The organism is Streptomyces sp. NPDC037401, assembly GCF_055602345.1.
On record NZ_JBVJWO010000003.1, the window covers coordinates 1 to 57671 of the forward strand.

The following is a 57671-nucleotide window of genomic DNA, read 5'->3' on the forward strand; positions in this document are numbered from 1 at the left end:
TGGCCACCGACGTGCACGGTGCCGGCATCGGCGCCGATGAGGGTGGAGAGGATCTTGACGGCGGTGGTCTTGCCGGCGCCGTTCGGACCGAGGAGCGCGAACACCGACCCTGCCGGAATGTGCAGATCGATGCCGTCGAGGACGGCCTTGTCCCCGTAGGACTTGCGCAGCCCGACGGCGGAGACGGCAGCGACGGCCGGAGGAGTGACACCCCGATTGGATGTGGGCATGACAGGTGAAGGCATGGTCTCTCCTTCGAGAGGCTGAAGTGACGGGAAGTGGGCGCGGCTTGGCGGGTGAGGTTCAGGTCCGGGCGCGGCGCACGTCGATGTTGCCGTAGCGGGTCCGGGCGCGGACCCGGACGGTCTCCTCGGTCTTGTCCGGGGCGTCGGAGGCGGCGAGCGTGTTGCGCGCCTGGCCGTGGACGGAGCTGACGTCGAGCCAGGCGGCGGTGCCTTCGCGGATGCCGACTTCGATGGAGCCGTAGGAGGTTTCCAGCTGGATGGTGCCGCGGGCGACTTCGGCCACGCGCAGGGCGCCGTGGGCGGTGGTGGCGATGACCGACGCCTCGGCGCGGGCGATGTCGATGTCGCCGTTGGCACCGCTGACCCGCAGGTCTCCGGTCGCGGCGCCGACGGTTGTGGTGCCGTGCGAGTTCTTCAGGACGGCCGGGCCGGAGACGGTACCGACGCGCATGCTGCCGGAGCTGCTGGTGATCTCGGCCAGGCCCTCGACGTGGTCCACGGTGATCGCGCCGTGGGAGGCGGTGAGGTGCAGCGGGCCGGTCGACTCGAGGCGGACGTCACCGGATGAGGTCTTCACCCGGACCTCACCGAGCCGTCCTTCGCCGACCACCTGGGCCCAGGCGCCGGTTACCTCGACGCGCGAGCCGGCGGGCAGTTCGACCGTGACATCGACGGTGCCGGTACGCCCGACGAGATAGCGCTGCTTGGGCGTCCTGACGGTCAGGGTGCCACTCGCGTACGCGACCTCGGTCTGCTCGGCGGTCCGTACGTCCTGGTCCCGCTTCGGGTCACGCGGCCGCACCTCGACGACGGTCTCGGGTCGGTCGCCCGCCGTGAACAGGATGGAACCGGCCTCCACGTGCGCCGTGGCCGAGATCGGTTCGGGAGTGTCGAAAGAAGGCATGGTTGTCCCGTCCTCTTGGGTCTTCGGGGCGTCCCCGCTGGTGGGACGTGGTGTGGGGTGAAGTGGGTTGAGGTGGGGCGGCGTTGGCGCGGCTAGCGCACCCAGCCCGTAACGCTCTGCCCGATGGTGCGGGTCCTCTCCGTCGTACGCGGCGGGCCGCCGCCGTCGACCGCGCCCGACACCGCCCGGACCAGCCACGCGTTGACCGACAGGCCCTCGCGGCTCGCGGCCTCCTCGGCGCGCGCCTTGAGGTGGGCCGGCAGGCGCAGGTTGACGCGGGCGGTACCCCCCTCGTCGCCGTCGGCCGCACCCGAGGTCTGGATCGGTTCGAAGGGCGCGGCCGGCTCCGCCGGGGCACCGCCGTCGGCGAGCGGCAGCGTCACCACGAAGTCGGGGTCGAGCCCGCGCAGCCGCACGTCGACCGACCCGGGAGCGAGCTCCCGGGTGACCTCGTCCATCGCGGCGGAGAGCACGTTGAGCATCGTCAGGCGGGCCGCCGACTCCAGCGGAGCCGTAAGCCTCTCAGCCAGCTCCCGGGCGTCCTGCCCCCCGGCTTCAGCAGCCACCGCCAGCTCACGGCGCAGCGTGTCGACATACGGAGTCAAATCCATGGCGCCATGATGGCACCATCATGGCGCCACTTGCAAGCGCGGCGGCGCCGCGGATTGACACTGTCGGGCAACCACGCGTCTGACCTGGGGAAACAGGAAGGGGGCCGGCCGATTTGTCACGGCGACATGCGGGACCATGCACCCTCCGGAAGCCTACGTGGCACCTCCTGGCTCCGAATGACACCACTTGACGCCACGTGGCACCAAGGGGCACCAAGGGGCACCAAGGGGCACCAAGGGGCACCAAGGGGCACCAAGGGGCACCAAGGGATAGCACACAGGTGGTACGCCACGCCCGGAAGGGGGTCCCGCACCACGCCGTCACCCTGCGGCCTGCTGGGCCTCGCGACCGATGCCCCGGGCGCGGACGCGCCCTCCTGCTCCGTGGCCCGGGAATGCGGCGCGTGCACCGGGCGGGTGTTCCGTGGCGCGGCTCCGACGGGCGACGCCTCCTGCTCCCTGCCGTTGCGGCGGCCGGACGTGGCGGAGGGCACCGGCGTTTGCCCGGTGGCCGGGTCAGGGGCGGGAGTAGCTGCCGAGGCCGACGAGGCAGTAGACGTACTCCTCGATGGGGACGCCCGCGAGGGTGCGGCTGCTCGAGAAGGCGTACTGGCTCTTGGGGTTGTCATCGCAGAGGTCCAGGTCGGTGGTGTCCGAGAAGCGCTGGATGACGCGGTAGTGGGCGTCTGCTGCGGAGCAGGGGACTTCCTCGTTGTAGACGGTGGTCGGGGCGGTGGCGTCGGGAAGGGTGCCGTTGAGGCAGGTGCCCTCTTCGTAGGGGCTCGGCTCGGAAGGCGTGGGGGTGGGGTCGACCACAGCCAGGAGGTTCGGGGCGGCGAGCGGGGCGGGTGTCCAGGGGCGGGCCACGGAGGCGGGGCGACTGGAGGCGGTGCTCGCGACGGCGGTGCCGCTGCTGCCGATGATGCTGCCCACGGCGCCGCAGGCGACGAGGACGGCGACCAGGCGGCTGACGGAGTTGGTTTCCTGCAAGGTAGTCACCGGATCCTCCAAGAGAGCGGTGGTGCCGGGCACTGAGCGGCCCTCTCCCGAGGTCGCGCTGTGCGCGAGGAGCGACGCGGTTGCCGGTGATGTGCGGGTGCGCCGTGCGCCACGCGTGTACGCCCCCACCGAGGGATGGCTTGGCTCCTGGCGCTCGTCACGAAGCCCCACGCTCCGGGGCGCGATGGCGATCGAGTGCCGTGAGCTCCGGATACCGCAGGGAGGCTTTGACGTCGGCCCGTAAGGCGGGGGAAGTGCGTCCGTTCTTACGTTGCAGAGGCCGGTTGCGCGGAAGCGTGCCGGATCGCACGGAGCAACCGACGCACCGGCACGCGGTCGCACATCAGTACCAAACCAACATAGAACAGGCCCGGACTGCCCGCACACCGAGACGCCAACGCCGCTGGCGGGGAGGTCGGTTGTGTGCCGGAATTGCGGGCCCCGGGCGGGCGCCCAGGGCCCGCACCCCCGGTCACGGCGGTGTTGATCAGGTCACCCAGGTCCGATCAGGGCAGGCCCGATCAGGACAGGTCGGGGCCGGGCGGGGCGGGGCCGGGCCGTCAGTCGTCTTCGCCGTAGATGCCGTCGTCCAGCAGGATCGTGCGGGGGCGGCCCTTGTCGTTGGAGGACTTGGGCTGGGTCTTGACCGACATGCTCGTGGAGTCGGAGCAGTGGTCCTTGCCTCCCTTGTCCGGGTTGGCCGTACGGGCCGTACGCGGGAGGCAGTTGCTGTGGGGCGCGGTGACGGTGACCCTGTTCTCGAGCTTGTGGGCGCCGTCCCTGCCGGACCGCCTGTTGACGGTGACCGAGTAGGTGACGGTGGCGTTCTGGCCGGGGTCGAGGTCGCCGCTCCAGGTCAGGTTGGGCCTGTCGTAGTCGACGCTGCCGCTGGTGGCGTAGGCGTCGTCGTTGTACGTGGCGTCGTCCAGGAGGCCGGAGAGGTTGTCGACCGCGTGGACCATGCGGGCGGGGAAGTCACCGGTGTTGGTGACCGTGAACGAGTAGGTGACGTCCTGGCCGGCCTTGGCGCCCTTGGTGTCGACGTACTTCTTCACCTTGATCTCGGCCTCGGCCGGCGTGTTGGTGAAGGTGCACAGAACCGCGACTCCGTTGGCGTCCGGGGACGGGGGCAGTGTGTACAGGAAGTCCGTACCGGTGCCCGAGGTCAGGGCGGCGTTCCCGTGCGCGGTGTCCACGCACCGGTAGGTGGTCGTGTAGTTCGACAGGTCCCCGCCCGCCGCGGCGGTCTCGGAGAAGCGGTAGGTCTGCCCCACGACGCCCGGGATGGGGCCGGCCGTCTCGCCCGGGGTGTTCTGGTACCCGGAGTCGGTGCCGGTGCTCGTCCCGGTGTTGCCGGACGTGACGCCGTTGCCGGTGATCGTGACGGTGAACTGGTCCCTGGGGTCGTACCGGTCGACGATCTTCTTCTGGGCGGACAGCGAAGGACCGAACGAGCAGTTCCCCGCGTCGGCGGGCCTCGGATCGCGTGAGCCCGGGTCCGGTGAGACCGGGGCCGTCATGCTGAGAACGGAGATCAGGGCGCCGGTGTTCGGATCGATCTTGAGCAGGTCCCCGGCGGGCGTCTGGCCGAGCCGGACGGTGTAGAGGAAGCCGTCCGCGCCGAAGGTGACGCCGGCGTGCCGGCCGTCGGGCAGGTCCACGACCAGGTCGGCGGTGAGCGGGATGTTCGCGGGGGTCGTCGGCAGGGTCTCGTTGATCCTCACCAGGACCGCGTCGAGGGTGCCGGGGGCGGGGTTGGCGGGGTTGGAGATGACCATGTACAGGTTGCCGGCGGAGTCGAAGACCATGTCCCCGGAGCCGCCGTTGAAGCGGGCGTCGGTCAGGGTGCCGACCGCGCCGATGTTCACGTTGTTCACGGTGTCGAACGCGTAGACCACCTGGCTGATCGGCTGCCCGGCGGAGTTCTCCACGGCATGGGAGTAGTAGAACCAGCCGTTGACCGGGTTGATCGCACCACGGACGGTGTCCCGGGTGTCGCCGCCGACCTTCGGGGATCCGGCGAAGGCGGTGGTGATGTTGCTGTTGAGGTCCAGGCGGTAGACGTTCTGCGTGCCGTTGACCTCGTCCTCGGAGACCGCCCACGCCGTCTGGCCGCCCGGGGAGATGTCGAGGCCGTTGACGTCGATGCCCGCGGGCACGGTGAAGTTGCCGATCTGACTGCGCACGCCGGTGGCGAGTACGACCTGCTGGACCGACCTTCCGCCCGTTCCGCCCGCGGGTCCGGCCAGGACGTACGCGTAGGGCGCTGCGCACACGGCCGGCACCTTCGCCGCGCGCGGCGTGGCGCCGCCCGGGCCGGAGGCCGCCAACACCGCCCCGGTGGTGCCCAGCTGGACCAGGACGGCGAGCGCAGCGGCCGCGGCCAGACGGGACGTCCGACGGCTGCGGCGAGGGGCGCCGAGCGGTTGCGTCTTCAACCTGGTGCTCCATTTCGTGGCGGAGGCCGGCGTATGACCGCCACCCACACGCACGGGCACAGCCTCGCCGACCGGGACCGACCATGACCACGCCAGGCGGAGTGCGGCGCGCAGGACACGACCGCCCGTCAACGGCCGCTGCGCCGACCGGCCCACGGGTACGTGCGATCGCCGCAGGTCACACGGAGGGCTTGACCCGGAAAGCCGGTAACCCGGCCGGACGCGGCCGCACGTGGGCGGCGCCGCGACCGAACGAGCGTCCGCGGGGCCTCGGGCCGCGCGGCGGAGCGGGCAGCACAAACGGGCCCCCTCCGGCGCCGACGCCGGAAGGGGCCCGCGGGTTCTTCACCGGGTTCGCGGTTGGCCCTTGCCCATGTCAATGCGGCGTGTGACCACCCTTGTGTCCGGGGTCGAGTCGGTATTCGGGACAGCGGGCGTTCTGGCAGGGACCCGCGGCCCACAGGGGGACGAAAACACCGAAGGCTTTCGTGCGATGGACCGTGGCGGCGACTGGCTCTTTGCAGGTCGGACACGTGTAGGCGTCGACCTCACGCTTGGTTTTGACCATATTTTTACGATATGACGTTTTTCCCGAATCGGGAAGTGCGGCCGCCGGGTCCGGCCTCCTGAGGCTGAGCACCACAGAACCCGCCAGGACGGCGACGATGACGCCCAGGCTGACCGGGGAGGGGATCTCGGGGATGCCCGGACTGATCAGCTTGTGCGATGCCTGCAGGATGAGCTTGATGCCGATGAAGGCGAGAATGATCGCCAGGCCCTTGTTGAGGTAGTGGAAGCGGTCCAGGAGCCCTGCGAGCATGAAGTACAGGGCGCGCAGGCCGAGGATGGCGAAGGCGTTGCTGGTGTAGACGACAAAGGCGTCGTCGCTCACGGCGAGGACGGCCGGGACACTGTCCACGGCGAAGATCAGGTCGGCGGCCTCGATCGCGGCGATCACCGCGAGGAGCGGGGTCGCCATCCGCTTGCCCGCCTCTCTGACGAAGAACTTCGTGCCGGCGTACTCGTCGCGGACCGGGATGATCTTGCGGAGCATGCGTACGGCGAGGCTCTTGCCCGGGTCGAAGCTGTCCTGCTCGTCCTTGAGCAGCTTGTACGTGCTGTAGAAGAGAACCGCGGCGAAGGCGAACAGCACGGCCGTGAAACGGCTGACCACGGCCACACCGAGGGAGAGGAAGATCCCCCGGAAGACCAGGGCTCCCATGACGCCGAAGAAGAGCACGCGGTGCTGGTAGGCACGGGGCACCTTGAAGTAGGCGAAGATCACGGCGAACACGAAGAGGTTGTCGACCGACAGGCTCTTCTCCAGCAGCCACGCGGTCGTGTACTCGGTACCCGCCGTCGTGCCGAGGACCAGGAAGACCACGGCGCCGAAGGCCAGGGCGAGGCCCACCCACAGGCAGCTCCAGGCGGCGGCCTCCTTGAAGCCGATGACGTGTGCGGTGCGGTGGGCCAGCAGGTCTACCGCCAGCGACACCACCACGGTCGCGGCGAAGGCTCCCCAGAGCCACAGCGGGACTTCCAGCACGGCGGTCACTTCCCTGCGTCCGCGCCGGTACGCGGACCCTTATACAGGAGTGTGCGGTGTCTCGACGCATTGGTCGACGCCAGACCCGGCGCGGGGCCGGCGGCCATCGCGGCAGGGGCGGCGGGGCGCGGTGGCCGGCGCGGTGTGGTGGGCGGGCACACAGGGGGATGCCTGATTGTGATGGTCGGCCACATAGGCCCGCGACCTGGGGACTTCTACGTTGTGCCGACACGCAACGTCCCCGCCCAACGCCTGGAAGTGGTGCTCATGGTCTCCCCCGCAACGGCTGCGCCGGCCCGGTCAGGCATCAAAAGGATCGTCACGGCCAGCCTCGTCGGCACCACCGTCGAGTGGTACGACTTCTTCCTGTACGGCTCTGCCGCCGCGCTGGTCTTCAACACCCTGTTCTTCCCGGCCAGCGACCCGCTCACCGGCACGTTGCTCGCCTTCCTCACCTACGCCGTGGGCTTCGCCGCCCGGCCGCTGGGAGGGGTGGTCTTCGGGCACTTCGGTGACCGGATCGGCCGCAAGAAGCTGCTGGTCGTGAGCCTGCTGATGATGGGCGGGGCGACGTTCGCAATGGGGTTGCTGCCCACGCACGCGACGATCGGAGCCGGTGCGCCGGTGCTGCTGACCCTGCTGCGGCTGGTGCAGGGCTTCGCGCTCGGCGGGGAGTGGGGCGGGGCCGTCCTGCTGGTGTCCGAGCACGGCGACGACCGCCGCCGAGGCTTCTGGGCCTCCTGGCCGCAGGCGGGTGCGCCCGGCGGGAACCTGCTGGCGACCGGCGTGCTCGCGCTGCTGGCCGCGGTCCAGTCCGACGAGGCCTTCCTCGCCTGGGGCTGGCGGATCCCCTTCCTGCTCTCCGGAGTGCTCGTGGTGATCGGCCTGTGGATACGGATCTCCGTCTCCGAGTCGCCGGTGTTCCTCGCCGCCCAGGAGAAGGCCGCGGCGCGCAGCGCGGCGGGCGAGACGGCCCGTCCCCCGGTCGTCGAGGTCTTCCGCACCAGCCGCCGGCAGGTGCTGACCGCCATCGGGACCCGGCTCGGCGAGAACGTCTCGTACTACATCGTCACGGCCTTCCTGCTCGTGTACGTGACCGTCCACCTGGAACTGCCGAAGAGCCAGGCCCTGAACGCGGTGCTCATCGGCTCGGCGGTGCACTTCGTCACCATCCCTCTGTGGGGCGCGCTGTCCGACCGGATCGGCCGCAGACCGGTGACGCTGATCGGTGCGGTCGGCATGGCGGGCTGGGCGTTCGCCTTCTTCGCGCTCCTCGACACCCGGTCGTTCCCCGTCATCGCCCTCGCGGTCACCGTCGGGCTGCTGTTCCACGGCGCGATGTACGGGCCGCAGGCGGCCTTCATCTCCGAGATGTTCGACACCGAAGTCCGCTACTCGGGCGCCTCGATGGGCTCCCAGCTCGCCTCCATCATCGGCGGCGCGCTCGCCCCGATCATCGCCGTCGAACTGCTCAAGGAGTACGACTCCTCGCTGCCGGTGTCGGTGTACCTGTGCGCGGCGGCCCTCGTCACCGTGGTGACGGTGTTCCTGGCCGGGGAGACCCGCGGGCGCAGTCTCGGCGCGGCGGACGCCGGCGGGGAGAGTGCCGGTGCGACGGCCGGGAAGACGGCCGCCGACCCGGCGGGCAGCCGGGCCGCGGCCGGGCACCGGTCCCGGGACCCGCTCAACAGCTGACCGGCGCACCGGCGTTCGCCGGCTCGCCCCCGTCCCGCGCCGTGCGGCTTCCTCCCGGAGCCGTACGGCGCTCCCATCCCCCGGAGAGGGGCGACGTATGCTCCCCACCGTGACAGCCCCCGGTTCCGAGACCGCCCTCGCCGGACTGCGCCGGCTGCTGGACCTGCTGGCCGACGGCGCGCCCGCCGAGGACTTCGCCCGCCCGGCCGCCGAGGCGCGGGAGGCCGGGCTGCCGGCCGCCGCGCTCGCCGCCGTCGAGGAGGCCGCCGAGGTGGCGCTGCGCATCCGGCGGACCATCGGCCAGCACCGGCGCCGGGAGGCGGAGCTCACCGCGCTGTTCGACACGGCCAGCGACCTCGCGGGCCTGCGGGACCTGGACGCGGTGCTGCGGGCCATCGTGCGCCGGGCCAAGCTGCTGCTCGGTACGGACGTCACGTACCTCTCGCTGAACGACGAGGCGGCGGGCGACACGTACATGCGGGTCACCGACGGGTCGGTGGCGGCGGCCTTCCAGCAGGTGCGGCTGGGCCTCGGCGAGGGGCTCGGGGGCCTGGTCGCGCAGACGGCACGGCCGTACGTCACCGGCGACTACCAGGCCGACACGCGTTTCCGGCACACGGACGCCATCGACGGCGCGGTCGCCGAGGAGGGGCTGCGGGCGATCCTCGGCGTCCCGCTCCGGGTGGGCGCCCGGATCATCGGGGTGCTGTACGCGGCCGACCGCGCGCCGCGCGGGTTCACCGCCGACGAGGTCGCCCTGCTGTCCTCGCTGGCCGACCACGCGGCCATCGCGATCGACGGCGCCCGGCTGCTGGAGGAGACGCGGACCGCGCTGGTGGAGCTGAACGCCGCCTCGGACACGATCCGCGCGCACAGCGAGGCCATGCGCCGGGCCGAGCGGGCTCACGACCAGCTGACCGATCTGGTGCTGCGCGGCGGCGACGTCAGCGACGTGGCGCTCGCCCTCGCCGGTCTGCTCGACGGCGGGATCGTGGTGCACGACAGCGAGGGAACGGAACTGGCCCGGGCCGGCGAGGGGCCGAAGAGCCCGCCCGCGGCCGCGGTGGCCGCGTCCCGGTCCAGCGGCCGGGCGGTCCTCGCGGAGGGCAGCTGGCTGTGCGCCGTGGTGGCCGGTCCGGAGCCGCTCGGGAGCATCGCGCTGACCCGCCCGGCCGCGCTCGGCGACGCCGACCGGCTGCTGTTCGAACGGGCCAGCGTGGTGACGGCGCTGCTGCTGCTCCTGGGGCGGTCGGTCGCGGAGGCGGAGGACCGGATCCGCGGCGAGCTGCTCAACGACCTGCTGTCCGGGACCGCCGACCCGGCGGGTCTCGCGCGCCGGGCCCGCCGGCTCGGTCTCCATCTGTCGCGCGGGCAGGCGGTGTTCGTGGTGGCGGCGGAGGGGGTGGCGCCGCGGCGGCTGCTGTCGGCGGCAGCCCGCATGGCGCACGCACGGCGCGGCCTGGCGGGTCTGCACCACGACGCGGTGGTGCTGATCGGTCCGGCCGAGGTGCCCGGCCCCGCGGCTCAGGACCTGGCCGGGCGGCTGGGGGCGCTGGTGGAGGCGCCGGTGACGGTGGGGGCTGCGGGGCCCGCGTCCGGTCCCGGCGAGCTGCTGGCGGCGTACGCCGAGGCGCGGCGCTGCCTGTCGGCGCTGCGGGCCCTGGGCCACGCCGGGCAGGGTGCTGCGCTGGCGGACCTGGGGTTCGTGGGACTGCTGTTCGGCGACCGGGCGGATCTGCCGTCGTACGTGCACGGGGTGCTGGGCCCGGTGCTGGACTACGACGCGGAGCGCGGCACGGAACTGGTGCACACGCTGGGCACCTACTTCGCCGAGGGCTCGAGCCTCACCCGGACGAAGGAGGTGCTGCACGTGCACGTGAACACCGTCGTGCAGCGGCTGGACCGGGTCCGCACCCTGCTCGGTGCGGACTGGAACACGCCGGCCCGCACCCTCGAACTCCAGCTGGCGCTGCGGCTGCACCGGCTGACGGGGCCCGGCGCCGGCTGACCCGGGCGCGTCCCGCACGAAGGTTGCCTAACCGAGCCGGTCCAGGGCGGCCAGGACCGGCGCTGCGCCGTCCTCGGCGGCGATTCCGGCCGCGAGCCGGGCACTGCGGGCCCGGAAGGCCGGTTCGGTGACGGCGCGTCGGACCGCGTCGGCCAGCCGGTCCGCGGTGAGCCGCTGGTAGCGCAGGGCGGTGGGGGCGGTGCCGAGGGCCGTCAGGCGCGCGGCCCAGAAGTGCTGGTCGAGCTGGACGGGTACGGGTACGGACGGGACTCCGGCGCGCAGCCCGGCCGCGGTGGTGCCGGCGCCCGCGTGGTGGATCACGGCGGCCGTGCGCGGGAAGAGCCAGGAGTGCGGCACCTCGGAGACGGTGAGGAGGTCGTCGCCTTCGGCGTGCAGCCCGCTCCAGCCCGCCTGGACGATGCCGCGGACCTTCGCTTTGCGCAGGGCGCGGGCGAGGAGGGTGCTCAGGCGTTCCGGGTCGGCGGTGACGAAGCTGCCGAAGCCGGCGAAGACCGGGGGCGGTCCGGCGGCGAGGAAGTCGAGGAGCCTGCGGTCGGGCTGCCAGCCGGGCGGGGGTTCGGGCCACCAGTAGCCGCCGATCCGGTGGCCGTCGGGCCAGTCGGCGGGCCTGGGGACGACGAGCGGGCTGAATCCGTGGTGGACGGCGCGGTTCCGGTCGAGGCCGAGCGGTCCGGCTAACCGGCGCGGGGGCAGGCCCAGGTCGCGTCGCAGTTCGCCGACGGCCGGGGCGAACATGCGGTCGGCGGCGGTCCACAGTGCGCGGGCGGCCAGCCGGTTGCCGTGCCGGCCGAGGGATCCGGCGCCGGTGACCAGGGGCGGGAAGGCCGCGGTGGGCGCGATCGGCTGGAGGTAGACGCCGAGGGCGGGCAGGCCGTGCGCCTCGGCGAGCACCGCGCACATCGGGTCGGTGACGGTGGCGGACAGCACGACGTCCGCTCCCCGGCCCACGGCCGCGGCCACGCCGGCCGTCAGCCGGGGCATGAAGGTGCGGGCCATCCGGATCACGCGGGCCATGGCGACCGGCGGGCTGACCGCCTCCGCGAGCCCCTGCCCGAGGGCCGACGCGAGCTCGTCGCGGGGGTCGACGGGCAGGGCGCGGAAGCCCAGCCCGCAGGCGGTGACCGCGTCCTCGAACCGGGTGTGGGTGGCGAGGACGACGTCGTGGCCCGCGGTTTTCAGGCGCGTGCCCAGCCCGGTGTAGGGGGCGACGTCGCCCCAGGATCCGGCCGTCACGATGAGTACGCGCACGGCCTCACTGTGTCAGGTCGTGCCGTACGTGGGCCAGGACTTGACGGAGGAGTTCGGCGACGTGCTCGTCGTGGAGTCCGTAGACGACGCTGCGGCCGGAGCGGCGACCGGAGGCCAGTCCGAGGTGGCGCAGCAGGCGCAGGTGGTTGGAGACGGTGGGCTGGCCGAGGCCGAGGTCCTCGGCCAGTTCGCCGACGGAGCAGGGCGAGCGCAGCAGCCGGTCGAGGATGCGGATGCGGGCGGGGGCGGCGAGGCCCTGCATGACCTCGGCGACGGCCGCCGCGGAGGTCTCGGAGATGAGGGGGCCGGTGCCGGGTGTCTGTTCCACCGGCCCACTGTACGACTCGAGATCACGATATCCACACCTCCAGATATTCATATATTTAGATCTACTGATATCTTAATCCCATGAGTGCTGTCACGAGTACTGCCAAGAGTGCGAAGACCCCGAAGAACACCAAGCGCCCGAAGGGCGCCGAGAAGGCGACGGCCACCCACCGGCACGGCTTCCTCGGGGAGCGTGCGGAACTGTTCAGTGCCCTGCTCGCCCTCGCCGCCTGGGTCGGCGGGCTCTTCCTCGGCGCCCCGCCCCTGTTCATGGCCGCCTACGCCTTCGGTGGGTTCTTCACCCTGCGCGAAGCCCTGCAGAGCCTGCGCCGCGGCGCCTTCCAGGTCGACTTCCTGATGCTCGTCGCCGCCGCGGGCGCGGCGGCGATCGGCCGCTGGGAGGAGGGCGCGGTCCTGCTCGTCCTGTTCAGCCTCGGCCACGCCCTGGAGGGGTACGTGACGGGCCGTGCCCGGCGCTCGATCGAGGCCCTGGGCGCCCTGGCCCCGCCCACCGCCCTGCTGCTGCGCGACGGCGCCCCGTCGGACGCCGGCTCCCCCGGCACCGCCACCGGCACCGCCACCGAGGTCCCGGTGGCCGAGCTCGTCGTGGGCGACCGGGTGGCCGTACGCCCCCACACCCGCATCCCGGCCGACGGCTTCGTGGCCGCCGGGACCAGCAGCGTGGACCAGTCCCCCGTCACCGGCGAGAGCGTGCCGGCCGACAAGCGGCCCGTCGCCGCCGTCGCCGAGGCCCTCGCACTGCCCGGCGCGGTACCCGCCGGGAGCCGGGTCTTCGCGGGCACGGTCAACGGCGCGGGCTCGCTGGAGATCGTCGTCACCCGTCTCGCCGCGGACAACACCCTGAGCCGCGTGGTGCGGATGGTGCAGGAGGGGGAGGAGCGCACGTCGCCCACACAGCGCTTCACCGACCGCTTCCAGCGGATCTTCGTACCCGCCGTGCTCGCCCTCGTCGCCGTGCTGCTGCTGTACGGGGCCCTGACCGGCGAGCCGTTCGACCAGACCTTCTACCGGGCGATGGCCGTCCTGGTGGCGGCGAGCCCGTGCGCCCTGGCCATCGCCACCCCCGCCGCCGTGCTGAGCGCGGTGGGACGGGCCGCCCGCGGCGGGGTCCTGGTCAAGGGCGGGGCGCCGCTGGAGGAGTTCGGGCGGCTGCACACCATCGCCTTCGACAAGACGGGCACGCTCACCGAGGGCCGTCCCCGGCTCACCGACATCCTGCCCGCCGAGGGCTCCGACCGCGCCGAGCTGCTGCGCACCGCGGTGGCCGTACAGCGGCTGAGCGACCACCCGCTCGCCCAGGCCGTGGTCCGCGACGCCCCGGAGCACCTGGACCCGGCGCGGCCCGTCCCGCAGGCCGAGGACGTACGGGCCCTGGTCGGGCGGGGCGTCTCGGGGCGGATCGGCGGCACGGAGGTCCGCATCGGCAGCCTGGCCGGGTTCGACGAGGCCGGCACGCCGGTCCCGCCCGCCCTGCGGGAGCGGGCCGAGCAGCTGTCGGCCGCCGGGCGCACCACCATGGCCGTCCGCTACGGGGAGCGCCACCTCGGGGTGCTCGGCCTGATGGACACCCCGCGGCCCGAGGCGGCCGCGACGGTGGCCCGGCTGCGGGAACTCGGCGTCACCCGCACGGTGATGCTCTCCGGTGACGACCAGCGGGTGGCGGAGTCCGTCGCCGCCCTCGTGGGCATCGACGAGGCCCGCGGCGGGCTGCTGCCGCAGGACAAGGCGGGCGCCGTCACCCGGCTGCGGGCCTCGGGCCGTACGGCGATGATCGGCGACGGCGTGAACGACGCCCCGGCGATGGCCGGCGCGAGCGTGGGCGTGGCGATGGGCGCGGCGGGTTCGGCGGTCGCCCTGGAGACGGCCGACATCGCCCTGATGTCGGACGACCTGCGGCGGCTGCCGTTCATCACCGGGCTCAGCCGCCGGGCCGCCCGGATCATCCGGCAGAACCTGTGGCTGAGCCTCGGCATCGTCGCGGTGCTCGTCCCGGCGACCGTGCTGGGCCTGGGCATCGGGCCGGCCGTCCTGGTCCACGAGGGGTCGACGCTGGTGGTGGTCGGCAACGCGCTGCGGCTGCTGCGCCACCCCGACCCGCACTGAGCGGCGTACGGGTCAGCGGCGGAGGCGGTGGCGGGCCACCAGCTCGACGGTGGCGAGGACGGCCACCGCCTCCACCGCCAGCAGGGCGACCAGGACGAAGAGCTGCACGGCGCCGGCGGACAGCGGGCCCGCCCCGCCCAGCAGCATCCCGACGAACGCCCCCGGCAGGGTGACCAGCCCGACCGTACGGGTCTGGTCGAGGGCGGGCAGCAGGGCGTCGGACGCGGCGGGACGGGCGATCTCCAGGCGCGCCTCCCGGTCCGCGAAGCCCAGCGCCATCGCGGCCTCGACCTCGCCCCGCCGGGTCTCCAGTTCGTCCAGCGCCCGCCGCCCCGCCAGCACCGTCGCGGTCATGGCGCCGCCGATCAGGATCCCGGTGACCGGGATCAGGGCGAGTCCGCGGACCGGCAGCAGGCCGGTGAGCAGCAGCACCGCGACGGGCGGGACGACCCCGAGGGCGAGCGGAACCGCCGTCAGCCACCAGGTGGAGTTGTCCGTCAACCGGCGGCCGCTGGTGCGTACGGCCACGGCGAACATGAGCAGCAGGAAGACGAAGAGCGCCGGGACCGCGCGGACCACCCAGGTGATCAGGTACGAGACCACCGCGAGCTGCACGGCGGCCCGCAGCCCGGCGGTCAGCACCGGCCGGGCCCGGGCGCCCGGGGTCGTCCCCGCACCCAGCCGGCCGTACGCCACGACCGCGGCCGCCACCGCCAGCAGCACCGCCATGAAGACCCCGAGGGCCGGTCCGACCGGCAGGAGCGGGGCCGCACCCAGGTTCACACGCCCACCCTAAAGGCTGTCCCGTAACCCCCGGCGGGCGCACGACGCCGGCTACGGCACCTCGCTGCGTTGTCGGAACGTCCGAATACACCCGGCATGCGGATGCTCCTCCGCCTCGCGATGCACCGCATCCGACGCCGTGCGCTGATCCACCAGGGGCTACGGGACACCCATGGGTGGTGTCGCCGCGGCGCGGACGGAAGCGGCAAGATGCGCGGGCCGCCCGCCGTGGCGCATCCTGGCTGTGTGACCGGGTACGGCGTGGCCGGGCACACGGCGCGCGACGGGAACGGGCCGGGGAGCGAGCCACCGGCCGGACGGCTGGACGTGCTGTCCCTGGCTCTCGCCCAGGCCACGGTGAGCACGACCGAGTCCGTCGGCGGATACGCCGGCGGGGTGTACCTGCGCTCCCGTGCCCGCGGCCTCATGCGGATGGCGGTGGTCGCGGGCCTGCCGGGACCGCTGTTCGGCCCGTGGTGGCGGATGCACGTGAACCGCCCGTACCCGGTGGCCGAGGCGTTCCGCTCGGGGCAGTCGGTGCACCTGACCGACGCCGAGGAGGGCATGCGCCTGTTCCCGCAGCTGATGGCCGGGCTGCCGTTCCCCTTCAGCTCGCTGTACGAGCCGGTCGGCGGCGGGCGCCAGCGCTTCGGGGTGCTGTTCGTGCTCCGTCCGGCCACCCCGGGGCTCCAGGTCAGCAAGGCCGACCGGCTCGCCCTGCGGGAGGGGGCGGACCGGCTCGGCGCGCAGCTGGCGCGCATGTGGGCCAACGGCATCCCCGTGGAGTGGGACGGCGAGCCGCTGTGCCTCCAGGTGCCGCCGCCCGCTTCGCCCCCCGTGCGCATCGGGCGCTTCGAGTGGGACCTCGACTCCGGGGCGATCACCGCGGACGCCCAGCTGTGCGCCCTGTCGGGGGTCGACCCCGCGGAGTTCGACGGCACGGTCGCCACCCTGACCGCCGCCTGGGCGCCGGAGGACCGGTACGGGGTGTGGGCGGCCGCCCTCGCCCTCGCCGAGCCGGGCGGTCCGGACACGCGGCGGGTGCCGCTGCGCGGCCTCGAAGGCCAGCCGCTGCTGCTCGAACTGACCGCCGGTGCCGGGCGGCGAGTGACCGGTTTCCTGCTGGACCCCGGCATGGGCACCTTCCCGGGGGACGCCGCCGAGCGCCTCCCGCAGGCCGTCGTGTCGATCGACCGCCTCGGGCGGGTCACGTACGCCAACCACAGCTCGGACGGGCTGCTGGGCCTCGGGCACGCCGAGCTGGTCGGCAAGGTGCTCTGGGAGGCCCTGCCCTGGCTCGGCCATCCGGCGTACGAGGACTACTTCCGGTCCGTGCTGCTCTCCGGGGACCCCGTCTCCTTCGTCGCCCGCCGGACGACCCGGGACTGGCTGTCGGTCGTGCTCCACCCGGGCCGCAGCGGGGTCACCGTCACCTTCAGCGTCGCCGAGCACCCGATGTACGAGCGGGGCTCCGCGGTCCGGTCCGACGCCGGGCTCGGCTCCCCCGCCGACCGGGCCTCGGCGCTCTACCGCCCGGTCGCCCTCGCCATCGCCCTCACCGAGGCCGTGACGGCCCGCCAGGTCTCCGCCGTCGTCACCCAGGAGCTGCTGCCCGCCTTCGGCGGCCGCCAGCTGGCGATCTACCTGCTCAACGAGCGCCACCTGTACCTGGCCTGGGAGACCGGCTTCCCGCAGGGCTTCCTGGACCGCTTCGACGGCGTGGGGCTCGACGCCCGGCTGCCCGGCGTCGAGGCCCTCACCTCCGGCCGGCCGCTGTTCTTCGAGTCCATGGAACACCTGTCCGCCGCCTATCCGGGCATCCCGCTGGACGCCAGCGTCGGCGCCCGCGCCTTCCTGCCGCTCATCGCCTCGGGGCGGCCCGTGGGCTCCTGCATCCTCGGTTTCGACGGGCCGCGGGGCTTCAGCCCGGAGGAGCGTACGGTCCTCACCGCGCTCGCCGGGCTGATCGCCCAGGCGCTCGAGCGCGCCCAGCGCTACGACAGCGAGGCCGCGCTCGCCCGCGGCCTCCAGGACGCCCTGCTGCCGCACCGGCTGCCGGTGGTGGAGCACGTCGCGACGGTGGGCCGGTACCTGCCCGGCACCGAGGGGATGGACGTCGGCGGGGACTGGTACGACGTGGTCGAGACGGGCGGTGGACAGCTCGCGCTCGTCATCGGCGACGTTCAGGGCCACGGGGTGTCGGCGGCGGCCACCATGGGGCAGGTGCGCAGCGCGCTGCGCGCCTTCGCCCTCAGCGGCAACTCCCCGCAGGAAGTCCTCACCGGCACCAACCGGCTGCTGATCGGCCTGGATCCCGGGCAGTTCGCGAGCTGCTGCTACCTGCGCCTCGACCCGGCGTCGGGCCGGTTGTGGGCCGTCCGGGCCGGACACCCGCAGCCGCTGCTGCGCCATCCCGACGGCCGTACCGAGGTCCTGGACCTGCCCGGCGGCGTGGTGCTCGGGGTGGACCCCGAGGCCGTCTACCCCGTCACCGAGCTGACCCTGGCCCCGGGCGCGATCCTGGCCCTGTACACGGACGGGCTGGTGGAGCACGCGGCCGAGGACATCGACCTCGGGGTGGAGCGGCTGCGCGCGGCCCTGGCCGCAGCCGGTCCGGCCCCCCTGGGGGAGGTCGCGGACCGGCTGATCAGCGAGGCCCGGCAGGCCGCCGACCGGCCCGACGACATCGCGCTGCTGCTGACCGGGATGGAGGCGGGGCGGGACGGCGAGTGAGCCGGTGCGCGGCGCTCACACCTGGTAGCGGTCCGGGGCGAAGAGGTGCAGGTTCCCGGCGATCCAGTCCGAGGTGCGGCGCAGCCCTTCCGCCAGGTCCACCTGCGGCTGCCAGCGGGCCCACTCCCGGGCGCGGGAGTTGTCCGAGAGGAGCCGCTCCACCTCGCTGCCCGCGGGCCGCAGCCGGGCCGGGTCCGCGACGACCTGCGCGTCGCGGCCGGACGCGGTGATCAGGGCGCGGGCGAGGTCCCCGATGGAGATCTCCTGCCCGCTGCCGAGGTTGACCACCTCGCCGAGCGCCCGGTCGCACCCGGCGACCGCGAGGAAGCCCTCGGCGGTGTCGGTGACGTACGTGAAGTCGCGGGTCGGGGTGAGCGAGCCGAGCTTGATCTCCCTTGCCCCGGAGTGCAGTTGGGCGAGGATGGCCGGGATCACGGCGCGCGCCGACTGCCGCGGGCCGTAGGTGTTGAACGGCCGTACGACCGTCACGGGCAGCTCGAAGGCGTGGTGGAAGGAGAGCGCCATCATGTCGGCGCCGATCTTCGACGCGGAGTACGGGGACTGCGGCTGGAGCGGGTGGCTCTCGGGGATCGGCGCGACGCGGGCGGTGCCGTACACCTCGCTGGTGGAGGTGTGGACCAGGCGGCGCACGCCGTGCCGGCGGCAGGCCTCGGCGATGTTCTCGGTGCCGGTGACGTTGGTCTGCACGTACGCGCCGGGCGAGGCGTAGCTGTACGGGATGCCGATGAGGGCGGCGAGGTGGAAGACGGTGTCGCAGCCCTGCACGGCGTCGCTCACCCGGCCGGCGTCGCGGACGTCGCCCGCGAGCATCTCCACGGTGCTGCCGGGGCCGAGGTGGCGGGCGAGGTGGCCCTTCTCGGCGTACGGCTTGTAGTGGACGAAGGCGCGGACCCGGGCGCCGCGGGCCGCGAGCAGGTCGACGAGCGTGGAGCCGATGAAGCCCTCGGCTCCGGTGACGAGGACGGTGCGGCCGGACCAGTCGTGGGCGGCGGGGTGTTCGGGGTTCATGTGCGCTCCAGTGCGGTGGGGGTGGCCGGGACGGCGGGGGCGGGGTGGCCGGCGAGCTTCAGGACCTCGGCGGCGAGGAGTTCGGCGGCGCGGGCGTGCGGCCCTGGGTCGGCGGCGCCGCGCATGGCGGCGAGCCGGGCGGGATCGGCGAGCAGCGGTCCGAGCAGATCGGCGAGTTTCGCGGCGGTGGTCCCGGCGTCGGGCAGCAGCAGCGCGGCCCCCGCGTCGCCGAGCACGCGGGCGTTGTGGGTCTGGTGGTCGCCGGGGGCGTACGGGTAGGGCACGAGGACGGCCGGGACGCCGGTGGCGGCGAGTTCGGCGACGGTCGCCGAACCGGCCCGGCAGACCACGAGGTCGGCGGCGGCGTAGACGAGGTCCATCCGGTCCAGGTACGGCACGGCCCGCGCGATCCGGTCCCCGCCGCAGTCCTCGAGGACCCGGCGCGCGGCGTCCAGCGCCGCGGGCCCGGTCTTGACCAGCAGGCGTACGTCGTCGCGCCCCTGCCAGCGGCGGGCCAGGCCGGTGGCGGCCTCGGTGAGCCGGGCGGCGCCCAGGCTGCCGCCGTTGAACACCACGAGCCGGGCCCCGTCCGGTATCCGCAGGGCCCGCCGGGCCTCGTCGCGCAGTGCGTGCAGGTCGGGCCGGGCCAGGGCGGCGGCGATCGGCATGCCGGTGGTCAGCGCCCGGTCGCCGCCGACCAGCAGGGCGCGGCTGCGGTCGAAGGCGACGGCGATGTGCGGGGTGAGGCGGGCCGCGAACCGGTTGGCCCGGCCCGGCACGGCGTTGGACTCGTGGATGAGCGCCGGGATCCCGGCGAAGCGGGCGCCGAGCACCGCGGGTGCGCTCGGGTAGCCGCCCATGCCGACGACGACCTGGGCCCGCTGTCTGCGCAGCACGGCACGGGCCTGCCCGGCCGAGCGCAGCAGCGCCGCGGGCAGCAGGTACCGCCTCGCGCCCAGCGCGGGATCGAAGGGGATCATGTCGACGGTGTGCAGCCGGTATCCGGCCGCGGGGATCAGCTCGGTCTCCAGGCCCCGCTCGGTCCCGATGAACGAGATCACGGCTCCGGGCGCGGCCCGGCGCAGCGCCTCGGCGAGGGCGAGGCCGGGATAGATGTGACCGCCGGTGCCGCCGGCACCGATCACGACGGAGAGTGGTGTGCTCATGCCCGCACACTCGCGGACAGCTTTAAGAACGTTCTAAGAGCCGATCCGGCCACTCGCGACCGATCGCCGCAGCTCAAGAGCCAATACGGGAGTCACGTTTCGGGCGCCGCTCGGTCACGGCCTGCGCACGGTGCGAACGCGCGCCGCCTCTTCAGCACGGCGGACCTCCGGTCTCCGCCCCGCCGACCGCGCCGGGTGGCGCGCTGCGCGCATCGGGCAGAAGCTGGGAAGGCACCTGCGGGCCGATGTTATTCGGCGTGATCCCAGCCGCCCCCACATGCACGAATCAGGGGCCGGGTGTACCCCTCAGCGGCAGGCGCACAAGCCCGCATGACGGCGCACGTCGAACATTCGCAGTTCAACGTTGCGACCTGCCTCTCACACGGTCAGACACTCTCGACAAAGCCGTCTGAAATCAGTACGGGAGTCTGAAATGCGGAACTTCAGCAGCATCAAAAGAAATGCACTCAGTCCCGTCGCGGTCGCGGCCTCACTGGCGCTCGCTGCATCCGTGGCTTCAATCGGCACAGCACACGCCGCCGTGAAGGTCACCATCACCGGAACGGTGAGCTGCGCCCAATTCGGCGAGTCAATACCGAAGGAAGTGGTAATAACCCCCAAGAAGGGGACTGCCGGGTCGGACGAACCGGCCGGCGAGGAAAGGGTCGAACAGTACACGATCAAGCTCACGGGAATTCCGAACAACGGCACGACCGTCACTGCCAAGGTGGTCTGCGAAGATGAGGATGGCGACACGAATACGTACAAGGTCAAGAATTTTCCGATCAAGAAGCCCGCGGACGGCAGCCCTATAACCCTCAATCTTCCGACGTAGCAGCCCTCAGTCCGGGACGTGGGCGCCCGCCCCGACACCCCGGGGCGGGCCCCACACCACAGAGTGGGGGCCTCTGCCAGAACAAGGCGCGAGGAAGCCGCAGCGATCTCGGGTGTCGCGTAGCGGAGGTGGCCACGTCTGCGAGGAGGAGGCCGATCGCGTCGGCGAGGAGCCGCACTTCCTGCCCACGACCTGCATAAACGCCCTCTTGGAGCCGCGTTTGGCAGTCTTTGTCCATGCGGAATCGAATTCTGGTCGTGGACGACGAGCCCGAGGTGCGGGCGGCGGTCGAGGACGGGCTGGCGGTGGAGGGGTACGAGGTGCGGGGCGCCGCGGACGGGCTGGCGGCGCTGTCCGAGGTGGCCTCGTGGCAGCCCGACGCTCTCGTGCTGGACGTGATGATGCCGGTGCTCGACGGACTCGGGGTGTGCCGGCAGCTGCGGGCGATGGGCGACCGGACGCCCGTACTGGTGCTCACGGCACGGGACTCGGTCAGCGAGCGGGTGGACGGGCTGGAGGCGGGGGCCGACGACTACCTGGTCAAGCCGTTCGCGCTGGACGAGCTGGTGGCCCGGGTCCGGGCGCTGCTGCGGCGGGCCGCCCCCGATCCGGCGGGGGCGGCGGGGCCGCTCGCCTTCGCGGACCTGGTGCTGGATCCGCAGACCCGGACGGGCCGGCGCGGGCAGCGACCGCTGGAGTTCAGCCGGACCGAGGCCGCGCTGCTGGAGCTGCTGCTGAGGCATCCGGGGCAGGTGCTGCCGCGGGAGCTCGTCCTGGAGCTGGTGTGGGGGCGGGACTTCGGGCCCGACTCGAATTCGCTGGCGGTGTACGTGGGTTATCTGCGGCGCAAGCTGGAGGCCGCCGGGGAGCCCCGGCTGGTGCACACCGTCCACGGCGTCGGCTACCGCCTGGACACCGCGTGAGCGGCGGTACGGGCCCGCTGCCGCAGGGCGGCCGGCGGCGGCTGGGCGGGCGCTGGCGCAGGCGGCGCCCGCTGCGCACCCGACTGGCGCTGGCGGCTGCCGCCGCCGTGGCGCTCGTGACCGTGGGCGTGTGCACCGCGGCCTTCTTCATCGTCCGGTACGAGCTCTACCGCCAGCTGGACCTGAACCTCACCCAGTCGGCGCGGCTGGTGGCCCAGCAGCACCGGGACGCGGAGCCGGGGACGATCGCGGGCGAGTGCCGGTTCCTGGCCGCCCCCGCCTGCGCGGAGGTGGTGCCCGCCGACCCCGGGCGGGACCCCGGACCGCCGTACCTGCTGCCGGTGTCCGGGGCCGCCCGGCAGGTCGCGGCGGGCGAGCGGAACGCGTACTCCACGGACTTCACCCTGTCCGGCCATCCGGCGCGGATGCTGACGACCCCGTACGGCAGGGGCCTGGCGCTCCAGGTCGCGCTGCGCGCCGACACGGTCGAGGAGGGGATCCGGCAGGCCGCCCGGCTGCTGGTGCTGGTGGGGGCCGCCGGGGTGCTGCTGGCGGCCGCGCTGGGCTACGGCGTCGCCCGTACGGGGCTGGCGCCGGTGGCCCGGCTCACGGCCACGGCAGAGCGGATCGCGGCCACCCGCGACCCGCGGCACCGCATCGAACTCCCGCCGCCCGGGCGGGAGGACGAGGTGACCCGGCTGGCGCGCAGCTTCAACACCATGCTGGGCGAGCTGGAGCAGTCCGTGGCGGCGCAGCGGCGGCTGGTCGCGGACGCCTCCCACGAACTGCGCACCCCGCTCACCGCGCTGCGGACGAACGCCGAACTCCTCGCCCGTGCCGAGCGGCTGACGCCCGCTCAGCGGGACCGGGCGGCGAGCGCCCTGGGGCGGCAGCTGAGGGAGGTCACCGGGCTGGTGAACGACCTGATCGAGCTGGCGCGGGACGAGGAGCCGCAGCCGCTGGTCGAGCAGGTGCGGCTGGCGGCGCTGGTGGAGCACGCGGTCGGGGCGGCCCGTGCGCACTGGCCGCGGGTGCCGTTCACGGTCTCGACCGCGCAGGCTGCCTCCGCCGTGGTGCCGGGCGTCCCCGCCCGGCTCGCCCGGCTGCTGTCCAACCTGCTGGACAACGCGGCCAAGTTCAGCCCGCCGGGCCTGCCGGTGGAGGTGGAGCTCGGCGGGCCTGTCCGCGCCCCCGAGCTGACCGTGCGCGACCACGGCCCGGGTATCCCGGCCGGGGACCTGCCCTACGTCTTCGACCGCTTCTACCGGGCCGACACCGCCCGGGCGCTGCCCGGCTCGGGGCTCGGGCTGGCGATGGTCCGCCAGATCGCGCACGCCCACGGGGCCACGGTGACCGTCGAACAGGCCCCGGGGGGCGGCGCGTTGTTCCGGGTGCGGTTCGACTCCCCCGCGGGCCCGGCCGGCTGAGCCGCCTGCTGGGCATCAGGCCCTGCCGGTCGGCAGAACCGGCCCGGCCACTCGCCGGCCGCGGCGGGGACACGGGACCGCCCCGGCCGGGCGGATGCCGGGCCGGGGCGGAACGGTGTGCTGCGGGTGTCAGCCGAGGATGGCCAGCGCCTCGTTGAACGTCGCCGACGGACGCATGACGGCCGAGGCCTTCGCCGGGTCGGGCTGGAAGTAGCCGCCGATGTCGACCGGAGAGCCCTGCACGGCGATGAGCTCGCCGACGATGGTCTCCTCCTGCTCGGCCAGGGTCTTGGCCAGCGCGCCGAACGCCTGCGCGAGCTGCGCGTCGTCGGTCTGCTTCGCCAGCTCCTGGGCCCAGTACAGGGACAGGTAGAAGTGGCTGCCGCGGTTGTCGATGCCGCCGAGGCGACGGCTCGGCGACTTGTCCTCGTTGAGGAACGAGCCGGTCGCGCGGTCCAGGGTGTCCGCGAGGACCTGGGCGCGGGCGTTGCCGGTGGTCGTGGCGAGGTGCTCGAAGGACACCGCGAGGGCCAGGAACTCGCCCAGGCTGTCCCAGCGGAGGTAGTTCTCCTTGACGAGCTGCTGGACGTGCTTGGGCGCAGAGCCGCCGGCACCGGTCTCGAACAGGCCGCCGCCGTTCATGAGCGGGACGACGGAGAGCATCTTGGCGCTGGTGCCGAGCTCGAGGATCGGGAACAGGTCCGTGAGGTAGTCGCGGAGCACGTTGCCGGTGACGGAGATCGTGTCCTCGCCGCGGCGGATGCGCTCCAGGGAGAACGCGGTCGCCTTGACCGGCGACATGATCTCGATCTGGAGGCCCTCGGTGTCGTGCTGCTGGAGGTACGTCCTGACCTTCTCGATCAGGACGGCGTCGTGGGCGCGGTCCTCGTCGAGCCAGAACACGGCGGGGGCGCCGGTCGCGCGGGCGCGGGTGACGGCGAGCTTGACCCAGTCCTGGATCGGCAGGTCCTTGGTCTGGCAGGCGCGGAAGATGTCGCCGACGGCGACCTCCTGCTCCAGGACGGTGTTGCCCGCGGCGTCGACCAGGCGGACGGTGCCCGCGGTGGCGATCTCGAAGGTCTTGTCGTGGCTGCCGTACTCCTCGGCCTTCTGCGCCATCAGGCCGACGTTGGGGACGGAGCCCATCGTCGCCGGGTCGAAGGCGCCGTGCGCGCGGCAGTCGTCGATGACGACCTGGTACACGCCGGAGTAGCTGCTGTCCGGGAGGACGGCGAGGGTGTCGGCCTCCTGGCCGTCCGGGCCCCACATGTGGCCGGAGGTGCGGATCATGGCCGGCATCGAGGCGTCGACGATGACGTCGGACGGCACGTGCAGGTTGGTGATGCCCTTGTCGGAGTCGACCATCGCGAGGGCCGGGCCCTCGGCGATCTCGGCCTCGAAGGACGCCTTGATCTCGGCGCCCAGGTGCGGGACGGAGTCGAGGCCCTTGAGGATGGTGCCGAGGCCGTCGTTGGGGGACAGGCCGGCGGCGACGAGCGCCTCGCCGTACTTCGCGAAGGTGTTCGGGAAGAAGGCGCGGACCACGTGGCCGAAGACGATGGGGTCGGAGACCTTCATCATCGTGGCCTTGAGGTGCACGGAGAACAGCACGCCCTCGGCCTTGGCACGGGCGACCTGGGCGTCGAGGAAGGTCCGCAGGGCGGCGACGCGCATGACGGACGCGTCGACGACCTCACCGGCGAGGACCGGTACCGACTCGCGCAGCACGGTGGTGGTGCCGTCGGCGGCGACGTGCTCGATGCGCAGGCTGCCGGCCTCGGCCACGACCGCGGACTTCTCGGTGGAGCGGAAGTCGTCGGCGCCCATGGTGGCGACGTTGGTCTTGGAGTCCGCGGTCCAGGCACCCATGCGGTGCGGGTGGGCCTTGGCGTAGTTCTTGACCGAGGCGGGGGCGCGGCGGTCGGAGTTGCCCTCGCGCAGGACCGGGTTGACGGCGCTGCCCTTGATCTTGTCGTAGCGGGCGCGGACGTCCTTGTCCTCGTCCGTCTGCGGGTCGTCCGGGTAGTCCGGCAGCGCGTAGCCCTGGGACTGAAGCTCGGCGACCGCGGCCTTCAGCTGCGGGATCGAGGCCGAGATGTTCGGCAGCTTGATGATGTTGGCCTCGGGCGTCTTCGCCAGCTCGCCGAGCTCGGCGAGGGCGTCCTCGATCCGCTGGCTCTCCTCGAGGCGCTCCGGGAAGCTGGCGATGATGCGCCCCGCCAGCGAGATGTCCCGGGTCTCCACCCGCACGCCGGCCGTCGAGGCGTACGCCTGGACCACGGGCAGGAACGAATGGGTCGCCAGGGCCGGGGCCTCGTCAGTGTGCGTATAGATGATGGTCGAGTCAGTCACCGGGTGCTCCGCTCCACGTCTCCACGTCTGCAACATTGCTTGACATCAAGATATCCCGTGATCGCCGCGTTCTGGACAGGGGTACGGCCGAGGTCTCCGCCACAAGCCCTCGACCGGCCCTTTCCGGCCGTCGGGACGGCGCCGGGCGCGGGGCCCGCAGCCGCCTCGCGCCCGCAGGTCCGTAAGGTGTCCGCATGATCGATCATCACAGGGTCACGGTGGTGACCGGGGGCAGCAGGGGCATCGGCGCCGCAGTGTGCCGGCGGCTGGCGGCCGACGGGCACGATGTCGTGGTGGGCTACCGCTCCGACGCCGAGGCCGAACGGAAGCGGTGGCCGAGGCGGTGCGCGAGGCCGGGCGGCGCGCCCTGACCGTGCCCGTGAACACCTCCGACGCGGCGGAGGTCGACCGGCTCTTCGACCGCGCCGCGGCTGCCCTCGGCCCGGTCACCGGCCTGGTCAACAACGCCGGGGTCAGCGGGCCGAACGGCCGCCTCGCCGATGCCGACCCGGCCGGCCTGCGGGCTGCCCTCGAGGTGAACCTGCTCGGCTACCTGCTGTGCGCGCGGCGCGCGGTACGTGACATGGCACGCACCGGGGGCGGCGCCGTGGTGAACATCTCCTCGGCCGCCGCCACGCTCGGCAGTCCGGGCCAGTACGTCCACTACGCGGCGGCGAAGGCAGGCGTCGACACGCTCCCCGTCGGGCTCGCCAAGGAGGTCGCGTCGGACGGGATCCGGGTGAACTGCGTGGCGCCGGGCACGGTCTGGACCGGGTTCCACGAGGACCCGCAGCGCCCGGCCCGCGTCGCGGCGGGCGTTCCGCTCGGGCGGGCCGGACAGCCCGAGGAGATCGCCGGGGCCGTGTCGTGGCTGCTGTCCGGGGACGCGTCGTACGCGACGGGGGCCGTGGTGCGGGTCGCGGGCGGGCTGTAGCTGGGGGAACCGTCCGGCCTTGCGGTTCAGACCTCGCGCCAGCGGGCCATCGCCCAGGAGAACAGCCCGAACATCACCAGTCCTACGGCGACCGCGGCCAGCAGCCACGGCCCGGCCGGAGTCGCGGCGAACGACCTCAGGGTGGCGTCGATGCCCTTCGCCTGCCCCGGGTCGTAGCGCACGGCCGCGTACACGACGAAGCCGCCGGCCGCGGCGAACACCGCGCCCCGTGACATTCCGCCCGCGACCCCGAGGAAGTCGACGGCCTTGCGCCACCGGTCCGACGCGTCGCCCATCGCGAGGTGCTTGCGGAAGCTGCGCCGCGCCGCCTGGACCGCGATGACCACGCCCGCGATGCCGATGGCGAGCCCCGCCAGGCCCACCAGCCACCGGCCGGCGGGCAGGTCCATGACCTTCGCCGTCGTGTCGCGCGACTGCTCGTCACCGGAGCCGCCACCGCCCCCGGCCGCGAACGACAGCACGGAGACGGCCGCGGCGGCGTAGAACACCGTCCGGCCCGCCGCCGCCAGCCGCTTGGTCGCCTTGCCGCCGTCGGGCCCCGCGGCACCGAACACCGCCTCCGACAGCCGCCACAGCATCATGCAGACCAGCCCGATGCCCACGGCCCAGATCAGGGCCTTGCCCCCGGGGGTCCCGGTGAGCGCCCGCAGGGCCCCCTGCCGGTCCGCCTCCTCGCCTCCGCCGCCGAAGGCGATCCGTACGGCCAGCGCCCCGACGAGGACGTACAGCACTCCGCGCGCTGCCAGTCCGCAGCGCGCCGTGACCTCGCGGGCCCGGCCGCCCCGCTCGGCGGACCGGACGCCCTTGCGTGCCGTCTGCGCGGCTCCGGAGCCCATCGTCAGGCCTTGCCGGTACGGCGCGGGCGGGCGGCCGGGTCGGACGGTACCTCGGTGTACCTCATGCGGGCTCCTCCGGGACGGGGTGGCGGCCCCGCACACGACGGGCGTGGCCGGGCCGCCCGGCAGAACGTTTCACGGCGCGGCTACCCGCCCCGGCGCCTGCCATTCGCCCGCCGGGGCGGCGGCCGGGGAGGCGGCCGGGGCCGCTGAGGAAGCAGGCCCGGTGGGCTCCGCGGCCGCGGGAACGCCGATGTGCCGACACCGCACCCCCTGACGGGACATCATCGAAGGAGGCGGCCCGCTCGCCCGTTCGCCCACTCGTCCCTTCACCTCACCAGGAGATGCGCATGAAGATGCTGATCAACAGCCCCGGTACGGTCGTGGCGGACGCACTGCGCGGGATGGCCGCGGCGCACCCGGCGCTGGACGTGGACGTCGAGCGGCGGATCGTGCGGCGGCGGGACGCCCCCGTGGCCGGGCAGGTCGCCCTCGTGTCCGGCGGGGGGTCGGGGCACGAGCCGCTGCACGCCGGATTCGTGGGGCCGGGGATGCTGGCGGCCGCGTGCCCGGGCGAGGTGTTCACCTCGCCCGTGCCGGACCAGATGGTGCGGGCCGCGGCGGCCGTGGACGGCGGGGCCGGGGTGCTGTTCGTGGTCAAGAACTACACCGGCGACGTGCTCAACTTCGAGATGGCCGCCGAGCTCGCCGAGGAGGACGGCATCCGGGTCGAGCGCGTACTGGTCGACGACGACGTGGCCGTGACGGACAGCCTGTACACCGCCGGGCGGCGCGGGACCGGGGCCACGCTCTTCGTCGAGAAGACCGCCGGGGCGGCCGCCGAGGAGGGCGCGCCGCTGGAGCGGGTGGCGGAGGTGGCGCGCCGGGTCAACGCCCACTCGCGCAGCTTCGGGGTGGCGCTCGGCTCCTGCACCACCCCGGCCAAGGGCGCTCCGACCTTCGAACTGCCCGACGACCAGCTGGAGCTGGGCGTCGGCATCCACGGCGAGCCGGGGCGGGAGCGGCGCCCGATGATGAGCTCGCGGGAGATCGCGGAGTTCGCTGTCGACGCCGTACTGAGGGACCTCCAGCCCGCCGGTCCGGTGCTCGCGCTGGTCAACGGCATGGGGGCGACTCCGCTTCTGGAGCTGTACGGATTCGGCGGCGAGGTGCACCGGGTGCTGGCCGAACGCGGCGTGCCGGTGGCCCGCAGCCTGATCGGGAACTACGTCACCTCGCTGGACATGCCCGGGTGTTCGGTGACGCTGTGCGCGGCGGACGAGGAGATCCTGCGGCTCTGGGACGCGCCGGTCGAGACGGCGGCGCTGCGCTGGGGCCGCTGAGCGGCCGCGTCAGTAGGCTGAGGGCGGTACGGCGGACAACGGCACGGGCGGCACGGCGGTACCGGCGGCACGGGCGGTACGCGCCGATCGGCGAGGAGGCGGCAGGGTGCGCGACGCGGAGTTCTTCCGGAGCTGGATGGCGGCGGCGACGGCGGCCGTGGACCGGGAGGCCGGGCGGCTGACCGAACTGGACTCGCCGATCGGCGACGCCGACCACGGCAGCAACCTGCAGCGCGGCTTCACCGCCGTGATGGCGGAGCTGGACAAGGAGCAGCCGGCCCGCCCCGCCGCCGTGCTCCAGCTGGCCGGCCGGACGCTGATCTCGACGGTGGGCGGGGCCTCGGGGCCGCTGTACGGCACCCTGCTGCGGCGTACGGGCAAGGAGCTCGGCGAGGCCGCCGAGGTGTCCGACGAGGAGGTGCGCCGGGCCCTGTACAAGGGCGTGGGCGCGGTCGCGCAGCTGGGCGGGGCGGCGCCGGGCGACAAGACGATGCTCGATGCGCTGGTGCCGGGGGTGGCTGCGCTGGGCACCTCGTACCGGGCGGCCGCGGACGCGGCGGAGAACGGCGCGCTGGCGACGGTGCCGCTCCAGGCGCGCAAGGGCCGGGCCAGTTACCTGGGCGAGCGGAGCATCGGGCACGAGGACCCCGGGGCCGCGTCGTCGGCCCTGCTGCTCGCTGCGCTCGCCGAGGTCGCCGACCGGGCGGAGGGTTCGCTGTGAGCGCCGGGGGTAGCGGGCAGGAGGCCGCTCCGCTGGTGGGGATCGTGCTCGTCTCCCACAGCGCGCGGGTGGCGGAGTCGGTTGCGGAGCTGGCCAGGGGGCTGGCGGCCGGCGGTCCGCCGGTGCCGCTGGCCACGGCGGGCGGGACGCTCGACGGGGGCCTCGGCACGAGTGCGGAGCTGATCGTCGCGGCGGCCCGGTCGGTGGACCGCGGCGCGGGTGTGGCGCTCCTCGCGGACCTGGGCAGTTCGGTGCTGACCGTCAAGGCGCTGCTGGCGGAGGAGGGCGAACTCCCCGACGGGGCCCTGCTGGTGGACGCGCCGTTCGTCGAGGGTGCGGTGTCGGCGCTGGTGACGGCATCGGCCGGAGCGGGGCTGGAGGCGGTGGCGGCATCGGCCGCGGAGGCGTACAGCTACCGGAAGGTGTAGCGGGCGGGCGCGGAGCGCGGGCCCCGTACGGCCGTGGTGCGCCGTACGGGGTCCGCGCCGCGGTCAGGCGGGACGGCGGAGGCCGCCCGGGTCGCGTCAGGGGGTCAGCAGACCCACAGTCCGTCGGCGATGTCGTTGTTGGCGGCGCCGACGTTGGAGCTCGCGGAGGGGGCGGTCGAGGTCCAGATCAGGGCCCAGTTGCTGCCCGTCCAGTTGTAGACGTAGGTCTTGGTGCCCCGGGTCTGGTTGTTGTGCCAGGACGTGGTCTGGTCGTTGAAGCCCCAGTTGTACAGGTTCTCGAAGTTGCAGTCGGACCAGGTGAGCCTGCGGCCGTCCCAGTTGCTGTGCTCGTACAGACAGGTCCATGCGTAGCTGCAGTTCGGCGAACCCAGGGCCGCGGCCGGCTCGTTGACCGCGCGCGCCCGCTTCTCACCGGGCAGCGGCCAGGTCATGACCGCCTTCCCGTCGCGCCAGGCGACCTGGTTGACACCGATCTGCTTGCCGCCCGGGGTCCGGGCCATCTGCTTGTCGATCTGCTTCTGCAGCTGGTCCACTTCGCTCTTGCTCAGGCCGGCTTTGTCGGCCTGGGCCGCGATGGTGGCGTCGAGGGCGGACCGGGCGTTGGTCGGTCCGGCCAGCCCGAGGACGGCGAGAGCGCCCGCCGACAGGGCCACGGTGAACTTCATGCTCGTGCGCACAGGAATCGTGTTCCCTTCTCGTCACGAAGCCCCGGGTGCCCCCGGAGCGGTCCACACGCTAGTCACGGAACAACCGCTATCACAGGGGCCTTTCGGACATTCGCCCCCTTGCCTCCCGGATCGGTGCCACCCGGGCGTGTCGATGCAGGCCTGCGACCCGGCGCAGGCGGAGTTCCGTACGGCGGGCGGGCGGAAGGCGGGGGTCCACGGCGGTAATCGGTCAACCCGTACGGCGGTCCGTACATCGGGGTATGTCGCGCGCATGCCCGCCGCCCCCGCAACGGCAAACGGGGGGCGACAGGAGGGTGGCAGGGCGCGGGCGGCAGGGCGTAGGCGGCAGCGCGCGCTCAGCGGCCGCGCAGCTGGTCCAGGTCGCGGCGTTCCCGCTTGGTGGGGCGGCCGGCGCCCCGGTCGCGCAGGCCCGAGGCGGCGGCCTCGACCTTGGTGGGGGGCGGCGGGCTGTTGTCGACGAGGCATTCGGCCGCCACCGGCGCACCCACCCGCTTGGTGATCACCCGCTGGACGATCACGATCCGTTCCCGGCCCTCGTGGAACAGCCGGACCTCGTCGCCGGCCTTCACCGTCTGGGCGGGCTTGGCCCGGTCGCCGTTGACCCGTACGTGCCCGGCGCGGCAGGCCGCCGCGGCGAGCGAGCGCGTCTTGGTGAGCCGGACGGACCAGATCCAGCTGTCGACGCGTGCGGAAGTCCCCTCGTCAGCCATGTCCCGCACTGTAGCGCCCGGCGACCCGCGACCGCCGGGATAAAAGCCCTGCGGCTTGTCGGATGAACCAAGAGCCCCGGCATCTGCCAGGTAGTTCATCACAAGAGAATTGCATGTGCGGCGCAGGAACCCCTACCGTGTCGCATGTGCAGGTCACCTGCGAGAAGTCCGGCTCGCACGCACACCGATCCCGGCAGAGCCGCCACACCCCGGCCCGGCTCCGCTCCCGCAGGCACCACCGCTCACTCGCCCCGAGTCCGCTCCGCCCGTCACCGGCGCCGCTCGCCCCGCCACGGAACCGGCCGTCGGCCGTCCGCCCCAACGAGGAGTCCGAACCCTCATGTCCCCGTTCATCACCCGCCGCCGCGCCGCTGCCGCCGTCCTCGCCGCCGCCCTCCTCGCTCCGCTGACCGCCTGCAGCAGCGACGACACGAAGAAGGACACCGGCACCGCCACGTCTTCGGGCAGCGCTTCCGCGCCCCGGGGTGCGAAGCTGACCGTGCTCGCCGCCTCCTCGCTGACCGACGTCTTCAAGACCGCAGGAGAGGCGTACGAGAAGGCGCACCCGGGCACCGAGGTGGAGTTCTCCTTCGCGGGCTCGCAGGAACTCGCCGCGCAGGTCAAGCAGGGCGCGCCCGCCGACGCCCTGGTCACCGCGGACACCAAGACCATGGACGGCGTCAAGGCCGAGATCAGCGGCACCCCTGCCGTCATCGCGAAGAACCGCCTGGTCATCGCCACGGTCAAGGGCAACCCGCACAAGGTCGGCGCACTCAAGGACCTCGCGGACACCAAGCTGAAGGTCGTCCTGGCCGCGCCCGAGGTTCCGGTCGGCCGCTACAGCAAGAAGATCCTGGACGCCCAGAAGGTGGCCGTGAAGCCGGTCTCGCTGGAGCCGAACGTCCGCGCCGTCCTCTCCAAGGTCGAGCTGGGCGAGGCCGACGCCGGTCTCGTCTACAAGACCGACGCCGCCAAGGCCGCCGGCAAGGTCGACTCGGTCGTCATCCCGGACGCCCAGAACGCCGTCGCCTCCTACCCCGCGGCCGTGCTCAAGCAGTCCGGGAACGCCGATGCGGCCGCCGCCTTCGTCGCCTGGCTGAGCAGCCCCGAGGCGCAGAAGATCCTCCAGGACGCGGGCTTCCAGCAGCCGTAGTCCGCACCGCCACATGCCAGGGGGCTGCCCGTCCGGGGGGGAACGGGCAGCCCCCGCGTTGTTCTCCCCGGCCGCCCGTATCCTCGGCACCGGCCGTCGCACGACGCCCTCCGTGGGCCTTTCCGAACGCAGGAACCGCATGAGCAGACCCCGCACCACCCGCGTCGCGCGGGCCGCCCGCGCGCCGCTGACCCTGGCCCTGCCGGCGCTGCTCGCGGTGCTCTTCCTGCTGCTCCCGCTCGTCGGCATCCTGGTGCGCACGTCCTGGGGCGACCTCGGCACGCATCTGACGACACCGGGCGTCGTGACGGCGCTCAAGCTCTCGCTGGTCGTCTCCTTCTGGGCGCTCGGGCTGTCGCTGCTGCTCGGCGTGCCGCTCGCCTGGGTGCTGGCGCGCGTCGAGTTCCCCGGCAAGGCCGTCGTCCGTTCGCTCGTGCTCCTGCCGATGGTGCTCCCGCCGACCGTCGGCGGTGTGGCGCTGCTGCTGGGTTTCGGGCGGCGCGGGCTGCTCGGGCCGTGGCTGGAGGACACGTTCGATGTGACATTGCCGTTTCACACGTCGGGTGCCGTGGTCGCGGCGACGTTCGTGGCGATGCCCTTCCTCGTCATCAGCCTGGAAGGCGCCCTGGGCGGTCTGAAGCCGAGCTACGAGGAGACCGCGGCCTCCCTCGGCGCCTCACCGGTACGGGTGTTCTTCACCGTCACGCTCCCCATGGTGGCGCCGGGCCTGGTGGCCGGGGCCGCGCTCACCTGGGCCCGCGCCCTGGGCGAGTTCGGCGCCACCATCACCTTCGCCGGGAACCTCCCCGGCACCACCCAGACCCTGCCGCTCCAGGTCTACCTGCTGCTCCAGGACGAGCCCGAGGCCGCCACGTCGCTCTCCCTGCTGCTGCTCGCCATCGCCATGGCGGTCCTGATCGCCCTGCGCGGCCGCTGGACCGGAGCCCCCGCCGACCACCGGGCCCCGGCCCCGCAGGCCGGTGACGCCGGCGCCGACGACGCCGCCGCGGCGACCGCCCCGCGGGCCGCGCAGGCCGCGGGGGCCCACGCGGACACGGCCCGCCCGGCTGCGGTCGCGGAGCCCTGGCCGCTGCACGCCGAGGTGACCGGCTTCAACCGGCTCACCCTCGACGCCGAGCCCGGCACCACCATCGCCGTGGTCGGCGAGAACGGCGCCGGGAAGACCACCCTGCTGCGCGCCCTGCTCGGCCTCACCCCGCGCGCCCACGCCCGGCTCCGGCTCGGCGACACCGACGTGACGGAGCTGCCCCCGCACCGGCGCCAGGTGGCCTGGGTGCCGCAGGACGGCGCGCTGTTCCCCCACCTCACGGCCCTCGCCAACACGGCGTACGGGCTGCGCGCCCGCGGGGTGCCGCGGGCCGAGGCCCGCCGGGGTGCCCAGCAGTGGCTGGACCGCCTCGGCGTCGGGCACCTGTCCCACCGCAGGCCCGCCCAGCTCTCCGGGGGCCAGGCCCAGCGGGTCGCGCTGGCACGGGCGCTGGCCGCCCGCCCCCGGCTGCTCCTCCTCGACGAGCCGCTGGCGGCCCTCGACCAGACCACCCGGGCCCGGGTGCGGCACACCCTGCGCACGCACCTCCGGGACTTCGGCGGGGTCTGCCTGATCGTCACGCACGACCCCGTCGAGGCCGTGTCGCTGGCCGACCGGGTGCTCGTACTCCACGACGGCCAGGCGCTGCAGGACGCGCCGCCCACCGAGGTCGCACGCCATCCGCGGTCGCCGTGGGTGGCCCGGATGCTCGGGCGCAACGCCTGGCCGGGCACCGTCGTCGCCGGCGGGCTCACGACCGAGGGCGGCGGGCGCCTCGTGCTCGCGGACGCGGCTCCCGGGGGCGGCGACGCGCTGGCGATCATCGCGCCCGAGGCGGTGTCGGTCCACCGCGAGCGCCCCGGCGGCAGCCCGCGCAACATCTGGCCCGGCACGGTCCGCGAGATCACGGCGGTGGGCAGCCGGCTGCGCGTCCTGATCACCTCGCCGGAGGCGCCCGACCTCGTCGCGGAGATCACCCCGGGGGCCGCCGCCGAGCTGGAGCTGACCGAGGGCACGCGCGTGTGGACCAGCGTGAAGGCCACCGAGGTGACGCTCGTCGAGCTCTGAGCAGCCGTCACGGCCGCGGCAGACGGCGTACGGACAGCCAGTCCGGTCCGCCGGACCATGGAGCACCCCGCACCGCGGCACGCGCGTTCCTCCGCACCGAAGGCCGCTCAGGAACCGGTCGCCCGGCCTCAGACCGCGGTCTGGACAGACGCCGCAGGCGCTTCGGGCGCCGACGGGCCGGCGCCGGGGACCGAGAACTCGCACCAGACGGACTTGCCGGTGCCGCGCGGTTCCACTCCCCACTCGTCGGCGAGCTGTTCGACCAGCATCAGGCCGCGCCCCGAAACCGCCCAGTCGTCGGCCTCGCGGCGGCGCGGCAGGGCGCTGGAGAAGTCCTGCACCTCGATGCGGATCCGGCCCTCGCCGGTCAGCCGCAGCGTCACCAGGCCGCCGCCGTCCGTGTGGACCAGCGCATTGGTCATCAGCTCGTCGGCGGCCAGTTCGATCTCGTCCGCCCGCCCCCGCGCTCCCCACGCCGCCGCTGCCGCGCGGATCAGGTGCCGGGCGGTGGAGGGTCCCTCCGGGTCGCCGGGCTCCAGGTGCTGGCGCAGCGGCCCGCCGCCGCGCGGGGCGGGGGTGCCGTGACGGCGGAACAGGAGCAGCGCCATGTCGTCCCCGCCGCCCGCGTCTCCCACCAGGTCGCAGAGCACGTCGGCGAGTTCCTCCAGGTCGGCGGGGCCCGTGCGCACCGCGGCCATGAGCTCGCGCATGCCGAGGTCCGGGTCGGCGCCGGGCCGTTCGATCAGGCCGTCGGTGCACAGCACCAGGGTCTCGCCCGGGTGGAGGTCGAAAGCGGTGACGGGGTAGCCCGTACCGACCGGGGCGGGCGCCCCGTCCGCCCGGTTCACCAGGCCCAGCGGCAGGCCGCCCGCGACCACCACCCGGTGGCAGCTGCCGTCCCCGCGCCGCACCAGCGGGTCCAGGTGCCCGGCCCGGACCAGCTGGAGCAGTCCCGTATTCAGGTCCGCTTCGGCGTACGTGCAGGTCGCGAAGCGGTCGGTGTCCAGCTCCCGGAGGAAGGCGGAGGCGCGGGCCATCGCGGTGCCGGGGGTGTGCCCTTCGGATACGTACGCGCGCAGCACGATCCGCAGCTGCCCCATGACCGCGGCGGCGTCGGTGTCGTGGCCCTCGACGTCGCCGATCATCACGCCGAGCCGGCCGTCGCCGAGGGGGATCACGTCGTACCAGTCCCCGCCGATGTCGCGGCCCATCCGCGCGGCGCGGTAGCGGACCGCGAGCTGCGCACCGGGCACCTCGGGGATGCTGCGCGGCAGCATCGCCCGCTGGAGCCCCTCCGCCAGGTCGTGCTCCTGCTCGAAGAGCATGGCCCGCTGCAGGCTCTGGGCGATCCCGCTGCCCAGCGCGACGAGCAGGTTGCGCTCCTCGGAAGGGAACTCGCCGTTGCGCGGGTAGAGCAGGCCGAGCGCGCCGATCGGGCGGCCCTGTGCGATCAGCGGCAGGTAGGCCCCGCTGCGCACCGAGAGCGGCTCGATGTACGGCCACAGCAGCGGGAAGCGCTCCTGGAACTCCTCGCGCGACGAGAGGAACACCGGCTGGAGCGTGCGCACCGCCTCGCTCATCGGGAACTGCGCGTCGATCTTCGTGTACTCGATCTCGGGTACGTACGAGCCGAGCTGCCCCTCCGCGACGAGGTGGATCCGCCCGCCGTCGACCACACCGAGCATGACGCTGACCGCACCGAGGTGCCCGAGGGACTCGGGGTCCTTGAGGACGTCGGTGACGTCGTTGACGGTGCGGGCGTGCGCGAGGATGGCGGTGGTCCGGTCCACCACGCCGGTCATGCGGCGGCGCACGGCGGCCCGCTCCGACCGCTCGGACCGCTCGGCCTTCTCGGCCCATTCGGCCGGTGCGCCCGGATCGCGCGGGTCGAGCGAGGCGTCGCGGACGATCCCGATGATCCGGTACGGACGCCCGGTCGGGTCGCGCAGGATGTGGCCCTGGGTGTGGGTCCAGCGGGAGCTGCCGTCGCGGAGGCGGATGCGGAAGTAGGCGCCGTATTCGCTCCGTCCGTTCTTGAGCGCCTGGGAGACCCGGGCGTCGAGCCGGGCGTCCTCGCCGGGCGGGATGCGCACGCGCAGCGAGGCGGCCGTGCCCCCGTACTCCTCGGGGCGCAGTTCGAAGACCTCGAGGGCGGTCGGGTCCAGGTACATCTGCCCGCTGTCGAGATCCCAGTCGAAGGTGCCCATCCGGTTGAGCGCGAGGCTCCGGTCCGGGCGGGCCGGCCATGCCTCCGGTGGGGGCGCGGCGGCCCGGGTTGCTCCCCTGTCGGCCATGCAGCCACTGTCTCACCGATCGGGCCGCCGTGGGCGGGCACGGCGGCCGGAACCGGTCCGCAGACGGGTTACCGGGGCGTAGGGATCCGCCGCCCGGTTCCTAGGAGACTCCTCCGTCGTCCACGGGGGGCGGGGGCGGCTCGACGGGCGGCGGAGGCGGGGGAGACGACTCGACAGCCGGCGGGGACGGAGGCGGGGGAGACGACTCGACAGCCGGCGGGGGCGGAGGCGGAGGGGGCGACTCAACGGCCGGCGGGGGCGGAGGCGACTCGACAGCCGGCGGCGAGGACGGAGGCGGGACCACAGGCTCTGGGGACGAAGGCGGCCCCCCGGCGGAGGACTCGGGGGGCGGCGGAGGCGACGAAGACGCCTGCTCCTCGGCCGCAGACGGCGAGGACGGCGACGCGGGCACGAGGTTCGGGTTCGGCGAGACCGACACATCCGGGGAAACCGACTCTTCCGGCGAAACCGAGTCGTCGGGCGAGACCGATTCGTCCGGCGACACGGAGCCGTCGCGCGAGACCGATTCATCCGGCGACACGGAGCCGTCGCGCGAGACCGATTCATCCGGCGACACGGAGCCGTCGGGCGAGACCGATTCATCCGGCGAAAGCGACTCGTCCGGGGACACCGACTCGTCCGGCGAAAGCGACTCGTCCGGGGAGACAGACCCGTCGGGCGGGGAGACCGACTCGTCGGGCGAGACCGACCGCGAGGGGCTCACGGACGGGGGCAGCGGGGGCGGGCTCGGCGGCACCCACGGCGAGGGGTCCCGCGGAGGCCGCACGGGCTTGTCGGGCCGGTCGTGGTGGCCCTGCGGGCGCTCGTACCAGCGCCGGTCGTGGCGGTCGTAGATGACGAACTTGTCGACGACCTTCACCGACGGCGCGATCACGATCACGTTCGCCGGACGGTACGAGGGCCACGCCTGCCCCTGCCGCACCGGGTCGGCCTTCAGCGCGACCGGCGGGCCCAGCGGGTTGCCGCAGGCGCACCGCACCCGAGGCACCCCGCGGTCGTCGACCAGCACCGCGGTGCCGGCCTGGAGGACCGCCTGGTAGCTCGTGGCCCGCCCGTCCCGGTAGCCGTGGTTCGTGACGCGCGTGTCCGACTGAAGCTGGACCGCGGTGAGGGAGCGCAGGTAGCCCGGCACCGCCCGGGGCTGGATGGCGAGGACCGAGGCGAAGGCGGCGTTCTTCGCCGGCTGTGCGGTGAGCAGCCTGATCTGCTTCTCCACGTCACAGCTGGCGACGTTCTTGGTGCCCCCGTACAGGCCCGGGGCCGCGCCGCTGACGCTGTGCGTCACGCTCTGGCCCTGGATGGTGGGGGTACGGAGGCCCGGCGGGGTGGTACGGGCGCCCGGCGGGGTGGTACGGACGCCCGGCCGGGTGGTCGTCGGGGGCGATGGCGGTGGCTGCCGGGTGGCCGGCGGCGTGACCGTCGGCTCGGTGTAGGGGTCGGGGCCCGGGGCCGACGCCGGCTGGAGGAACAGCTCCCCGCCCGCCTGGTTCGTGCCGCCGTCGGGCCGGGTCAGGACGACGGTCAGGACGACGGCGGCGACGATGGCGAGGGCCACGGTCGCGATCCTCGGGACCGAACGCCACCACGGCTTGCCGCCGGATCCGCTCGGCGATCCGCCCCCCGAACCGTCCGATCCGCCCGTGCCACCAGGGCCGCCCGTACCGCCGGCGCCACCGCTGGGCGGGCCGGAAGGGCCGCCCGACGGACGTGTCGGCGGCCCTTGCCGCGGGGGGCCGGCCAGCGGGCCGGAAGGAGGGCCTGTGGGGCGGCCGGGAGACGGCTGGCCAGACGGTTGAGTGGGCACGGGCGGCTTCTTCCCTGGCGGAGGCTCCGGCCCCATCACGGGATGCAACCGGACTGCGTCACTCCTGCGGACCATTGTGTGCGCCATCCGGGTGGTGCCCGCAAATCGGAGCCCGTACCCGGACCGGACCTGCCCTGCACTCCCGCGCCGGCCTCGCCGCGCCGCACCGCCCCTCGAAGCCCCGCACCGCCCTCCGGCTTCCGGCGCCCGCCCGCGCCCCGCCCGCCGCGCGGCCCGCCGGGCCCCTGCTTACGGTGGCTCTGTGAGCCGAACGGCAGGAACGGCAGGCAAGGCGGCACCCGGGCGCCGGGGAGCCGCCCGGGGCTGGGGCGACGCGCTCCTCTCGGTGGTCGCAGGTTTCGTGGCGATGACGGTCGTGGCCGCGGCCGGGCTCGCCGCGGCGGGGGCCACCGATGTGCCCGGCGGCGCCTTCCCACAGGTGGTCGCGGCCGTCGTCGTGATGGCCGCCGGGGGCTCGGTCGAGGTGTCGGGCGGCGCCGGGTTCCTCGCGGGCGCGGACGCCTCGATCTCCGTACTGCCCCTGTCCGTGACCCTCGTCGGCGCACTGGCGGCCTCCTTCTCCTTCCTGCGGCCGCTGCACCACCGGGCCGTGGCCGGAGCAGGCGAACTGGCCCTGCGGGCCGCCCAGCTGATCGTGCTGTGGCTCGCCGCCCTGACCGCGTACGCCCTCTTCGCCCGCCACAGCTTCGGCATCTCCGTCGGCGACAACCCGCTCGGGGAACTGGGCGAACTCCTCGACGCCTCGCCCACCGTGGGCTTCCGCAGCGACCTGCCGGCGACCCTGTTCTTCGGCCTGCTCTGGATCGTGGGCCTGATCGTGCTCGCGCTGCTGGTGTCGCGGCGGGCCCCGCTCCCGGCCCGGCTGGTGCGCTTCCACGCGGCGGTACGGCCCGCCGCCTCCGCCATGGTCCTGCTGCTCCTCGCGTACGTCGCCGTCGGCGTGGTCGTCGGGGTGATCGTGGCGCTCACCCGGGGCCATGCGGCCGAGACCTTCGCCGTGGTGCTCCTGGGCCTGCCGAACCTGACCTGGCTCGCCCTCACCCTCGGGCTCGGCGGCGCCTGGGACGGTCAGGTCGTGGGCCCGTTCGGGCTGCCGATGCCCCCGCTCCTCGACGAGGTGCTGCGGACCCCGGATGTGTCCAGGATCGACGTGGGGACCCTGGCCGAGCACGACGGCCGGGCGTGGTGGCTGGTCGTGGTGGCGGCCGTCCTGCTGCTGGCAGTGGCCGTCGCCGCGGCGGTACGCTCCCCCGCCCGGATGCGGCCGTGGCAGCACGCCCTGCACATGGCCGTCGCGCTGGGGCTCACCGTGCTGGCGGTGTGCCTGCTGGGCGACGTACAGGCCCGGTACGGACTCTCGCTGATCGGCATCGGCGAGGTCGACGGCCTGGGCGGCCGGGTGGAACTGCAGCCGGTGCTGTGGCGAACGGTGGGCCTCGGCGTGCTGTGGGGCGCGGTGGCCGGCTTCCTCGGCGGCCTGCTGGCGAGCGGGGTGCGGCGCGGCGAGGTCCCCGCCGGCACCACCGGACCCGGACCCGGCGGCGACGGCGGGCCCGGCGGACCGTCCTGACCGGCCCTCGCCCCGTACCCCGCGCCCGCCCCGCCCGGCGGCCCTCGCCCGTACGGCTCAGCGGTGGCCCGCGCCCGCCCGGAACACCGGCAGTGCCCACAGCGGCGGCGGGGGCGGCGGTCCGGCCGGTGTTCCGGGCGGGCCGCCCCCTTCCTCCGGCGGATGCACCGGCGGGGGCTCGTGCCCCTTGTCCCGGGCCGCCCGCCCCACCGCGGCGGTGAACAACAGGCAGCTGGCGTACCGGTCGTCGGGAGTCTTGGCGAGGGCCTTGGCCATCACCTCGTCCAGGGCCTTCGGCAACTCGGGCCGCAGGGAGGTCAGCAGGGGCGGCAGTTCCTTCTTGTGGGCGTACATCACGGCCATTTCGGCATCCCGCGGGAACGGCGGCCTGCCCGTGAGCATCTCGAACACCACGCAGGCGAGGCTGTACAGGTCACAGCGGCCGTCGACGGGCCCGCCGTCGATCTGTTCGGGCGCCATGTAGTCGACGGTCCCCACGATGTCGCCGATGTTGGTGAGCCCGCTCAGCGACAGCGACTTCTTGGTGAGGCCGAAGTCCGCGAGGTAGACGTGCTCGGGGTGCTCCTCGTCGGTGCCCGCAGCGACCAGGATGTTGCCCGGCTTGACGTCCCGGTGGACCAGGTCGTGGTCGTGCGCGGCGTCGAGCGCGGAGGCCACCTGGGTGGCGATCCGTACCGCCGTGCCGGGAGGCAGCGGCCCGGAGCGGTCCAGCATGGCCCGCAGGTCCTGCCCGGGGACGTACCGCATGGCGATGAAGAGCAGCCGGTCGCTCTCGTCGGCCTCGAACACGGGCACGATGTGCGGGTGGTCGATGGCGGCCGCCGCCCGGGACTCGTGGACGAACCTGGCGCGGAAGGAGTCGTTGCGGGCCAGTTCCGGGGCGAGCACCTTCAGGGCGACCGTGCGCCCCAGCCGGACGTCGTGGGCGCGGTAGACGACGGCCATGCCGCCGCGGCCGATCTCGCCCTCGACGAGGTAGCCGGCGACGCGGGTGCCCGTCAGGTCGTACGGCAGTCGGCTGTCCTGGTCCCGGGGCGTGGCCATCAGCGGTCACCGGGGCCGGGCCCGGGGCCGGGCGGGGTGACCACGCGGGTGGGCGCGTGCCCGGCCGCCGCGGGGGGTACGTCGGGCTGCACCGCGAGGGGGTCGGCCGCCGCCGGGTCGGTCCGGTCGGCCGCGCCCGGGGGCTCCTGCGGCACCGGAGGCAGCGTGGCTCCCGGGCCGTCGTCGGCGGCGTACGTCGTGAGCCGGGGCCCGGCGCCGTACATCCAGCGGGCGGAGGACTCGTCGTACAGCCACACCGATTCGCCGTCGATCACGATCCCGGCCCGCACCCCACGGGTGGCACCCCGGAAGGCCTCGGGGTCGGCGTGCCCGGCGGCGAACTCCTCGACGGCCCGGCGGTAGCGGTCCAGGGCCTCGGCCGAGCGTGCGAGCAGGGGCCGTACGTCCTCGCTGCGGCCGATCGGCCGCCCGCCGGTCGGCGGCGGGCGCGGGACGGCGACCAGCAGCCGGCCGTCGACCCACGCGGACCAGCCGTTCACGCACAGCACCTGGCCCCACTCCCCGCGACGGGCGAGCAGCTCGACCGGCAGGAAGGGGTCGAGGGGTTCGGTGGGGCGCGACACGTCGGGGGCCTCCCAGGCGGGCAGGCCTTCCTGCGGCACGACGTGCGTGGGATGGAACTCCGGGCCGGGTGCACTGGTCATGGGGCCTACTTCCGCATGATCGCGGGCTCGTGACGGCGCAGCAGGCGCACGACGACGATCCCGAACAGCAGGGAGAGGGCGGCCATCATGCCCATGTTGAGCAGCCAGGTCCCGGCGGAGTGCGCGAACAGCGGGTCGTCGGTGATCTCCCCGGGCACGATCGCCGCCAGGTCGATGGTGCCGGCCATGGCGGCGAGCGCCCAGCGGGAGGGCACCAGCCAGGCCAGCTGTCCGACGACGGGCACGCCGTCGAGCTCCAGCAGGGCTCCGCAGAACACCACCTGCACGATGGCGAGGAGGACCAGCAACGGCATGGTGACCTCCTCCTTGCGCACGAGGGCGGAGACCAGCAGCCCGAGCATCATCGCGGTGAAGGACAGCAGGGCCACGGCGAGGGTGATCTCGACGAGCGGGGGCATGAGGACGCCCTCCCCGCCGGGCGCGCTCAGGTCGACCCCGGCGAGGGCGACCAGGGTGAGGACGACGGCCTGGACCACGGTGACCGTGCCGAGGACGACGACCTTCGACATCAGGTAGGCGGAGCGGGAGAGGCCGACGGCTCTCTCGCGGCGGTAGATGGTGCGCTCCTTGACCAGTTCTCGCACGGCGTTGGCCGCTCCGGTCAGCACACCGCCGACGCAGAGGATGAGCAGCGCGTTCAGGGCCGTCTCGCGGGTGAGGGTGCTGCCGGAGAGGGCGCGGGCCATGGCGCCCATGACGAACGGCAGGGCGATCATGATGACGAGGAAGGTGCGGTCGGCGGCGAGTGCCGCGGCGTACCGGCGGACGAGCGTGCCGAGCTGCGAGCCCCAGCTCTGGGCCTTGGGCGGCGGGGCCACGGGGGCGGCCGCCGGGCGGGCGCCGGGCAGCCGGGGCTGCCGGGAGGCGTCGGCGATGTGGCGGCGGTGCTCGGGCGAGGCCCGGTACTCCCCGGCCCAGTCCCGGTGCTGTTCGGTCTCGAAGGCCTCGAACGCCTCCGGCCACTGGGTGAACCCGAAGAAGCCGAGGGCGTCCTCGGGCGGTCCGTAGTACGCGATCCGGCCGCCGGGGGCGAGGACGAGGAGCCGGTCGCACACGTCGAGGGAGAGCACGCTGTGCGTGACGACGATGACGGTGCGGCCGTCGTCGGCGAGCCCGCGGAGCATGTGCATCACGGAGCGGTCCATGCCGGGGTCGAGGCCCGAGGTGGGCTCGTCGAGGAAGAGCAGGGACGGCTTGGTCAGCAGTTCGAGCGCCACGGACACGCGTTTGCGCTGGCCGCCGGAGAGGCTGTGGATGGGCTGGGCGGCCCGCTGCTGGAGGCCGAGCTCGCGGATCACCTCGTCGACGCGGGCTTCGCGTTCGGCCTTGACGGTGTCCTGGGGGAAGCGGAGTTCGGCGGCGTACGCGAGGGCGCGGCGGACGGTGAGCTGCGTGTGCAGGATGTCGTCCTGCGGCACGAGGCCGATGCGGCTGCGCAGTTCGGCGTAGTCCCGGTACAGGTCGCGGCCGTCGTAGAGGACGGTGCCGCGGTCGGCGGGGCGCAGGCCGGTGAGGGCGCCGAGGAGGGTGGACTTCCCGGCGCCGCTGGGGCCGACGACGGCGAGCAGGCACTTCTCGCCGACCGGGAAGGACACGCCGTCGAGCAGGATCTTGCGGCCGTGGTCGACGGCGACGGTGAGGCCCTGGACGTCGAGGGAGACCGTTCCGGTGTCGAGGTACTCCTGGAGCTGGTCCCCGACGAGGCAGAACGCGGTGTGGCCGATGCCGACGATGTCGCCTTCGGCGATCCGGGCCCGGCTGACGGGGGTGCCGTTGAGGAAGGTGCCGTTGTGGCTGCCGAGGTCGACGATCTCGTAGCCGCCGTCGGGGTGGGCGAGGAGTTCGGCGTGCCGGCGCGAGACGACGAGGTCGTCGACGACGAGGTCGTTGTCGGTGGCGCGGCCGATCCGGAAGGCGGTCCGGGCGGGCAGCGGCCGGACGGACGTGGGCCGGCGGAAGGTTCCGGTGAGGCCGGGGCTGTGGACGCCGGAGGGGCGGGAGTCGCGCGCCCCGGCGGCGGGGGCGGGCGGTTCGCGGCCGCAGAGGACCGCGCGCGGCCCGTCGGCGACGCTGCCGAAGCGCAGCTCGCTGCCGGGGCCGACGCCCCATTCGTGGATGCGGCGGCCGTCGGCGTACGTGCCGTTGGTGCTGTCCTCGTCCTCGATCGTCCAGTGGTCGCCTTCGGGGCGCAGGACCGCGTGGTGCCAGGAGACCCGTGCGTCGTCGAGGAAGATCTCGCTGAGGGGGTCCCTGCCGACGTGGTAGGTCCGGCCCGGGCTGATCAGTGTGGAGCCCGTGTCGGTCTCGAGAACGAGTTCGGGCGCACTCGAGGCGCCGGGGCGCTGGGCCATGAGCAGATTTTCCCACGATCCTTCGGCACCGGCATAACCGCAGGTCAGAGCGGCCTTAACCGTAATGACAACGGTCACCGGTGCAGCCTTTGCCGAACCGGGCGGTGTGCGCTTCACTTCACGCGTCGGGCGGATCGCATCGAACAGAATTCGGGGGACGTCATGGGTGCACACGACCACGCGCACGACCGGGACCACGACCACGGGGGCGCAACGGGGTCCGGCGGGCACGGCCACGACCACGGGCACGGCGGACACGGGCCGGGCGGGCACTCGCACGGGGTCTCCGCGAACGCCGACCGCAAGTGGCTCGCGATCGCGCTCACCCTGATCTGCGGGTTCATGGCCGTCGAGGTGGTCATCGGCCTCCTCGCCCAGTCGCTGGCCCTGATCTCCGACGCGGCGCACATGCTCACCGACGCCGTCTCGATCGTGCTGGCGCTGATCGCGATGCGCCTCGCCGCCCGGCCGGCCCGCGGGGGCTACACGTACGGCCTCAAGCGCGCGGAGATACTCTCCGCCCAGGCCAACGGGCTCACGCTGCTGCTGCTCGGCGCCTGGCTGGCGTACGAGGCGGTCCGGCGGCTGCTCGACCCGCCCGCCGTCGAGGGCGGGGTCGTCCTGGTGACGGCGCTGGCCGGCATCGTGGTGAACGTCGCCGCGGCCTGGTGCATCTCGCGGGCCAACCGCTCCTCGCTCGCCGTCGAAGGCGCCTACCAGCACATCCTCAACGACCTGTTCGCCTTCATCGGAACCGCCGTCTCCGGTCTCGTCGTCCTCACCACGGGCTTCGTCCAGGCCGACGCGATCGCCACGCTGGTCGTGGTCGCGCTCATGTTCAAGGCGGGCTACGGACTCGTCCGCGAATCCGGCCGGATCTTCCTGGAGGCGGCTCCCGCGCACCTGGACCCGGACGCGGTCGGCGACCGGCTGGTCGGCCACCTGCCCGTCACCGAGGTCCACGACCTCCACATCTGGACGATCACCTCCGGGGAGGCCGCCCTCTCCGCCCACGTGCTGGTGGAGCCCGAGGGCGACTGCCACGCGGTGCGGCGGGAGCTGGAGCAGCTGCTCGGCAAGGAGTACGGCATCGGCCACACCACCCTTCAGGTCGACCACGTGCAGGAGTCGCTGCTGACCGTGGGCCGGGCGGGGGCGGATCCGGCGGACGCGCACTGCGCCGCGCCGCACGGCCCGGTCCACCGGGAAGGCCCGCACGACCACTGAACTGCCCGCCCACGGGGCATGGATGGGTCCATGACGCAGAAACGCAGTGCCGGCCTGCTGCTGTACCGCACCGCCGCGGGCGGGAGCCCGGACGGCCTGGAGGTGCTCCTCGGGCACATGGGCGGGCCGTTCTGGGAGCGCCGGGACGCGGGCGCCTGGTCGATCCCCAAGGGCGAGTACGAGCCCGGGGAGCTCCCGCAGGAAGCGGCCCGCCGGGAGTTCGAGGAGGAGCTGGGGCTGCCGCCGCCCCCGGGGCCGTACGTACCGCTGGGCGAGGTGCGCCAGACGAACGGGAAGATCGTTACGATCTGGGCGGCCGAGGCCGATCTCGACCCCGCCCTGGTGCGGCCCGGCACCTTCACGATGGAGTGGCCCGCGGGTTCGGGCCGGATCCAGGAGTTCCCCGAGCTGGACCGGGTCGCGTGGTTCACCCCCGAGGCGGCCCGCGGCAGGCTGGTCACGGCGCAGCAGGCCTTCCTGGAGCGGCTGTCGCAGCACCTCGGAGCCTGAGCGGGTGCCGCCGGCGCGGGCGCCGCCTTGCTCCGGGCGGGGGAAGCCGCGCAGGGTGGGAACCGGCCGTGGCGGGAAGTGTGTCTCGTGAGGTGTCACCACCCAGGCACACCACGGCGGGCCGGCCCGCCCAGGGGGCGAAATGAACGCGTGGACGGTCCCCGGCTACACGGAGACCAGGGAGCTCGGATCCGGCGGCAGCGGCCGCGTGGTCCTCGCCGTGCACGACGCGACGGGCATCCCCGTCGCCGTCAAATACCTCAGTGAGCGCTTCCGCCGGGACCCGGTGTTCGTCCGGGAATTCCGGGCGGAGGCGCGGCTGCTCGGCGGGCTGCACTCGCCGTACGTGGTCGGCCTGTACGAGTACGTGGAAGCACCCGGCGGCGCGGCCATCGTGATGGAACTCGTCGACGGGATCGCCCTGCGCGCCCTGCTGGCGCAGGAGGGACGCACCGATCCGGAACCCGCGCTGGTGGTGCTCAAGGGGTCGCTGCTGGGGCTGGCGGCCGCGCACCGGGCCGGGGTGGTGCACCGGGACTACAAGCCCGAGAACGTCCTCGTCGCGGCGGACGGTTCGTCGAAGCTCGTGGACTTCGGAATCGCGGCGGGGCGCGGTACGACCCCGGGCGTGGCCGGCACGCCCGCGTACATGGCCCCGGAGCAGTGGCAGGGCGGGCCCGCCTCCCCGGCGGCGGACGTGTACGCGGCGACGGCCACCTTCTTCGAGTGCCTGACCGGCCGCAAGCCGTACGCCGGGGAGAACTTCGCGGAGCTGGCGCTCCAGCACATCGAGGCGCCGGTGCCGGAGGGCGCGGCGCCGGAACCGGTCCGTCCGCTGATCCGGCGGGGACTGGCGAAGTCTCCCGAGGAGCGGCCGGCGGACGCGGAGGCGTTCGTGGCCGAACTGGAGGGCGTGGCGCTGGCGGCATACGGGCCGGACTGGGAGGAGCGGGGGCAGCGCAAGCTCGCCGCGCTGGCGGCGCTGCTGCCCCTGCTGTTCCCGTCCGCGGCCGGTTCGGCAGCGGGCACCGCGGAGCTGGCGAGCACCGCGCTCGGCGACGGGGGCGGGCCGGGGGCCTGGTGGCCGGGGAAGGGCGGCTGGCTCGCCGCGGCGATCGCGGCGGTTACGGGGGCGGTGCTGGTCTTCGCGTCGCAGGCGGCAGGCGAGGAGCCGGGAGGCCCTTCGGCGGTCAGCGTGTTCGCGACGACGAGCGCCGAGCCGGGGGCCGCGACGGCGGGGCCGACGGCGACGGCCGACGCGCCAGTCTCCCCCTCTGCACCGGCCTCTTCCCCGCCCTCCGCCTCGGCGTCCCCGTCGTGGACCGCCGGGCCCTGGCCCTCCCCCTCCCCCTTCCCCTCGCCGAGCACGAGCACGAGCACCGGCACGTGGTCGCCGCCGTATCCCACCCGCACGCCGACGCCCCCGTGGACCGCCACGCCGACCCCGCGCCCGACGGTCACGCCGACCGTCACGACGAGCCCGCCGACGCCCGCGGTCCGGGTGCGGTCCGTGGACGTCACGGGGTTCCGTCAGACCGGGCTCGGCACCGGCGAGGCCTCGGTGTCCGTCGACACGGCGCTCCGCGGCCCGGTGAGCGTGACGGTCGAGTGGTTCACGAGCGACGAACAGGGCGGGCTGGGCACACCGGACGGGACGGACGTGCATCCGTACGCGGGCTCGCCGCTCGTGCTCGCCCACACCTTCACCGGCCGGGGCTGCTACTGGGGCGTGCGGGCCACGACGACGCCGGCCGCGGGCAACGGGGCCTCGGTCCAGCAGGTCTTCATCAGGCGGTGCACCCTCACGTGAACGATCCCAGGATCCCCTTCGCCCAGGGGCCCGCGCCCGAGGACGAGTACAGCGCGACCGTGCTGGGCAGCCACTGGTTCAGCGAGCCGCAGCCGGCCCACCCCGAGACGGTGCGGGTGACGGAGCCGCGGGAATCACCGGAGTCGGCCCGTGCGGCCGCCGGGGCGGCCGATCCCCCGGAGGCGGTGCCGGACCGGGTCGAGGGCTCGGTGCTGCGCTTCGGCCCGGGTGTGACGGCGTCCGTACCGCGGCCCCGCGGCTTCGACACGACCCTGGTCTGGCACGGCGCCGCCGGCCCGGAGCCGGACCCACCGCGCGCGTCCCGGGCGGGCGGTCTGCGCCGCTACACGCTCGCCGCGCTGGTGCTGCTCGGGGTGCTGGTGTACCTCGGCTGGCAGCAGTACGGCCCCGCACTGGAGGTGCGCGGGCTGCGGGTGGAGACCCCGGCCCGGGGTCCCGGCTGCGATTCCGCCGCCGACGTCGTGGCCGTCGTACGGACCAACGGCCGGGCGGGCACCCTGTCCTACCGCTGGGTGCGAAGCGACGGGACCCGCTCGGAGCGTCTGACGGAACGGGTGCCGCGGGGCCGGGACGAGGCCCGGCTGCACCTGCTGTGGACCTTCCGCGGCGAGGGCGAGTACCGGGCGCGGGCCGAGCTGCAGCTCCTCTCCCCCGCTTCCCGGTCGGCCGCGGCCGCGTTCACCTACCGCTGCGGGTGAACCACGGCCGAAAGGAGGGTGCGGAACCGGCCGTGCGGCCGAGGCGCGGGCCCCGTACGCCCGGGTTCACTCGGATGTGTCGCCCGGGACGTCGATCACGCCGGGCGGCACGCGGCGTCCGCGTTCCGGCCGGCGACACCCCACGATGGAACGCGGTCGTTCCCCGCGGACACGGTCCGCGGGGAAGGCCCGCAGTGCTTTGGGGAGCGCTGCGGGCCGCATCGCCGCCGGACTCAGGACCGCGCGTGGGCGGTGATGTCCGCCTCGAACTCCCCCAGCATCGCGGGAGTCACCGTCGGCCGGCTCTTCGCCACGGCGGCGAGGTAGTCCCCGGTGCTCGCGCCCGGGAGGGCCTGCGAGGCGGTGCGCACGCCGACCGACTCCAGGTCGCGTTCGAAGGACACCTGCGCCGCGATCCGCGCCGCGTGCTCGATGTCCGCCGGTGAGAACATCTCGCTCGCCTCGACCAGGGCGGCCACGTCCACGTCGGAGCGGCCCGCGGTGTACCGGGACCAGATCGCCGCGCGCGCCCCGGCGTCGGGGGTCCCGATGGGGATCAGGTAGTCGAAGCGGCCGGGCCGCAGGAACGCCGGGTCGAGGGAGCGGATGGAGTTGGTGGCGCACACCAGCAGGCGTTCGTCGCCCTCCCGGAAGCCCGGGATCAGCTTCAGCAGTTCGTTCGTCACCCCGTGGATCCCGCCGGGCCGGGCGGGCTCGCTGCGCACCGGGGCTATCTCCTCCACCTCGTCGATGAAGACGAGCACCCGCTCCAGTTCCGCGATGCGCGCGAAGGCGGTGCGCAGGGCGGCGGCGAGGTTGCCCTCGTCCGCCAGCCGGGAGGGGAGCAGTTCGACGAAGGGCCAGCCCAGCCGGGAGGCGATGGCGCGGGCGAAGGTCGTCTTGCCCGTTCCGGGCGGGCCGAAGAGGGTGATGGCCCGCGGCGGCCGGACGCCGTGCTGCGCGGCCCGCTCGGGCTCGGCGAGCGGGAGCACGACCCGGCGTTCGATGAGGTCCTTCTCCTTCTCCATGCCGGCGACCTTGACCCACAGGTCGTTGGGGAGGAGCCGGCCGCCGAGGTCGTCGAGGACCCCGGCCGCCGGACCGTGCAGCGGCTCGGTCTTCTCGAAGTACGCGACGGCGGGCTGCCGGGTGTAGCCCGCGTTGAGCAGGCCCTCGCCGAGCAGGTCCTCCTCCGGCAGCACGTACGCGATCTTGCTGACGTGGGCGGCGATCAGGCGCCGCTCCAGTTCGACGAGCAGGGCGCTGGCCAGGCCGCGTCCCCGCCAGCCGGAGTTGATCGCGATCCGCATCACCCAGGCCCGCTCCCCCGCGACCGTGGCGAGCGCCGCGCCGATGGGGGCGCCCTGGTGGACGGCGACGACGGCGGGCTGCCGGCCGGTGAGGGCCCCGATACACTCGGCGAGCGAGAACACCGACTCCTGGCCGAGCTCGGCCGTCGTGTCGATCAGGTGGACGACCGCGGCGAGATCGCTCTCGCGGTAGTCGTGGATGAGCCAGTTCACCGGTACCGCCCCTCGTTCGTGCTCCTGCGCCGAGGCTAGGGGCGCTGGCGCGAGCGGCCGAAGCTACGCGGTGCACAAGGGCAACCCACCGACCTTCCGTTCCGTCTATAGACGCGGGTCCCTGCCCCGCAGCCGGTCCGCCGCCCGGCTCCCGCCGCCCCAGTGTCAGAAAGTTCCGATGTCGCCGCTCGCCACCCGCCCCGCACCGGACCGTTCCCGCACCGCCGGATTCCCCCCCGACCGCCCTGACCGGCCCGTGCGCACCCTCCGGAGCAGGCTCCTCGTCCCGCTGGTGCCGGCGCTGTTCATGCTGGCGCTGGGCCTGTGGGGGCTGTCGCGCCAGGACAGCGTGTGGCGGGACGAGGCCGCGACCTGGCAGACCGCGCTGCGGCCGGCGCCGGAGATATGGCACATGCTCGGCCAGGTGGACGCCGTGCACGGCCTGTACTACTTCGTCATGCACGCGCTCTTCGAGGTGTTCGGGGACGGCACGACCACGCTGCGGCTGCCCTCGGTGCTGGCCATGGCCGTGGCTGCGGCCTTCGTCTCGCTGACGGGAGCGCGGCTCGCGGGCCGCTGGGCGGGCCTGGGGGCCGGTCTGACTCTGGCGCTGCTCCCGGCCGTGCAGTTCTACGCGCAGGAGGGACGCCCGTACGCGCTGGTCACGGCCGCGGCGGCGGTGGCGACCTGGCTGCTGGTCCGGGCCCTGGACGCCGACGGGCCGGGGCGCGGGCGGCTGTGGACGGCGTACGGTCTGGCCCTGCTGTGGTGCGCGCTGCTGAACTGGTTCGCGCTGCTGCTGCCCGCCGCGCACGTGGTGACGCTGGCGTGCGTACGCACCGACGGGGCGCTGCTGCGGCGCTGGGCGGCCGCGACGGCGGCGGCCGTGGCGGGGGCCCTGCCGCTGGTGCTGTTCAGCCGGTCCCAGTCGGGGCAGGTGTCGTGGATACCGCCGACGACCTGGCACACCCTGATCGGACCGGGCGTCCTGCTGCTGGCCGGCGGCCTCTGCGCGCTGGTGCGCTCGCCGCGGGCCGGGCGGCTGACCGCCGTGTCGGTGGGGCTGCCGCTGCTGGCGGTGCCGCAGCTCGCCCTGGTCGCGGTCTCGCTCGCCAAGCCTCTGTACCTGGACCGGTACATCCTGTTCAGCATGCTCGGGCTGGCGCTGTTGGCCGGTCTCGCCCTGTCGGCGGCGGTACGGGCGGCAACGGCCCGCGGTTTCCGGGCGGCCGGGCTGATCGTGCCGGTGGCGGCGGGGATCGCGCTGGTGGCGATGCTGCCGCTGGAGCGGGCCAAGCGGGAGCCGGCCAGCCGGGTGGACGACGTCCTGGCGGTGGCCGACCGGGTGGCGGGCCTCAAGCGGCCCGGGGACGCCGTGCTCTTCCTGCCCGCCGCGCGGCGGGACACCGCGCTGGTCTCGCCGCAGGACTTCACCGGGCTCGCGGACATCGCCCTGGCGCAGAGCCCGGTGGCGTCGGGCACGCTGAAGGGCATCGAGCTGGACGGCGCCCGGATACGGCAGGCAATGCTGGCGCGCCACCGGATACTGCTGGTCACGGACTCGGCGGCGGTGGCCCGGCCGGCGGCGGGCGAGCGCGACCGGGTCAAGCTCCAGGTGCTGAGGGAGCACTTCAGGGCGGTGGCCGACGCACAGGTGCGCGGGCGCCGGGTGACGCTGTACACGCGGTAGCCGACCGGCGACGGTAGCGGGCGACACGCGCGCCATGCCCGGAAGATTCGTTTCCGTCACCCGAATTCACAGCGGATTCTCAGGTTGTTCAGGGCGTCGGGCATAGCCTTCGGGGCGACGCTCGGTGCATGATCCACCGCATGCTCCTCCGACAGGCCCCGCGGATCCGGGCCACGGCCCGTGTGCTCGTCGCGACCGCGGCGATGAGCGCGCTCGTCGCGTCGACCGGCGATCCTGCCGTCTCGGCGCCCGTGCCCCTCGGCGTGACCGCGCCGGCGCAGGCCGGCGGGCGCAGCGACCGGGTGGGCGCGCTGTTCGCGGACGGGCTGGACGGCGGTCACTTCTGCACCGCCTCGGTGGTCCGCAGCGACGACCGCAACCTCATCGCGACGGCCGCGCACTGCCTGGACGACGTCACGGGCACGGTGTTCGTGCCGGGCTACCGCGACGGCTCCGCGCCGTTCGGCGCATGGCAGCTGACCGGCTCCTACGTGGACCCGGCCTGGCAGACCTCCGGGGATCCGGACGCGGACGTCGCGTTCGCGACCGTCGCCCCGCTGGACGGCCGGGAGATCGAGGACGTGCTCGGCGGGTTCCGGCTCCAGCCGCGCCAGCCGGACGACGCCGCGCTGACCGTGATCGGCTATCCGTCCGACCGGGAGACGCCGCTCACCTGCACCAATACGACGGAGAAGTGGAGCAGCACCCAGCGGCGGATCGGCTGCCCGGAATTGAGCGGCGGGACCAGCGGCAGCCCGTGGCTGACGTCGACGGGCAAGCTCGCGGGCGTCCTCGGCGGGTACGAGGGCGGCGGGACCGTCCCCGAGATCTCGTACAGCGCGGTCCTCGGCGACACCGCGCGGGCGCTGTACCGCGAGGCGGCGGTCTCCGGCGGCTGACCGTCCGGGCCGCCGGGCGTGCGCGGTTCTCCCCGGCCCGCTACCCGCCGGCGGGTTCGAACCACGTGGGCTCGTCCTTGACGGCCTGGTGGATGCGGTCCAGCGCGAACGACTCCAGCGGCGGCAGCCGGTCCAGGGCGAACCAGCCGACGTCGAGGGACTCGTCGTCGTTCACCCGGGGCGCGCCGCCGACCGCCCGGCAGCGGAAGGTGATGTCCATGTACTGGCACCGGTCGCCGTTGGCGTAGGTGACCGGCTGTAGCCCCTGGACCAGCACGACCCGTTCGGCGACGCAGCGCACCGCCGTCTCCTCGTACACCTCGCGCACCGCGGTCTGCGCGGGCTGCTCGCCCGGCTCGGCGATGCCGCCGATGACCGACCAGCCGCCGGTGTCCGCGCGGCGGCCCAACAGCACCCGCCCCCCGTCGTCGAAGACGACGGCGGTCACCCCCGGCAGCAGGAGCAGCTGGTGCCCGGCGGTCTCGCGGATGCGGCGGATGAAATCGGGTGTGGCCATGTTCCGACCCTACGGCGTCAGGAGCTCCGGCCCGCGCCCCGGCGGCTGCGCGCAGTCCTGTAGAACACCAGGCCGAGCGGCCCCGCGGCCAGGGCGAAGAGCAGGTATTCGGGGAGCCCGCCGAGGCGGGTCGCGGGGGTCAGCGAGGAACGCAGCGGGATCTCGCCGACGAGGGCCGCGGGCGTGAACATCTTCGTCTGCTGGACGACCCGGCCGTCCGGCTCGATCACGGCGCTGACCCCGCTGGTGACGGGGACGAGGACCGCGCGGCCGTGCTCGACGGCGCGGACCCGGTCCATGGCGAGCTGCTGGTAGGTCATCTGCGTGCGGCCGAAGGTGGCGTTGTTGCTGGGCACGGAGATGACCTGGGCCCCGGCCTTGACGGTGTCGCGGACACGGCCGTCGAACGCGGCCTCGTAGCAGGTGACCAGGCCCACGCCGGTGCCGGCCATGTCGAACACGCCCGGCTTGTCGCCGGGGCCGAAGTCGCGGCGCACCCGGTCCACGTCGGAGCTGAAGATCCGGGCGACGGACCGCATCGGGATGTACTCGCCGAAGGGCTGGATCTGCCGCTTGTCGTAGGTCGCCGTGGGCCCCGCGACCGGGTCCCACAGGATCTGGGTGTTGCGCAGCGGCCCGGTCTCGGGGGCCAGGACGGCGCCGATGGAGACGGGGACGCCGATGGCCTTCACCGCCCGGTCGATGACGTCGTACGCGTCGGGGTTGGTGTACGGGTCGAGGTCGGAGGAGTTCTCCGGCCAGACCACGAAGTCGGGCCGGGGCACCTTGCCGGCCTTCACGTCGGCCGCGAGCTGCTCGGTCCGGCGGGCGTGGTTGTCGAGGACGGCGCGGCGCTGGGCGTTGAAGTCGAGGCCGGCGCGGGGCACGTTGCCCTGGATGACGGCGGCGGTGGCGGTGCCGTCCTCGGCGCTGTCGTCGACGAGGGGCCGGGCTCCCAGGGCGGCGACGACGGGAAGCACCACGGCGAGGGTGGCGACGAGCGGCCTGCGCTGCCCCTCGCGGACCTGCCGGAGGACGGAGTACAGCCCGAAGCCGCAGAGGGCGACGGCGAAGCCGACCAGCGGGGTGCCGCCGAGGGCGGCGAGCGGGATGAAGACGCCGTCGGCCTGGCCGAAGGCGATCTTGCCCCAGGAGAACCCGCCGAAGGGCACCCGGGCCCGCAGCCCCTCGGCGGCGACCCACACCGCTGCCGCCCACACCGGCCACAGCGGCAGCCGGGAGACGAGCGCGATGCCGGCGCAGCCCGCCGCGACGAACAGTGCCTCGATCACGGTGAGGGCGAGCCACGGGACGGGGCCGACCTCCTCGCCGGTCCACACGAGCAGCGGCAGCAGGAAGCCGAGCCCGGTGAGCAGGCCCAGCCCGAACGCGGCGCGCGGGCGGCGGCCGTGCAGGCAGTGGGCGAGCAGGGCGAGGGCGGGCACCGCGAGCCACCACAGGGGGCGGGGCGGGAAGCTCAGGTAGAGCAGGACACCGGCGAGGACGGCGAGGGCGGGGTGGACCAGGGCCGTGAGCCTGCGGCGCCGGTCACGCGGCACGGCGGCGGTCGGCGGGTCCTCGGTGGTCCGGGTGGCGCTGCTCATTTGCGGAGTCTACGACGCGCCGCTGTGGGGTCCGTCGGCGCCCGGTGCGCACACGGGTGACCGGGACCGCTCAGGCCGGGCGGGCTGCGGACAGGGCGATCAGCCGGCCCCGGATGACGCGGACCGCGGTCTCGGCGTCGTCGACCGTCACGGTGAACAGCTTCCCGTCGCCCAGGCGCAGCACGAGCCCCTCGCCGCGGCGTACGACGACGGCCGTGCCCTTCTCGGGGCGCCACCGGTAGCCCCAGCCGCCCCACTGGCGGGGGGTGACGCTCGGTTCGAAGTCCGCCGAGGCCACGTCGCGCAGCGCGATCCGGCGCCGGGGCACGCCCATGTGCCCGCAGCGGACCTCCAGGGAATCGGCGTCGACGGTGACGGCTACGTGGACGAAGGCGAGGGTGCCGTAGAGCATCAGCAGTCCGGCGGCGAGGCAACCGACGACGGACATGACCAGGGCGACGGGGCCCGAGGTCCAGGCGGATTCGACGGCGAGCTCGATGCCGAGCGCCATGCAGGCGGCTCCGGCGGCGGCGAGCAGCCACTGTGCGCGGTTGGTGGCACGCCCGGACCAGAGCGTGGCGGAGGTGCCGGCGGGGTGGTCCCTCATGAGGGGCAGCGTACTCACGTTCCGCAGCCGCGGCACCGCACATGGGCCGCCCGGTGGACCCCGCCGGGCGGCCGCCCCGTGCGCTCCGCGCCGGGCGCCGCGGGGGGGGGCAGCCGCGCGCGGCCGGCGGGGCGGCGGCCGACGGGCACGGCACACCTCCGCCCGGCTCAGCGGGCCGGGACTGCGTCCGGCGCCGGGCGGAGGTCCAGCCGCGGGCCGCGGAACCCGGCGCGCAGCCGGCGGTCGTGGGTGACCACGACGAGTGTGCCGGTGAACTGTGCGAGCGCGGCCTCCAGCTCCTCCGCCAGCGCGGGCGCGAGGTGGTTGGTCGGTTCGTCGAGCAGCAGCAGGTCGGCCGGCTCGCTCACCAGCCGGGCCAGCTGGAGCCTGCGGCGCTGCCCGACGGACAGGGCGCGGACCGGCTTGGCGAGGTCGGGCGCGGTGAGGAGCCCGAGGTCGAGCACCCGCTGCGCGAACCCGGTCCCGTACGCCCGGCCCACCGGGCGCGGCTCCCGCGCGCCGAGGTCCTCCTGGCGCAGGTGGCCGACCCGGACCGGCCGGGTGACGGTGCCGCGCTCGGGGAGCAGTTCCCCCGCGAGGACCTGGAGCAGCGTGGACTTGCCCGCGCCGTTGGGACCGGTGACGAGCAGCCGTCCGCCGGCGGGCAGGTGCAGTGCGTCCAGCTCCAGCCGCCCCGGCACCCGGACGCCGGTCAGGGTCACGGCGCCGGCGCTCGCGGCGCCGGTGGTGAAGCGGCCGGTGAACCGCAGTGGCTCCGCGGGCGGGGCCACCGGGTCCGCCGTCAGGCGCCGGTGCCGTTCGCGCGCGTTGCGTATCCGGCCCATCGCGCCGTGCGCACGCGAGCGGGCCCGGAACGCCCCGGCGCCGCTGAACGCGGCGGGCGCCTTGCGCGGGATCTCGGAGAGCCGGACGATGCCGGCGTCGGCGAGGCGCGCTGCCCGTGCGGTCTCGGCCTTCCACTCTTCGTACTCCCGTGCGCGCCGGGCGCGGTCGGCGGCCTTGGCGGTCAGGTGGCCGGCGTAGCCGTTGCCGTACCGCCGTACGGTGCGCAGGTCGTGGTCGACCTCCAGGATCGTGGTGGTGACGCGGTCCAGGAAGGACCGGTCGTGGGTGACGGCGACGACCGTGCCGCGGTGGGCGAGCAGGCGGGCCTCCAGCCAGTCGACGGCCTCGTCGTCGAGGTCGTTGGTGGGCTCGTCGAGCAGCAGCAGTGCCGGGTCGGCGGCCAGCGTGGCGGCGAGCGCCAGCCTGGAGCGCTGTCCTCCGGAGAGGGTGCCCAGCGGCCGTTCGCGGTCGGGCGGGACGCGTTCGCCCAGGCGGTGGAGGAGGGTGGCGACCCTGCGCTCGGCGCCGTGGCCGCCGCGCGCCTCGTACTCCGCGACGAGTGCGGCGTACGCGGCGAGCTCGTCGGGTCCGGCCCGGTGGAGGAGTTCCTCCGCCCGGCGGATGCCGCCTTCCAGGGCGCGCAGTCCGGCCAGCGCGCGGTCGACGGCGTCGCCGACCCGGGCCTCGTCCGGGAGGCCGGGGGTCTGGGCGAGGTACCCCAGACCGCCGGGGGTGCGGACGGTGACGGTTCCGTGGGTGGGTTGTTCGACGCCCGCCAGCAGGCGGAGCAGGGTCGATTTGCCGGATCCGTTGTCTCCGACCACGCCGACCCGCTCGCCGGGCCGGACGGTGCACGAGACGCGGTCGAGGACGACGTGGTCCCCGTACCGGCGGGTGACGTCGGCCAGGACGATCTGGGTGTCGGCTGGTGCAGTGGTCAAGCCGGTCTCCATCCGATAGGGGCAGGTAGCGAGACGGACCGTCTCGTCTCGTCATTTACTCAAACACAGACCCGCGCAGAACACAAGACGTTCCGTCTCGCCAGAGGGGGCGGTGGAAGGGGAGCGGCCGGGCCCCGGGTCAGCCGCGGGCCGGGGCGGACGCGCCCAGCAGCCGTCCCGCGGCGTAGGTCAGGGCCTCCGCGGGCAGCTCGCCGTCACGTCCGCTGAGCAGGACGGTCAGCCCGCCGGTGGCCGGTGCGGCGGGCCTCGCGGCGATGCCGGCCCGGCGCAGCGCCTGCGCGGCGACCGCGTCCGCGGAGCCGTGGAAGACCGGCAGGGCACCGCCGGTACGGGCGCGCAGCGCGGCCCGGATCGGCTCCTCGACCAGTTCGTAGTGGGTGCAGCCGAGCACGAGGTCGGTCACGTCCGGCGGGGTGAGCGCGGCGGCGGCCTCGACGGCGCGCACCACGCCCTCCTCGTCGGCCCACTGGACGGCGTCCGCGAGGCCGGGGCAGGGCACCTCGGTGACCTCGGCGCCGGTGGCGAACTCCCGGATCAGACCGCGCTGGTACGGGCTCCC

Annotated in this window: 44 protein-coding genes and 2 pseudogenes (1 of these 46 running past the window's edge); 20 read left to right on the forward strand and 26 right to left on the reverse strand. The window is 74.2% G+C overall.

Features of this window, described 5'->3' with window-relative positions; all coding sequences use genetic code 11:
* The 6 genes from ACZ7H1_RS02955 to ACZ7H1_RS02980 all read right to left on the reverse strand — a co-directional run.
* Positions 1–230 (reverse strand): ATP-binding cassette domain-containing protein (locus ACZ7H1_RS02955; protein ID WP_470783189.1); only part of this gene is annotated, 230 nt, incomplete at its 3' end.
* A gap of 73 nt (positions 231–303) precedes the next feature.
* Positions 304–1149, reverse strand: coding sequence for a DUF4097 family beta strand repeat-containing protein (locus ACZ7H1_RS02960; protein WP_470783191.1), 846 nt, complete (start codon positions 1147–1149; stop codon positions 304–306).
* Between the two features lie 92 nt (positions 1150–1241).
* Positions 1242–1760 carry a hypothetical protein gene (locus ACZ7H1_RS02965; RefSeq protein ID WP_470783192.1) on the reverse strand — a complete coding sequence of 173 codons (519 nt, stop codon included), beginning with the start codon at positions 1758–1760 and terminating at the stop codon, positions 1242–1244.
* Positions 1761–2276: 516 nt separating this feature from the next.
* Positions 2277–2759: an LppU/SCO3897 family protein gene (locus ACZ7H1_RS02970; protein ID WP_470783193.1), complete on the reverse strand. Its 483-nt coding sequence runs from the start codon at positions 2757–2759 to the stop codon at positions 2277–2279.
* A 560-nt stretch (positions 2760–3319) separates the two neighbouring features.
* Positions 3320–5197, reverse strand: a complete 1878-nt coding sequence (locus tag ACZ7H1_RS02975) for a DUF7927 domain-containing protein (protein ID WP_470783195.1) — start codon at positions 5195–5197, stop codon at positions 3320–3322.
* Positions 5198–5573: 376 nt separating this feature from the next.
* Positions 5574–6743, reverse strand: coding sequence for a TerC family protein (locus ACZ7H1_RS02980; RefSeq protein ID WP_470783558.1), 1170 nt, complete (start codon positions 6741–6743; stop codon positions 5574–5576).
* Positions 6744–7010: 267 nt separating this feature from the next.
* On the opposite strand from ACZ7H1_RS02980, the gene ACZ7H1_RS02985 reads away from it, so the two are divergent.
* Positions 7011–8438 carry an MFS transporter gene (locus ACZ7H1_RS02985; protein WP_470783560.1) on the forward strand — a complete coding sequence of 476 codons (1428 nt, stop codon included), beginning with the start codon at positions 7011–7013 and terminating at the stop codon, positions 8436–8438.
* A gap of 97 nt (positions 8439–8535) precedes the next feature.
* Positions 8536–10446 carry a helix-turn-helix domain-containing protein gene (locus ACZ7H1_RS02990; protein ID WP_470783197.1) on the forward strand — a complete coding sequence of 637 codons (1911 nt, stop codon included), beginning with the start codon at positions 8536–8538 and terminating at the stop codon, positions 10444–10446.
* Positions 10447–10473: 27 nt separating this feature from the next.
* Here ACZ7H1_RS02990 and ACZ7H1_RS02995 read toward each other — a convergent pair whose 3' ends face one another.
* Both ACZ7H1_RS02995 and ACZ7H1_RS03000 read right to left on the reverse strand, forming a co-directional pair.
* Positions 10474–11715 carry a glycosyltransferase gene (locus tag ACZ7H1_RS02995; protein ID WP_470783198.1) on the reverse strand — a complete coding sequence of 414 codons (1242 nt, stop codon included), beginning with the start codon at positions 11713–11715 and terminating at the stop codon, positions 10474–10476.
* Positions 11716–11719: 4 nt separating this feature from the next.
* A complete protein-coding gene (locus ACZ7H1_RS03000) occupies positions 11720–12043 on the reverse strand; it encodes an ArsR/SmtB family transcription factor (protein ID WP_470783200.1) in 324 nt (107 codons plus the stop codon).
* An 80-nt stretch (positions 12044–12123) separates the two neighbouring features.
* Here ACZ7H1_RS03000 and ACZ7H1_RS03005 point away from each other — a divergent pair, with 80 nt between their 5' ends.
* Positions 12124–14166: a heavy metal translocating P-type ATPase gene (locus ACZ7H1_RS03005; protein ID WP_470783202.1), complete on the forward strand. Its 2043-nt coding sequence runs from the start codon at positions 12124–12126 to the stop codon at positions 14164–14166.
* 12 nt (positions 14167–14178) lie between these two features.
* Here the strand turns inward: ACZ7H1_RS03005 and ACZ7H1_RS03010 are convergent, their stop codons facing one another.
* Positions 14179–14895, reverse strand: coding sequence for an ABC transporter permease (locus tag ACZ7H1_RS03010; RefSeq protein ID WP_470783562.1), 717 nt, complete (start codon positions 14893–14895; stop codon positions 14179–14181).
* Between the two features lie 264 nt (positions 14896–15159).
* Here ACZ7H1_RS03010 and ACZ7H1_RS03015 point away from each other — a divergent pair, with 264 nt between their 5' ends.
* Positions 15160–17682: a SpoIIE family protein phosphatase gene (locus ACZ7H1_RS03015; RefSeq protein ID WP_470783563.1), complete on the forward strand. Its 2523-nt coding sequence runs from the start codon at positions 15160–15162 to the stop codon at positions 17680–17682.
* Positions 17683–17697: 15 nt separating this feature from the next.
* Here ACZ7H1_RS03015 and ACZ7H1_RS03020 read toward each other — a convergent pair whose 3' ends face one another.
* Together ACZ7H1_RS03020 and murG are read right to left on the reverse strand one after the other, a co-directional pair.
* A complete protein-coding gene (locus tag ACZ7H1_RS03020) occupies positions 17698–18711 on the reverse strand; it encodes an SDR family NAD(P)-dependent oxidoreductase (RefSeq protein WP_470783204.1) in 1014 nt (337 codons plus the stop codon).
* Positions 18708–19877: an undecaprenyldiphospho-muramoylpentapeptide beta-N-acetylglucosaminyltransferase gene (gene murG / locus ACZ7H1_RS03025; RefSeq protein ID WP_470783205.1), complete on the reverse strand. Its 1170-nt coding sequence runs from the start codon at positions 19875–19877 to the stop codon at positions 18708–18710. The genes ACZ7H1_RS03020 and murG overlap by 4 nt, the downstream gene beginning before the upstream one ends.
* Positions 19878–20310: 433 nt before the next feature.
* Between murG and ACZ7H1_RS03030 the strand changes: the two genes are divergently transcribed.
* From ACZ7H1_RS03030 to ACZ7H1_RS03040, 3 genes are all read left to right on the forward strand, one after another.
* Positions 20311–20712: a hypothetical protein gene (locus ACZ7H1_RS03030; protein ID WP_470783207.1), complete on the forward strand. Its 402-nt coding sequence runs from the start codon at positions 20311–20313 to the stop codon at positions 20710–20712.
* A 236-nt stretch (positions 20713–20948) separates the two neighbouring features.
* A complete protein-coding gene (locus ACZ7H1_RS03035) occupies positions 20949–21635 on the forward strand; it encodes a response regulator transcription factor (RefSeq protein WP_470783208.1) in 687 nt (228 codons plus the stop codon).
* Entirely contained in the window at positions 21632–23062 is a 1431-nt protein-coding gene (locus ACZ7H1_RS03040) for a sensor histidine kinase (protein WP_470783210.1), read from the forward strand. The genes ACZ7H1_RS03035 and ACZ7H1_RS03040 overlap by 4 nt, the downstream gene beginning before the upstream one ends.
* Before the next feature lie 129 nt (positions 23063–23191).
* On the opposite strand, the gene ACZ7H1_RS03045 is transcribed toward ACZ7H1_RS03040, so the two are convergent.
* Entirely contained in the window at positions 23192–25414 is a 2223-nt protein-coding gene (locus ACZ7H1_RS03045) for an NADP-dependent isocitrate dehydrogenase (protein WP_470783211.1), read from the reverse strand.
* 194 nt (positions 25415–25608) lie between these two features.
* On the opposite strand from ACZ7H1_RS03045, the pseudogene ACZ7H1_RS03050 reads away from it, so the two are divergent.
* Positions 25609–26348: pseudogene (locus ACZ7H1_RS03050) on the forward strand (SDR family NAD(P)-dependent oxidoreductase).
* 26 nt (positions 26349–26374) lie between these two features.
* On the opposite strand, the gene ACZ7H1_RS03055 reads toward ACZ7H1_RS03050, so the two are convergent.
* Complete coding sequence (locus tag ACZ7H1_RS03055; protein ID WP_470783212.1) at positions 26375–27205, reverse strand: DUF1206 domain-containing protein; 831 nt, start codon at positions 27203–27205, stop codon at positions 26375–26377.
* A 350-nt stretch (positions 27206–27555) separates the two neighbouring features.
* Here ACZ7H1_RS03055 and dhaK point away from each other — a divergent pair, with 350 nt between their 5' ends.
* The 3 genes from dhaK to ACZ7H1_RS03070 all read left to right on the forward strand — a co-directional run bounded on the left by dhaK (position 27556) and on the right by ACZ7H1_RS03070 (position 29697).
* On the forward strand, positions 27556–28548 hold the full coding sequence (dhaK, locus tag ACZ7H1_RS03060) for a dihydroxyacetone kinase subunit DhaK (protein WP_470783213.1): 993 nt from the start codon (positions 27556–27558) through the stop codon (positions 28546–28548).
* 106 nt (positions 28549–28654) lie between these two features.
* The gene (gene dhaL, locus ACZ7H1_RS03065; RefSeq protein WP_470783214.1) at positions 28655–29269 is read left to right on the forward strand and encodes a dihydroxyacetone kinase subunit DhaL; all 615 of its coding nucleotides are present in this window, start codon (positions 28655–28657) and stop codon (positions 29267–29269) included.
* A complete protein-coding gene (locus tag ACZ7H1_RS03070; RefSeq protein WP_470783216.1) occupies positions 29266–29697 on the forward strand; it encodes a PTS-dependent dihydroxyacetone kinase phosphotransferase subunit DhaM in 432 nt (143 codons plus the stop codon). The genes dhaL and ACZ7H1_RS03070 overlap by 4 nt, the downstream gene beginning before the upstream one ends.
* Before the next feature lie 104 nt (positions 29698–29801).
* Here ACZ7H1_RS03070 and ACZ7H1_RS03075 read toward each other — a convergent pair whose 3' ends face one another.
* The gene (locus tag ACZ7H1_RS03075; RefSeq protein ID WP_470783217.1) at positions 29802–30395 is read right to left on the reverse strand and encodes a peptidase inhibitor family I36 protein; all 594 of its coding nucleotides are present in this window, start codon (positions 30393–30395) and stop codon (positions 29802–29804) included.
* A 347-nt stretch (positions 30396–30742) separates the two neighbouring features.
* Entirely contained in the window at positions 30743–31117 is a 375-nt protein-coding gene (locus ACZ7H1_RS03080; RefSeq protein WP_470783218.1) for an RNA-binding S4 domain-containing protein, read from the reverse strand.
* A gap of 340 nt (positions 31118–31457) precedes the next feature.
* Between ACZ7H1_RS03080 and modA the strand changes: the two genes are divergently transcribed.
* Both modA and ACZ7H1_RS03090 read left to right on the forward strand, forming a co-directional pair.
* Positions 31458–32270 (forward strand): molybdate ABC transporter substrate-binding protein, encoded by an 813-nt coding sequence (gene modA / locus ACZ7H1_RS03085; protein WP_470783220.1) that lies wholly within the window; start codon positions 31458–31460, stop codon positions 32268–32270.
* Positions 32271–32409: 139 nt separating this feature from the next.
* Positions 32410–34386 carry an ABC transporter permease gene (locus ACZ7H1_RS03090; RefSeq protein WP_470783221.1) on the forward strand — a complete coding sequence of 659 codons (1977 nt, stop codon included), beginning with the start codon at positions 32410–32412 and terminating at the stop codon, positions 34384–34386.
* A gap of 128 nt (positions 34387–34514) precedes the next feature.
* Here the strand turns inward: ACZ7H1_RS03090 and ACZ7H1_RS03095 are convergent, their stop codons facing one another.
* Both ACZ7H1_RS03095 and ACZ7H1_RS03100 read right to left on the reverse strand, forming a co-directional pair.
* Positions 34515–36680, reverse strand: coding sequence for a SpoIIE family protein phosphatase (locus ACZ7H1_RS03095; protein ID WP_470783223.1), 2166 nt, complete (start codon positions 36678–36680; stop codon positions 34515–34517).
* Positions 36681–37164: 484 nt separating this feature from the next.
* Positions 37165–38541 (reverse strand): annotated as a pseudogene (locus ACZ7H1_RS03100) (DUF6777 domain-containing protein); the annotation flags it as partial.
* Between the two features lie 226 nt (positions 38542–38767).
* Here ACZ7H1_RS03100 and ACZ7H1_RS03105 point away from each other — a divergent pair.
* The gene (locus ACZ7H1_RS03105) at positions 38768–40096 is read left to right on the forward strand and encodes a streptophobe family protein (protein WP_470783224.1); all 1329 of its coding nucleotides are present in this window, start codon (positions 38768–38770) and stop codon (positions 40094–40096) included.
* 57 nt (positions 40097–40153) lie between these two features.
* On the opposite strand, the gene ACZ7H1_RS03110 is transcribed toward ACZ7H1_RS03105, so the two are convergent.
* Genes ACZ7H1_RS03110 through ACZ7H1_RS03120 form a run of 3 tightly spaced genes read right to left on the reverse strand, consistent with a single transcriptional unit; the run spans position 40154 to position 44198 of the window.
* On the reverse strand, positions 40154–41161 hold the full coding sequence (locus ACZ7H1_RS03110) for a serine/threonine-protein kinase (RefSeq protein WP_470783226.1): 1008 nt from the start codon (positions 41159–41161) through the stop codon (positions 40154–40156).
* The gene (locus ACZ7H1_RS03115) at positions 41161–41826 is read right to left on the reverse strand and encodes a hypothetical protein (protein ID WP_470783227.1); all 666 of its coding nucleotides are present in this window, start codon (positions 41824–41826) and stop codon (positions 41161–41163) included. Before ACZ7H1_RS03115 ends, ACZ7H1_RS03110 begins: the two co-directional genes overlap by 1 nt.
* A 5-nt stretch (positions 41827–41831) precedes the next feature.
* Positions 41832–44198, reverse strand: a complete 2367-nt coding sequence (locus ACZ7H1_RS03120) for an ABC transporter ATP-binding protein/permease (protein WP_470783229.1) — start codon at positions 44196–44198, stop codon at positions 41832–41834.
* A gap of 162 nt (positions 44199–44360) precedes the next feature.
* Here ACZ7H1_RS03120 and ACZ7H1_RS03125 point away from each other — a divergent pair, with 162 nt between their 5' ends.
* The 4 genes from ACZ7H1_RS03125 (at position 44361) to ACZ7H1_RS03140 (ending at position 48464) form a co-directional block, all read left to right on the forward strand.
* A complete protein-coding gene (locus ACZ7H1_RS03125) occupies positions 44361–45425 on the forward strand; it encodes a cation diffusion facilitator family transporter (RefSeq protein WP_470783231.1) in 1065 nt (354 codons plus the stop codon).
* Positions 45426–45455: 30 nt separating this feature from the next.
* Positions 45456–45935: an NUDIX hydrolase gene (locus ACZ7H1_RS03130; protein WP_470783232.1), complete on the forward strand. Its 480-nt coding sequence runs from the start codon at positions 45456–45458 to the stop codon at positions 45933–45935.
* A 142-nt stretch (positions 45936–46077) separates the two neighbouring features.
* The gene (locus ACZ7H1_RS03135; RefSeq protein WP_470783234.1) at positions 46078–47745 is read left to right on the forward strand and encodes a serine/threonine-protein kinase; all 1668 of its coding nucleotides are present in this window, start codon (positions 46078–46080) and stop codon (positions 47743–47745) included.
* A complete protein-coding gene (locus ACZ7H1_RS03140) occupies positions 47742–48464 on the forward strand; it encodes a hypothetical protein (protein ID WP_470783235.1) in 723 nt (240 codons plus the stop codon). Before ACZ7H1_RS03135 ends, ACZ7H1_RS03140 begins: the two co-directional genes overlap by 4 nt.
* Before the next feature lie 233 nt (positions 48465–48697).
* Here ACZ7H1_RS03140 and ACZ7H1_RS03145 read toward each other — a convergent pair whose 3' ends face one another.
* Positions 48698–49987: an ATP-binding protein gene (locus ACZ7H1_RS03145; RefSeq protein ID WP_470783236.1), complete on the reverse strand. Its 1290-nt coding sequence runs from the start codon at positions 49985–49987 to the stop codon at positions 48698–48700.
* 256 nt (positions 49988–50243) lie between these two features.
* Between ACZ7H1_RS03145 and ACZ7H1_RS03150 the strand changes: the two genes are divergently transcribed.
* Both ACZ7H1_RS03150 and ACZ7H1_RS03155 read left to right on the forward strand, forming a co-directional pair.
* Complete coding sequence (locus ACZ7H1_RS03150) at positions 50244–51677, forward strand: glycosyltransferase family 39 protein (RefSeq protein ID WP_470783237.1); 1434 nt, start codon at positions 50244–50246, stop codon at positions 51675–51677.
* Between the two features lie 140 nt (positions 51678–51817).
* Positions 51818–52576: a trypsin-like serine peptidase gene (locus ACZ7H1_RS03155; RefSeq protein WP_470783238.1), complete on the forward strand. Its 759-nt coding sequence runs from the start codon at positions 51818–51820 to the stop codon at positions 52574–52576.
* Positions 52577–52616: 40 nt separating this feature from the next.
* Here the strand turns inward: ACZ7H1_RS03155 and ACZ7H1_RS03160 are convergent, their stop codons facing one another.
* From ACZ7H1_RS03160 to ACZ7H1_RS03180, 5 genes are all read right to left on the reverse strand, one after another.
* Positions 52617–53093, reverse strand: coding sequence for an NUDIX hydrolase (locus ACZ7H1_RS03160; protein ID WP_470783240.1), 477 nt, complete (start codon positions 53091–53093; stop codon positions 52617–52619).
* Between the two features lie 17 nt (positions 53094–53110).
* Entirely contained in the window at positions 53111–54697 is a 1587-nt protein-coding gene (lnt, locus tag ACZ7H1_RS03165; protein ID WP_470783241.1) for an apolipoprotein N-acyltransferase, read from the reverse strand.
* 70 nt (positions 54698–54767) lie between these two features.
* On the reverse strand, positions 54768–55304 hold the full coding sequence (locus ACZ7H1_RS03170) for a hypothetical protein (protein ID WP_470783243.1): 537 nt from the start codon (positions 55302–55304) through the stop codon (positions 54768–54770).
* Positions 55305–55471: 167 nt separating this feature from the next.
* Positions 55472–57103, reverse strand: coding sequence for an ABC-F family ATP-binding cassette domain-containing protein (locus ACZ7H1_RS03175; RefSeq protein ID WP_470783244.1), 1632 nt, complete (start codon positions 57101–57103; stop codon positions 55472–55474).
* A gap of 127 nt (positions 57104–57230) precedes the next feature.
* Positions 57231–57671 carry the 3' portion of a glutamate racemase gene (locus tag ACZ7H1_RS03180; RefSeq protein WP_470783245.1) on the reverse strand. It continues 351 nt past the right edge of the window, so only the last 441 of its 792 coding nucleotides appear in the window; its start codon lies beyond the right edge, outside the window; the stop codon is at positions 57231–57233.

Coding starts and splice junctions, on each gene's coding strand:
- ACZ7H1_RS02960 (WP_470783191.1), bottom strand. CDS start 1,149: ATGCCTTCTTTCGACACTCCCGAACCGATCTCGGCCACGGCGCACGTG.
- ACZ7H1_RS02965 (WP_470783192.1), bottom strand. CDS start 1,760: ATGGATTTGACTCCGTATGTCGACACGCTGCGCCGTGAGCTGGCGGTG.
- ACZ7H1_RS02985 (WP_470783560.1), top strand. CDS start 7,011: ATGGTCTCCCCCGCAACGGCTGCGCCGGCCCGGTCAGGCATCAAAAGG.
- ACZ7H1_RS02990 (WP_470783197.1), top strand. CDS start 8,536: ATGCTCCCCACCGTGACAGCCCCCGGTTCCGAGACCGCCCTCGCCGGA.
- ACZ7H1_RS03005 (WP_470783202.1), top strand. CDS start 12,124: ATGAGTGCTGTCACGAGTACTGCCAAGAGTGCGAAGACCCCGAAGAAC.
- ACZ7H1_RS03010 (WP_470783562.1), bottom strand. CDS start 14,895: ATGGCGGTGCTGCTGGCGGTGGCGGCCGCGGTCGTGGCGTACGGCCGG.
- ACZ7H1_RS03015 (WP_470783563.1), top strand. CDS start 15,160: ATGCGCGGGCCGCCCGCCGTGGCGCATCCTGGCTGTGTGACCGGGTAC.
- ACZ7H1_RS03020 (WP_470783204.1), bottom strand. CDS start 18,711: ATGAACCCCGAACACCCCGCCGCCCACGACTGGTCCGGCCGCACCGTC.
- murG (WP_470783205.1), bottom strand. CDS start 19,877: ATGAGCACACCACTCTCCGTCGTGATCGGTGCCGGCGGCACCGGCGGT.
- ACZ7H1_RS03030 (WP_470783207.1), top strand. CDS start 20,311: ATGCGGAACTTCAGCAGCATCAAAAGAAATGCACTCAGTCCCGTCGCG.
- ACZ7H1_RS03035 (WP_470783208.1), top strand. CDS start 20,949: ATGCGGAATCGAATTCTGGTCGTGGACGACGAGCCCGAGGTGCGGGCG.
- ACZ7H1_RS03055 (WP_470783212.1), bottom strand. CDS start 27,205: ATGGGCTCCGGAGCCGCGCAGACGGCACGCAAGGGCGTCCGGTCCGCC.
- dhaK (WP_470783213.1), top strand. CDS start 27,556: ATGAAGATGCTGATCAACAGCCCCGGTACGGTCGTGGCGGACGCACTG.
- ACZ7H1_RS03080 (WP_470783218.1), bottom strand. CDS start 31,117: ATGGCTGACGAGGGGACTTCCGCACGCGTCGACAGCTGGATCTGGTCC.
- modA (WP_470783220.1), top strand. CDS start 31,458: ATGTCCCCGTTCATCACCCGCCGCCGCGCCGCTGCCGCCGTCCTCGCC.
- ACZ7H1_RS03090 (WP_470783221.1), top strand. CDS start 32,410: ATGAGCAGACCCCGCACCACCCGCGTCGCGCGGGCCGCCCGCGCGCCG.
- ACZ7H1_RS03095 (WP_470783223.1), bottom strand. CDS start 36,680: ATGGCCGACAGGGGAGCAACCCGGGCCGCCGCGCCCCCACCGGAGGCA.
- ACZ7H1_RS03110 (WP_470783226.1), bottom strand. CDS start 41,161: ATGGCCACGCCCCGGGACCAGGACAGCCGACTGCCGTACGACCTGACG.
- ACZ7H1_RS03115 (WP_470783227.1), bottom strand. CDS start 41,826: ATGACCAGTGCACCCGGCCCGGAGTTCCATCCCACGCACGTCGTGCCG.
- ACZ7H1_RS03120 (WP_470783229.1), bottom strand. CDS start 44,198: ATGGCCCAGCGCCCCGGCGCCTCGAGTGCGCCCGAACTCGTTCTCGAG.
- ACZ7H1_RS03125 (WP_470783231.1), top strand. CDS start 44,361: ATGGGTGCACACGACCACGCGCACGACCGGGACCACGACCACGGGGGC.
- ACZ7H1_RS03130 (WP_470783232.1), top strand. CDS start 45,456: ATGACGCAGAAACGCAGTGCCGGCCTGCTGCTGTACCGCACCGCCGCG.
- ACZ7H1_RS03135 (WP_470783234.1), top strand. CDS start 46,078: ATGAACGCGTGGACGGTCCCCGGCTACACGGAGACCAGGGAGCTCGGA.
- ACZ7H1_RS03155 (WP_470783238.1), top strand. CDS start 51,818: ATGCTCCTCCGACAGGCCCCGCGGATCCGGGCCACGGCCCGTGTGCTC.
- ACZ7H1_RS03160 (WP_470783240.1), bottom strand. CDS start 53,093: ATGGCCACACCCGATTTCATCCGCCGCATCCGCGAGACCGCCGGGCAC.
- lnt (WP_470783241.1), bottom strand. CDS start 54,697: ATGAGCAGCGCCACCCGGACCACCGAGGACCCGCCGACCGCCGCCGTG.
- ACZ7H1_RS03170 (WP_470783243.1), bottom strand. CDS start 55,304: ATGAGGGACCACCCCGCCGGCACCTCCGCCACGCTCTGGTCCGGGCGT.
- ACZ7H1_RS03175 (WP_470783244.1), bottom strand. CDS start 57,103: ATGGAGACCGGCTTGACCACTGCACCAGCCGACACCCAGATCGTCCTG.